Annotated in this window: 50 protein-coding genes and 2 pseudogenes (1 of these 52 running past the window's edge); 35 read left to right on the forward strand and 17 right to left on the reverse strand. The window is 65.4% G+C overall.

The window, feature by feature from the left end:
- Together AC3A3X_RS06135 and AC3A3X_RS06140 are read left to right on the forward strand one after the other, a co-directional pair.
- Positions 1–1,366, forward strand: the 3' portion of a protein-coding gene (locus AC3A3X_RS06135; protein WP_487582146.1) for a xanthine dehydrogenase family protein molybdopterin-binding subunit. It extends 215 nt beyond the left edge of the window; 1,366 of the gene's 1,581 nt are visible here — the last part of the coding sequence; its start codon lies off the left edge, out of view; the stop codon is at positions 1,364–1,366.
- Entirely contained in the window at positions 1,356–2,021 is a 666-nt protein-coding gene (locus AC3A3X_RS06140) for a hypothetical protein (RefSeq protein WP_487582147.1), read from the forward strand. The genes AC3A3X_RS06135 and AC3A3X_RS06140 overlap by 11 nt, the downstream gene beginning before the upstream one ends.
- Positions 2,022–2,045: 24 nt before the next feature.
- On the opposite strand, the pseudogene AC3A3X_RS06145 reads toward AC3A3X_RS06140, so the two are convergent.
- Positions 2,046–2,906 (reverse strand): annotated as a pseudogene (locus tag AC3A3X_RS06145) (NAD-binding protein); the annotation flags it as partial.
- 134 nt (positions 2,907–3,040) lie between these two features.
- On the opposite strand from AC3A3X_RS06145, the gene AC3A3X_RS06150 reads away from it, so the two are divergent.
- The 5 genes from AC3A3X_RS06150 (at position 3,041) to AC3A3X_RS06170 (ending at position 6,842) form a co-directional block, all read left to right on the forward strand.
- Positions 3,041–4,168 (forward strand): hypothetical protein, encoded by a 1,128-nt coding sequence (locus AC3A3X_RS06150; RefSeq protein WP_487582148.1) that lies wholly within the window; start codon positions 3,041–3,043, stop codon positions 4,166–4,168.
- Between the two features lie 5 nt (positions 4,169–4,173).
- On the forward strand, positions 4,174–4,488 hold the full coding sequence (locus AC3A3X_RS06155; protein WP_487582149.1) for a DUF2523 family protein: 315 nt from the start codon (positions 4,174–4,176) through the stop codon (positions 4,486–4,488).
- Positions 4,485–5,648, forward strand: a complete 1,164-nt coding sequence (locus AC3A3X_RS06160; RefSeq protein WP_487582150.1) for a zonular occludens toxin domain-containing protein — start codon at positions 4,485–4,487, stop codon at positions 5,646–5,648. The genes AC3A3X_RS06155 and AC3A3X_RS06160 overlap by 4 nt, the downstream gene beginning before the upstream one ends.
- A 23-nt stretch (positions 5,649–5,671) precedes the next feature.
- Entirely contained in the window at positions 5,672–6,337 is a 666-nt protein-coding gene (locus tag AC3A3X_RS06165) for a TraX family protein (protein WP_487582151.1), read from the forward strand.
- An 88-nt stretch (positions 6,338–6,425) separates the two neighbouring features.
- Positions 6,426–6,842: a DUF4124 domain-containing protein gene (locus AC3A3X_RS06170; protein WP_487582152.1), complete on the forward strand. Its 417-nt coding sequence runs from the start codon at positions 6,426–6,428 to the stop codon at positions 6,840–6,842.
- Here the strand turns inward: AC3A3X_RS06170 and AC3A3X_RS06175 are convergent, their stop codons facing one another.
- Positions 6,843–7,094 (reverse strand): DUF3653 domain-containing protein, encoded by a 252-nt coding sequence (locus tag AC3A3X_RS06175; RefSeq protein WP_487582153.1) that lies wholly within the window; start codon positions 7,092–7,094, stop codon positions 6,843–6,845.
- 188 nt (positions 7,095–7,282) lie between these two features.
- Between AC3A3X_RS06175 and AC3A3X_RS06180 the strand changes: the two genes are divergently transcribed.
- From AC3A3X_RS06180 to AC3A3X_RS06200, 5 genes are all read left to right on the forward strand, one after another.
- On the forward strand, positions 7,283–7,972 hold the full coding sequence (locus tag AC3A3X_RS06180) for a VC1465 family Xer recombination activation factor (RefSeq protein ID WP_487582202.1): 690 nt from the start codon (positions 7,283–7,285) through the stop codon (positions 7,970–7,972).
- On the forward strand, positions 7,969–8,184 hold the full coding sequence (locus tag AC3A3X_RS06185; RefSeq protein ID WP_487582154.1) for a hypothetical protein: 216 nt from the start codon (positions 7,969–7,971) through the stop codon (positions 8,182–8,184). Before AC3A3X_RS06180 ends, AC3A3X_RS06185 begins: the two co-directional genes overlap by 4 nt.
- Before the next feature lie 2 nt (positions 8,185–8,186).
- Positions 8,187–8,504 carry a hypothetical protein gene (locus AC3A3X_RS06190; RefSeq protein ID WP_487582155.1) on the forward strand — a complete coding sequence of 106 codons (318 nt, stop codon included), beginning with the start codon at positions 8,187–8,189 and terminating at the stop codon, positions 8,502–8,504.
- 762 nt (positions 8,505–9,266) lie between these two features.
- Positions 9,267–10,766 (forward strand): arylsulfatase, encoded by a 1,500-nt coding sequence (locus AC3A3X_RS06195; protein ID WP_487582156.1) that lies wholly within the window; start codon positions 9,267–9,269, stop codon positions 10,764–10,766.
- 87 nt (positions 10,767–10,853) lie between these two features.
- Positions 10,854–11,111 carry a peptidase gene (locus AC3A3X_RS06200; protein ID WP_487582157.1) on the forward strand — a complete coding sequence of 86 codons (258 nt, stop codon included), beginning with the start codon at positions 10,854–10,856 and terminating at the stop codon, positions 11,109–11,111.
- A 68-nt stretch (positions 11,112–11,179) separates the two neighbouring features.
- On the opposite strand, the gene AC3A3X_RS06205 is transcribed toward AC3A3X_RS06200, so the two are convergent.
- Genes AC3A3X_RS06205 through AC3A3X_RS06220 form a run of 4 tightly spaced genes read right to left on the reverse strand, consistent with a single transcriptional unit; the run spans position 11,180 to position 12,279 of the window.
- The gene (locus AC3A3X_RS06205; protein ID WP_487582158.1) at positions 11,180–11,392 is read right to left on the reverse strand and encodes a hypothetical protein; all 213 of its coding nucleotides are present in this window, start codon (positions 11,390–11,392) and stop codon (positions 11,180–11,182) included.
- 34 nt (positions 11,393–11,426) lie between these two features.
- Positions 11,427–11,780 carry a YkgJ family cysteine cluster protein gene (locus AC3A3X_RS06210; RefSeq protein WP_487582159.1) on the reverse strand — a complete coding sequence of 118 codons (354 nt, stop codon included), beginning with the start codon at positions 11,778–11,780 and terminating at the stop codon, positions 11,427–11,429.
- Positions 11,781–11,804: 24 nt separating this feature from the next.
- Positions 11,805–12,011: a hypothetical protein gene (locus AC3A3X_RS06215; protein ID WP_487582160.1), complete on the reverse strand. Its 207-nt coding sequence runs from the start codon at positions 12,009–12,011 to the stop codon at positions 11,805–11,807.
- Positions 12,012–12,027: 16 nt separating this feature from the next.
- Complete coding sequence (locus AC3A3X_RS06220; protein WP_487582161.1) at positions 12,028–12,279, reverse strand: helix-turn-helix domain-containing protein; 252 nt, start codon at positions 12,277–12,279, stop codon at positions 12,028–12,030.
- Positions 12,280–12,528: 249 nt separating this feature from the next.
- Here AC3A3X_RS06220 and AC3A3X_RS06225 point away from each other — a divergent pair, with 249 nt between their 5' ends.
- Both AC3A3X_RS06225 and AC3A3X_RS06230 read left to right on the forward strand, forming a co-directional pair.
- Positions 12,529–13,287 carry a hypothetical protein gene (locus AC3A3X_RS06225; protein ID WP_487582162.1) on the forward strand — a complete coding sequence of 253 codons (759 nt, stop codon included), beginning with the start codon at positions 12,529–12,531 and terminating at the stop codon, positions 13,285–13,287.
- Between the two features lie 43 nt (positions 13,288–13,330).
- Complete coding sequence (locus tag AC3A3X_RS06230) at positions 13,331–15,034, forward strand: SulP family inorganic anion transporter (protein WP_487582163.1); 1,704 nt, start codon at positions 13,331–13,333, stop codon at positions 15,032–15,034.
- 104 nt (positions 15,035–15,138) lie between these two features.
- Here AC3A3X_RS06230 and AC3A3X_RS06235 read toward each other — a convergent pair whose 3' ends face one another.
- Together AC3A3X_RS06235 and AC3A3X_RS06240 are read right to left on the reverse strand one after the other, a co-directional pair.
- Entirely contained in the window at positions 15,139–16,611 is a 1,473-nt protein-coding gene (locus AC3A3X_RS06235; RefSeq protein ID WP_487582164.1) for a DUF1254 domain-containing protein, read from the reverse strand.
- 154 nt (positions 16,612–16,765) lie between these two features.
- Positions 16,766–17,194, reverse strand: a complete 429-nt coding sequence (locus tag AC3A3X_RS06240; protein WP_487582165.1) for a hypothetical protein — start codon at positions 17,192–17,194, stop codon at positions 16,766–16,768.
- Between the two features lie 338 nt (positions 17,195–17,532).
- Here AC3A3X_RS06240 and AC3A3X_RS06245 point away from each other — a divergent pair, with 338 nt between their 5' ends.
- The 5 genes from AC3A3X_RS06245 (at position 17,533) to AC3A3X_RS06265 (ending at position 20,874) form a co-directional block, all read left to right on the forward strand.
- Entirely contained in the window at positions 17,533–17,838 is a 306-nt protein-coding gene (locus AC3A3X_RS06245; RefSeq protein WP_487582166.1) for a hypothetical protein, read from the forward strand.
- A gap of 161 nt (positions 17,839–17,999) precedes the next feature.
- Entirely contained in the window at positions 18,000–18,674 is a 675-nt protein-coding gene (locus AC3A3X_RS06250; protein ID WP_487582167.1) for an HvfX family Cu-binding RiPP maturation protein, read from the forward strand.
- Between the two features lie 83 nt (positions 18,675–18,757).
- Positions 18,758–19,213 (forward strand): HvfA family oxazolone/thioamide-modified RiPP metallophore, encoded by a 456-nt coding sequence (locus tag AC3A3X_RS06255; RefSeq protein WP_487582168.1) that lies wholly within the window; start codon positions 18,758–18,760, stop codon positions 19,211–19,213.
- A gap of 64 nt (positions 19,214–19,277) precedes the next feature.
- Positions 19,278–20,135 (forward strand): HvfB family MNIO-type RiPP peptide maturase, encoded by an 858-nt coding sequence (locus AC3A3X_RS06260; RefSeq protein ID WP_487582169.1) that lies wholly within the window; start codon positions 19,278–19,280, stop codon positions 20,133–20,135.
- The gene (locus AC3A3X_RS06265; protein ID WP_487582170.1) at positions 20,128–20,874 is read left to right on the forward strand and encodes an HvfC family RiPP maturation protein; all 747 of its coding nucleotides are present in this window, start codon (positions 20,128–20,130) and stop codon (positions 20,872–20,874) included. The genes AC3A3X_RS06260 and AC3A3X_RS06265 overlap by 8 nt, the downstream gene beginning before the upstream one ends.
- A gap of 101 nt (positions 20,875–20,975) precedes the next feature.
- Here the strand turns inward: AC3A3X_RS06265 and AC3A3X_RS06270 are convergent, their stop codons facing one another.
- From AC3A3X_RS06270 to msrB, 4 genes are all read right to left on the reverse strand, one after another.
- Entirely contained in the window at positions 20,976–21,887 is a 912-nt protein-coding gene (locus AC3A3X_RS06270) for a VOC family protein (protein WP_487582171.1), read from the reverse strand.
- A gap of 42 nt (positions 21,888–21,929) precedes the next feature.
- On the reverse strand, positions 21,930–22,325 hold the full coding sequence (locus AC3A3X_RS06275) for a GFA family protein (RefSeq protein ID WP_487582172.1): 396 nt from the start codon (positions 22,323–22,325) through the stop codon (positions 21,930–21,932).
- Between the two features lie 208 nt (positions 22,326–22,533).
- Positions 22,534–22,974, reverse strand: coding sequence for a carboxymuconolactone decarboxylase family protein (locus tag AC3A3X_RS06280; RefSeq protein WP_487582173.1), 441 nt, complete (start codon positions 22,972–22,974; stop codon positions 22,534–22,536).
- Positions 22,975–23,046: 72 nt separating this feature from the next.
- Positions 23,047–23,496, reverse strand: a complete 450-nt coding sequence (gene msrB, locus AC3A3X_RS06285; protein ID WP_487582174.1) for a peptide-methionine (R)-S-oxide reductase MsrB — start codon at positions 23,494–23,496, stop codon at positions 23,047–23,049.
- Positions 23,497–23,724: 228 nt separating this feature from the next.
- Here msrB and AC3A3X_RS06290 point away from each other — a divergent pair, with 228 nt between their 5' ends.
- Both AC3A3X_RS06290 and AC3A3X_RS06295 read left to right on the forward strand, forming a co-directional pair.
- Entirely contained in the window at positions 23,725–24,267 is a 543-nt protein-coding gene (locus AC3A3X_RS06290; RefSeq protein ID WP_487582175.1) for a DUF4136 domain-containing protein, read from the forward strand.
- A 183-nt stretch (positions 24,268–24,450) separates the two neighbouring features.
- Entirely contained in the window at positions 24,451–26,019 is a 1,569-nt protein-coding gene (locus AC3A3X_RS06295) for a methyltransferase regulatory domain-containing protein (protein ID WP_487582176.1), read from the forward strand.
- A 17-nt stretch (positions 26,020–26,036) separates the two neighbouring features.
- On the opposite strand, the gene AC3A3X_RS06300 is transcribed toward AC3A3X_RS06295, so the two are convergent.
- The gene (locus tag AC3A3X_RS06300) at positions 26,037–26,939 is read right to left on the reverse strand and encodes a LysR family transcriptional regulator (protein ID WP_487582177.1); all 903 of its coding nucleotides are present in this window, start codon (positions 26,937–26,939) and stop codon (positions 26,037–26,039) included.
- A gap of 125 nt (positions 26,940–27,064) precedes the next feature.
- On the opposite strand from AC3A3X_RS06300, the gene AC3A3X_RS06305 reads away from it, so the two are divergent.
- The 3 genes from AC3A3X_RS06305 to AC3A3X_RS06315 all read left to right on the forward strand — a co-directional run bounded on the left by AC3A3X_RS06305 (position 27,065) and on the right by AC3A3X_RS06315 (position 29,669).
- The gene (locus tag AC3A3X_RS06305) at positions 27,065–27,802 is read left to right on the forward strand and encodes an SDR family oxidoreductase (protein ID WP_487582178.1); all 738 of its coding nucleotides are present in this window, start codon (positions 27,065–27,067) and stop codon (positions 27,800–27,802) included.
- 252 nt (positions 27,803–28,054) lie between these two features.
- Positions 28,055–29,005 carry a hypothetical protein gene (locus AC3A3X_RS06310; RefSeq protein WP_487582179.1) on the forward strand — a complete coding sequence of 317 codons (951 nt, stop codon included), beginning with the start codon at positions 28,055–28,057 and terminating at the stop codon, positions 29,003–29,005.
- The gene (locus AC3A3X_RS06315; protein WP_487582180.1) at positions 28,992–29,669 is read left to right on the forward strand and encodes an RES domain-containing protein; all 678 of its coding nucleotides are present in this window, start codon (positions 28,992–28,994) and stop codon (positions 29,667–29,669) included. The genes AC3A3X_RS06310 and AC3A3X_RS06315 overlap by 14 nt, the downstream gene beginning before the upstream one ends.
- Before the next feature lie 98 nt (positions 29,670–29,767).
- On the opposite strand, the gene AC3A3X_RS06320 is transcribed toward AC3A3X_RS06315, so the two are convergent.
- Positions 29,768–30,436 (reverse strand): alpha/beta hydrolase family protein, encoded by a 669-nt coding sequence (locus AC3A3X_RS06320; RefSeq protein ID WP_487582181.1) that lies wholly within the window; start codon positions 30,434–30,436, stop codon positions 29,768–29,770.
- Positions 30,433–31,158, reverse strand: coding sequence for a DUF72 domain-containing protein (locus AC3A3X_RS06325; protein ID WP_487582182.1), 726 nt, complete (start codon positions 31,156–31,158; stop codon positions 30,433–30,435). Before AC3A3X_RS06325 ends, AC3A3X_RS06320 begins: the two co-directional genes overlap by 4 nt.
- 25 nt (positions 31,159–31,183) lie before the next feature.
- Here AC3A3X_RS06325 and ligD (AC3A3X_RS06330) point away from each other — a divergent pair, with 25 nt between their 5' ends.
- From ligD (AC3A3X_RS06330) to AC3A3X_RS06340, 3 genes are read left to right on the forward strand one after another with little or no spacing between them, the layout of a single operon-like run.
- Entirely contained in the window at positions 31,184–33,904 is a 2,721-nt protein-coding gene (ligD, locus tag AC3A3X_RS06330; protein ID WP_487582183.1) for a DNA ligase D, read from the forward strand.
- Positions 33,905–33,924: 20 nt separating this feature from the next.
- Positions 33,925–34,842, forward strand: coding sequence for a non-homologous end joining protein Ku (gene ku / locus AC3A3X_RS06335; RefSeq protein WP_487582184.1), 918 nt, complete (start codon positions 33,925–33,927; stop codon positions 34,840–34,842).
- Between the two features lie 21 nt (positions 34,843–34,863).
- Positions 34,864–35,655 (forward strand): tetratricopeptide repeat protein, encoded by a 792-nt coding sequence (locus AC3A3X_RS06340; protein ID WP_487582185.1) that lies wholly within the window; start codon positions 34,864–34,866, stop codon positions 35,653–35,655.
- 87 nt (positions 35,656–35,742) lie between these two features.
- On the opposite strand, the gene AC3A3X_RS06345 is transcribed toward AC3A3X_RS06340, so the two are convergent.
- Positions 35,743–36,168 (reverse strand): DoxX family protein, encoded by a 426-nt coding sequence (locus AC3A3X_RS06345; RefSeq protein ID WP_487582186.1) that lies wholly within the window; start codon positions 36,166–36,168, stop codon positions 35,743–35,745.
- A 161-nt stretch (positions 36,169–36,329) separates the two neighbouring features.
- Positions 36,330–37,250 carry a LysR family transcriptional regulator gene (locus AC3A3X_RS06350; protein ID WP_487582187.1) on the reverse strand — a complete coding sequence of 307 codons (921 nt, stop codon included), beginning with the start codon at positions 37,248–37,250 and terminating at the stop codon, positions 36,330–36,332.
- Between the two features lie 112 nt (positions 37,251–37,362).
- Between AC3A3X_RS06350 and AC3A3X_RS06355 the strand changes: the two genes are divergently transcribed.
- From AC3A3X_RS06355 to AC3A3X_RS06390, 8 genes and pseudogenes are all read left to right on the forward strand, one after another.
- Positions 37,363–38,064 carry a pirin family protein gene (locus tag AC3A3X_RS06355; RefSeq protein WP_487582188.1) on the forward strand — a complete coding sequence of 234 codons (702 nt, stop codon included), beginning with the start codon at positions 37,363–37,365 and terminating at the stop codon, positions 38,062–38,064.
- A gap of 210 nt (positions 38,065–38,274) precedes the next feature.
- Positions 38,275–39,120 (forward strand): annotated as a pseudogene (gene ligD, locus AC3A3X_RS06360) (non-homologous end-joining DNA ligase); the annotation flags it as partial.
- 38 nt (positions 39,121–39,158) lie between these two features.
- Positions 39,159–39,587 carry a low molecular weight protein-tyrosine-phosphatase gene (locus tag AC3A3X_RS06365; protein ID WP_487582189.1) on the forward strand — a complete coding sequence of 143 codons (429 nt, stop codon included), beginning with the start codon at positions 39,159–39,161 and terminating at the stop codon, positions 39,585–39,587.
- Positions 39,588–39,916: 329 nt separating this feature from the next.
- The gene (locus tag AC3A3X_RS06370; RefSeq protein ID WP_487582190.1) at positions 39,917–42,331 is read left to right on the forward strand and encodes a UDP-N-acetylglucosamine 2-epimerase; all 2,415 of its coding nucleotides are present in this window, start codon (positions 39,917–39,919) and stop codon (positions 42,329–42,331) included.
- Between the two features lie 97 nt (positions 42,332–42,428).
- Positions 42,429–44,687, forward strand: a complete 2,259-nt coding sequence (locus AC3A3X_RS06375; protein ID WP_487582191.1) for a polysaccharide biosynthesis tyrosine autokinase — start codon at positions 42,429–42,431, stop codon at positions 44,685–44,687.
- Positions 44,688–44,691: 4 nt separating this feature from the next.
- Positions 44,692–46,140 carry an asparagine synthase-related protein gene (locus AC3A3X_RS06380; RefSeq protein WP_487582192.1) on the forward strand — a complete coding sequence of 483 codons (1,449 nt, stop codon included), beginning with the start codon at positions 44,692–44,694 and terminating at the stop codon, positions 46,138–46,140.
- On the forward strand, positions 46,124–47,227 hold the full coding sequence (locus tag AC3A3X_RS06385; RefSeq protein WP_487582193.1) for a right-handed parallel beta-helix repeat-containing protein: 1,104 nt from the start codon (positions 46,124–46,126) through the stop codon (positions 47,225–47,227). The genes AC3A3X_RS06380 and AC3A3X_RS06385 overlap by 17 nt, the downstream gene beginning before the upstream one ends.
- Before the next feature lie 273 nt (positions 47,228–47,500).
- The gene (locus AC3A3X_RS06390; protein ID WP_487582194.1) at positions 47,501–48,724 is read left to right on the forward strand and encodes a right-handed parallel beta-helix repeat-containing protein; all 1,224 of its coding nucleotides are present in this window, start codon (positions 47,501–47,503) and stop codon (positions 48,722–48,724) included.
- Positions 48,725–48,933: the final 209 nt, after the last annotated feature.

Raw genomic sequence — 48,933 nt, forward strand, 5'->3', positions numbered from 1 at the left:
GGCCGACAACACCTGGGCCGCACGCAAGGGCCTGGCAGCGCTCGACATCCGCTGGAACGAAGGCGCCAACGCCAGGCTCGATACCGCCGCCCTGGTGGCGCAATGCGACGCCGCGCTGGAGCGCGAAGGCGTGGTCGCGGTGAAGGTCGGCGACGTCGCGCAGGCACGCGCGGCCAAGACCTACGAGGCCACGTTCCGCCAGCCCATGCTCGCGCATGCCGCAATGGAGCCGATCAACTGCACCGCGCACGTGACCAGGGAGCGTTGCGAGGTCTGGGTCGGCTGCCAGGTGCTTGGCCGTGCCCAGAAGCGTGCCGCCGAAGCCTCCGGATTGCCGCTGGAGAAAGTGGTCGTCCACAACCACCTGCTGGGCGGTGGATTCGGCCGGCGCCTGGAGGCCGACTACGTGACGCAGGCCGTGCGCATCGCCAAGCACGTCGATGCGCCGGTGAAGGTGACCTGGAGCCGCGAGGAGGACATCCAGCAGGACTACTTCCGCTACCACAACCACAGCCGCGTCTGGGTCGGCACCGATCGCGCCGGCATGCCGGTGAGTTTCCGTCACCGCGTGGTGGGGCCGGCGATCATGTCGGTGTTCCTGCCGGTGTTCTTCAAGGACGGCGTCGACTACGACGCGGTCAACGGCGCGGCGGGACCGTACGACTTCCCGAACGCGCTGGTGGACTACGTGCGCCAGGAGCCGCCCGAGGGCCTGCATGTGGGCAACTGGCGCGGCGTGGGCCATACCCGCAACGTGTTCGTCGTCGAGTCGGTCATCGACGATCTGGCGCAGCGTGCCGGCATCGACCCGGTCGAGTACCGCAGGCGCCTGCTGGGCAAGAGCCCGCGCTCGCTGGCGGTCGTGGACCTCGCCGCCGAGAAGGCCGGGTGGGGTCGCAAACTCGAGAAGGGCCAGGGCCTGGGCATGTCGGTGCAGGATGGCTTCGGAAGCTTCCTGGCGACCGTCGCGCAGGTACGCGTGGCGCCGGACGGCAAGCTGAAGGTGGAGCGCGTGGTCTGCGCGATCGACTGCGGCGTGGCCGTCAATCCCGACATCGTCAAGGCGCAGCTGATGAGCGGGGTGATCTTTGGCCTGTCTGCGGCACTGTACGGCAAGGTCACCGTCGCCAACGGACGCATCGTCGAAAGCAACTTCGACAGCTATCCGGTGGTGCGGATGCGGGAGGCGCCGCCGGTGGAGGTGTACATCGTGCCGAGCACGCTCGATCCGGGCGGTGTAGGCGAACCGGGCACGTCGGGAATCTTCCCGGCCATCACCAACGCGATCTTCCATGCCACCGGCAAGCGCATTTTCGACTTGCCGATCGACACCGCGCTGCTGAAGGGAGGCCGTCATGAGGCGTAATGCAATCGCGGCCATGATCGTGGTCGCCACGACGGCCTGTCTGGCGGTGGCCTGGGCGCAGAACGCCGCGACCAGACCTGGCTCGATAAGGGCCGGTGCGGCCGCGGCCGCGTCCGCATCGGGACTCAAGGAAGTCTCCGCATTCGACGGCATCACGGACCAGCGCAAGCGATCGGTCGCGCTGTTCGAAGAGGTGGGCAAGGTGCTGCAGCATCCGCGCTGCCTCAACTGCCATCCGGTGGAGCGCGCACCCACGCAGGGCGATGACCTGCATCCGCACGTCCCGGAAGTAGCCGGCGGCCCGGACAATCACGGCATGCCTGGCATGCCGTGCAACAGCTGCCATGGCAAGGCGAACTCGATGACCCTGGGTGACACCGTGCGGACGATTCCCGGCGACTCGCACTGGGCGCTGGCGCCTGCGCCGATGGCCTGGCAAGGCAAGTCGCTGGGGCAGATCTGCGAGCAGTTGAAGGACCTCGAGCGCAACGGCAACCGTGACCTTGCCAGGATCAGCCATCACATGGGTACCGACACACTGGTCGGATGGGCATGGAATCCTGGTGCAGGGCGGAAACCCGCTCCAGGCACGCAGAAGCAGTTCGGTGCGCTGGTCGATGCGTGGATTGCCAGCGGGGCCGCCTGCCCGCGGTGAGCGAACCTGGCGAGGTCTTCGCATTCATTCCGGGCGCGTCGCGGCCCCTTCGTTGAGGGCCCGGCTTTCGCGTCGGGGAGGGGTAAGCGGGGCAGGTTGCGGCCGCTTGCTGAAGCTCATCACCGCGCCGCTTACCCAATCGCCGCCGGCCAGTTCAAAGGCGAATCGCTCGGCGTCCTGGCGGCGCACGCTATCGGCTATCCGATCGGCCTCGACCGGCGTCACACCCAGCTGGCGCAAGGCCAGGCTGCCGAAGTTCAACGCGGACTCGAAGGTCTCGCGGACATGGATGTCGACGCCTTCGCCGGCCAGATGCCACGCATGCTCGCGGTCATAGGCCCTCACCATCAACGTGGCCTGGGCAAACTCCGACTTGGCCAGTTCGACAATGCAGTTGGCCGTCTCGCGGTGATCCGTGCAGATCGCGATGACTTGTGCCTGGCCGGCGCCGGCGGCCCGCAGGACGTCCAGGCGCGTGCCGTCCCCGTAATAGACCTTGAATCCGAAGTCCGAAGCCGCCTGGATCATCTCGACATCGGTGTCGATCACGGTGACATCGACGTCGCGTGCCAGCAGCGATTGGCTCACCACTTGGCCGAAGCGACCGAAGCCGATCATCAGCACGCGGCCGGACACGCCGAACGCCATGTCAAGGCCATCCAGCGAGGGCTGATTCCGGCGCGGAAGTAGACGCTTGACCAGCAGACACACCAGGGGAGTCAAGGCCATGGACAACACCACGATGGCCGTAAAGACGGCATTGGCCTGTGCGCTGATCACCCCTGCCACGGCCGCGGTGGAATAGAGAACGAAGGCAAACTCGCCGCCTTGCGCCATCAGCGCTGCACGGTCGAGCGCCTCGGCATGACTGCTGCGCAAACGTCGGAGTTTGGGGCGGCGTTGCGACTTTTCGATATGTGGGCGCTACGACGTGTCCAGCGGGTCAAGAGGTCGCACCTGGTGGCGGTTGCCGGTGCGTCGGCGGATTCTCCTGGGATCCGAACAATCCATCTCAGTGTATGACTCGCGACAAGTGTCTCGATAAGGCGAGCGCGGGCAGCGGGCTTATCAGCGGAACGGCGACGTCGGGGTGTATTGGGGGTTGCGAGTTTGCGCCGCCGGACGGCGGTCGGACGCTGAGCTTCAATGGCAGCGATTTCATTACGTTGTCGAAGGGCTGGGCGCCGACGGGGAATGCTTGCGCATTGGATGCGCCGCAGCCGAACACCGAAGACCCGCAGCTATGTAAGACGCTTGCAAGCGGTCAGACGGCGTGTGCGAAACAGGACGGTCAGGTTTGCTACAAGGGCCCGATCGGGACGGCGATGCAGTTCTGTTGGCAGCCGGGCGAGACCGGCGAGAAGAACGACGGCAAGGTGCGCCAGAAGCGCAACGCGGGCGAGACGCCGATTCCACCCGAGAACGTCGCGCTGCCCAGCGGTGACAGCTTGCAGCAAAAGGGTACGCCGACCGTCACGAACGTGACTAACAACAACTCGGCGAGCATCACCACGACGACGAATTATGAAACCGAACACGGCACCGAGGCGAATGGCGGCGGCAAGCCATCGACGGACGGCGAGCCTGCGGATGGTAGTGGCGATGGGGAAGGGGATGACGGCAAGGGTAGTGCGAGCGGCGGTGGCAATTGCGAGAGCCCGCCGATCACAACGGGTGATCCGGTGCTGGGGATGGTTGCAACGCAGGCCTGGCACGCACGGTGCGCTACGGAGGCCGGTAACGCGGCCAACGTGACGGGCGACGTGGGCGACTGTTCTCAGCCATTTGGCGTCGAGGGCACCAACGCCAACGCGCAGCAGCTACGGGCGCTGCGGGCGCAAATTTGCAAGGGCGACGCGAACGGCGACGGGCAGCCTGACTGGACGGCGGGCGAGGGTGACTACGAGGGCGATGCCGGCGATAGCGACGAGCCGCCGACCAACGCGATTCAGTTGGGCATCGACATGCTCGATCAGGGCGGTTTTGGTGGCGGTGGGAGTTGCCCGGCGCTGGGAGTGCTCGATTTCGGTCCCTTCGGCACGTTCGACCTGGACAGCGAGCCCTACTGGTGCCAGCTGGTGGCGATTCTGGCGCTCATCATCCCGTTGTTCGGTGCCTTCACCGCTATCCGAATTTTGATGGAGTAGCCGCGATGTGGAACCTGCGTAAATGGGTTGTGGAGCTGGTCGAGCGCTTCTTCGTGCGCGCCAGCGAGGTGGGCACCACGGTGGCATCGAAGATGCTGGCGGGCTTCGGGTTGACCGTGGTGACGGTGCAATCGCTGCTGCCAGACGTAAAGGGCTTCGTTACCAACTACGTCACCGCGCTACCGCCGCAGCTGCTGGACCTGTTTTTCGCGGTGAAGGCGGACGTCGCTATGTCGATGATCCTGTCGGCGCTCACGGTCAAGATGGCCTGGCGCTTTTTCATCGTGCCAAAGTCGGTTCTGCCAGGGGGTGGGGCGTGATCTACTGGTATACGGGCCAGCCGGGCCACGGGAAGACGCTGCACGGCATCGACAAGGCCTTGTCCTATCGGGACGAAGGGCGCCTGGTGTATGTGTGCAACGTCAACCAGTTCGACTACGACAAAACCGGCTGTCTGCCGATGACGCCGGAGCAGTTCCGCGACTGGATGAATTTCTTGCCTGACGGCGCCGTCGCCCTCGTCGACGAGGCGTACGAGCACGGCATGCTGCCGAAGCGCCCACCGGGTTCGCGCGTTCCGCCGCACGTCGAGCAGCTGGCCAAGCACCGCCACCGCGGTATCGACTTCATCTTCATCAGCCAGTCGCCGGCAAAGCAGATCGACGAGTTCGTGCATGACTTGATCGACCGTCACGTGCATGTGCGACGCCGCTGGGGCACGCCGCTGATCCACCTGCGCGAGTTCGACTATTTCGAACGCAATCCGGTCAAGGCGACGCCGACGGTGATTCGGCGCGTGAAGCTGCCTAAGCGTCCGCAGGGCTGCTACAAGTCCACCGAAATGGACACGACCGAGCGCCGCATTCCTTGGTACGTGGTGGCGCTGGCGATCGGTATTCCGACCGCATTGGGCGGCGTGGTGTGGTCGATGAACTCTGTCGAGGCGTCCTTTGAAGGACAGCAGACGGCGAACGAAATCGCCGTGCAGCCGAACAAGAAAAAGCCGCCGGAGGAGCACGGAGCGAGAGCGACGGGTGACGACGGCGGCGCTGCCGCCGCTCCGCGAGACGCCGAACTGAGGACAACGGATTATGTCCGCTGGTTGACGCCGCGTATTGGTGGTCAGCCTTGGACCGCACCAGCCTACGATCGGCTTACGGTCCCCAGCCAGCCGCCACGGGTGTTTTGCATTGCCAGCGGCGGGGAGGGTGATAAGTCCTGTTCGTGCTTGACGGAGCAGGGCACGCGTTACGCGATCGAACTCAACCGGTGTCTGCTCATCGCGGTCGATGGCCAGTACGAGCCGTTCCTGGACGAAGTGCAGGGCGATCGCCAGCGGCTCGACGCTACGACGCAGCTGCGCCGCCTTGCCGAGCAACGGGTAGGTCACGTCGACGACGCGGCACCATGTGCTGACGTGTCGATGCCGGGAGCGGTTATCGGCGGGTCGCCGGCACCTGGTTCGGGTGGTGCACCGTGAGCCGGGTGCTCGAAGCCGGGTGGATGCCCAGGGCGATCGATAGCGGCGCCATCGAGTTGCTGAAATGGACGGCGTTGCTGTCGATGTTTGTGGACCATGCCAACGCGGCTTTTTTCGATCGCGGCGCGGGCCTGCCGGCGGAGATCCTCGGGCGCCTGGCGATGCCGCTGTTTTCGATCGTGCTGGCGTACAACCTCGCGCGACCAGGTGTTGACCTGGTGCGTGCCCTTCGGCGCCTGGTGGTGGTCGGCGCGATCGCCCTGCCGGCGCACGCCTACCTGTTTGGGTGGATCGGGATCTGGCCGCTCAACGTGCTGCTGACGTTCGCCGTCGCCGTCGGGGTGATCCTGTCGATCGAGCAGGGAAGGCGCCTGGAAGCGCTGGCGCTGTTCCTGGTGGCGTCGTGCCTGGTCGAGTACTGGCACGCCGGCACAGCCTTGGTGGTGGCGTTCTGGGCCTATTTCCGGGGGCACGATCGCCAGGGCGCCGGGGCCTTCCTCGCGCTGCTGGGTCTGTGCCTGTTCAACGGCAACGCCTGGGCGCTGCTGGCGCTGCCACTGATCTGGCTGGCCACTTCGATGCACCTGCAGGTGCCGCGGCTGCGGTGGGCGTTCTATGCCGCGTATCCGGTGCACCTGGTGCTGGTGGCGATCGCCGTGTTCGTGGGTGTGGGCGCAGCCCACGGATAACCGCTCATCCCTTTTTCACCCTGCAAACCGCTTCTGCTACGCTGATCACAGTCCATAGGGGGATGGTCGCGTGGTACGACACGGAGTCGTGCTGGCCGCTTTGCTGGCCAGCGGAGGCGCTTCGGCGCAGGTGATTTACAAGTGCGTGGGCAAGGGCGGGGCGGTTAGCTATCAGAGCGCGCCGTGCCCATCAGATGCGCAGCAGCCCAAATACTGGATTGCGGAGCCAGAGGCGGAGCCGAGCTACGAGCAGCTGCGTGCTCGCGAGTTGAAGCGCCAGCAGGATGCCGCTGAATCGGCCTATCTTTCTCAGCGTGCAGGCACCAGCCGTGGGCCCACTGCCAGTGCGTCAGGCCATCGCATTCGGATTGATGGCGCGCGAAATGCGTCCGCTTGCGACGCGGCTAAGGCCCACCGGGAGAGCGTCTTGAACGCGGTGGGATTGCAGCGGACCTTTGATTTGCTGCGCGAGCTCGATGACAAGGTGCGCGAGGCCTGCAAGTAGTTACGAGGCCGCGATGCCGTGCTGGCGGTAGGTGCCCAGGTCGATCACCACGACCTTGACCAGTTGCGATCTGCTCGCGACCTTGCGGGCTTCTTCGGCCCTGCGTCGGCTGGCATAGCCGGCGCGGCGGAGTTCCATCTTGTCGCGCCACATCAGACCTCGCAGACGCTCGATGGTCATGCGTTGACCGTCCTCAGAAACGAGATGGCGGCCTCGCAGCCGCCATCCGTACCAATCACCTTCAAAATCCATGTTCAACTCAAAGCCCCCTGTGGCGTTGAACCGTTAACCGTGTACTAAAAGGGCGCGAGGCGATGTAGGTAAAGCCCGCGCCAGCAGGTCGGAAAGGACCCGGTGCCAGCTCCTGCGACGAATTGACATAATATGCATTATGCGAAGTAGGCAATAGGCGGAAAGGTCTTCCCAAGCGCCGCTACCCCATCGCCCCGTGGCGCTTCCGCGAGGCTCGGTTGGCGTGTGGTTTGAGCGCTGAGGCCTGCGCCGATCTGCTGCACGTCACCGAGCGCACCGTGCGCAACTGGGAGTCCGGCAGCAGCCGGATTCCCTATGCGGCGTTCAAGCTCATGCGGGTGCTGCGCGGTGGCAAATTCCTCGGCGCCGAGTGGTCCGGTTGGTTCGTTCGCGGCGACAAGCTGTGGACGCCCGAAGGCCACGAGATCCGCGCGCACGAGTTCGCCTGGTGGTCGCTGCTGGTGCGCCAAGCCCGTGAGTTCCAGCGCCTCATGCGCGAGCGTCGCCAGAGCGAGCTGGACGCGCGACCTGACGTCGCCTGTGGCGACGGCTGGCTCGCGGCCAGCCCGGCCTGTGAGAGCCCGGCAGAATGCGCGGCACGCACGTTGCAGACCGCCCCACTTGCGAACGCCCCCAAAGGTGCGCTAGCGTCTGCTCCGTCGATCCTCCGCGCCCAAGGGCGAGCAGCTGGGAAAGACCCTTCAGCGGAGCTTCCAGCCCGCACGAGTGGACAGCCGGCAAGCCGCGCACTCGTTGGTCAACGACCCTCTAAGTCGTTGAAAAACAAGAGGAACCCCACGGGTTCCCTTAGCTTGACCCTACACAAACGTCCAGAAAAACCGCTCAGCGATCGCCAGGCAAAGGCGGTGCGTCCATGAGCGTTCGCAACGCACCGATCAAAGTCGGAGACTTCCTGCAGCTGGCCATCGCGGCCTACCACGACGCTGCTCGAGCTTGCACCGCGCCCTCTGGCACGCCCAACGCGAAGACCTATGCCACGCCGCAGGACTTCGTCGACAGCCTCGTGGTGTTCATCACGCAGCGCATCCGTGCCCTACCCCTGACGCCGGCAAAGCGAGGTGACGCATGAGCATGAACTGGCTCGGCAATTTCAGCGCCAATGCGCGCCCCGAAAGCGTTCGCGCATGCCTGGACGCCTACTACCGAATGCGCGATGTGGCCGTGCAGATGCGGGCCGAAATGGCTGCCGAAGGGGCACCGCTATCTGACCGGATTTCGATGGCTGGCGTGCAGCACGACATCGAGGATGCCATCCGTTCCGCTCAGCGTTGGCTGGCACGCCGCGCACGCCGCGGTTTGCCGGTTATGGGGCATGGATGCCCCGCTCTTTCACCAGCGGTCGGACCCGCGCTGAGGGAGGCGGCCGCTGACATAACGCATCCCCGATGACGCTTTTTTTTGCCTAATGGTGGAAACCATTTCCATTATCTGATAATCAGCAACATTATCGATCCTGAGGGATCGGAAGGGGCAATTCGTGAAGCCGAAAGTTAATAAGCGAAGAGCTTATGCATTATGCGAAGTGGATGTCCCGTGACCGCAGGAGCCTATTTGCTGGTCCGGGCGCGTCGAGTCGGCCCGTCCCGCCCCGCCTCCCAGATGCACTGGGCCGTGTGCTCCTAAAGATCACGACACCGCAAATAGTTTCCATCATGGTCGCGTAATTGCTCCCAGCCATTCGCGAGACGTCGCATCGCAAGCTGGCCCATGCACGCAACCCCGAACTGTTGCGCTTCAACACTGCCGTGTGCAGGCAACGACACGACTTCACGGGATGGTCGAGGCGTGCCGAGCGCGTTCCTGTGGCGCACAGAGGTCTCGTATATCGCCCGTATATGGACGGATCCGCGCGTTGCGGTGGACGCTGTGCAGACGGCGACAGCCTTGGATCGCTGAACCTGGAATTCAAGCGCCATGCAGACATATCAGCGCAGCGTGAAATTTCGGTGAAACCGTACTCCCAGACATGCGAGCCGCGAATCTCCCCGTACCAACAACGGCAAATGGCGGCCTTTCACTGGGGGATCACAAAGGCGCCCTACTCTTTGCGAGCGCCCTGCCGTCGAGTCGAGCGTCCTCGTTAACCCAGCTGCGGCGCCGGTCGTGGCAAATGACGGCGTGCGTTCGATCCGGCGCCGGAAGGAGACAGAGATGGCCGCGCAAGGGAAGCCGAACATCCTTTTCATCATGGGCGACGACATAGGCTGGTACAACGTCAGCGCCTACAACCTCGGCGTGATGGGCTACAAGACGCCCAACATCGACCGCATCGCAAAGGAAGGCGCGCTGTTCACCGACTGGTACGGGCAGCAGAGCTGCACTGCGGGGCGCGCAGCGTTCCTGACCGGACAGTCACCGATCCGCACTGGCCTGACCAAGGTCGGCCTGCCCGGCGCCGAACTCGGCCTCGGTCCGAAAGATCCCTGCATCGCCCAGGTGCTGAAAGCGCAGGGCTACGCCACCGGCCAGTTCGGCAAGAACCACCTCGGTGATCGCGACGAGCACCTTCCGACGATGCACGGCTTCGACGAGTTCTTCGGCAACCTCTACCACCTCAATGCCGAGGAGGAACCGGAGAACGAGGACTACCCGAAGGATCCGAGGTTCAAGGAGAAGTTCGGTCCGCGCGGCGTGCTGAAGTGCAAGGCCGACGGCAAGGGTGGGCAGACGATCGAGAATACCGGCGCGATGACGAAGAAGCGCATGGAAACCATCGACGAGGAGTTCCTCGCCGATGCCAAGGCCTTCATCAAGCGCAGCAACGGCAATGCGCCATGGTTCTGCTATTTCAACACCACGCGCATGCACATCTTCACGCACCTGAAGAAGGAGTCGCAGGGCAAGACCGGCTATGGCCTGTACCCGGACGGCATGGTCGAGCACGACGGCCACGTCGGAGAACTTCTGGCGCTGCTCGACGAGCTGGGTGCGACCGAGAACACGATCGTTGTCTACACCACCGACAACGGCGCCGAGTGCTTCACCTGGCCCGATGGCGGCACGACACCGTTCCGCGGCGAGAAGGCGACCAACTGGGAAGGCGGGTTCCGCGTGCCCTGCGTGATCCGCTGGCCCGGCACGATCAAGCCCGGGACGGTGATCAACGAGATCTGCTCGCATGAGGATTTCCTCCCCACGCTGGGCGCCGCCGCGGGCGACAACGATGTCGTCGACCGGGTGCGCAAGGGCGGCAAGATCGGCGACACGACGTTCAAGGTCCATCTGGACGGGCACAACCTGCAGCCGCTGTTCAAGGGTGAGGTGGACAAGTCCCCGCGCGAGTTCTTCCCGTACTGGAGCGACGACGGCGACCTGCTCGCCATCCGCGTTCGCCACTGGAAGATCAGCTTCATGGAGCAGCACACCGAGATCACTCCCAAGACTCCCCTCGGCGTGTGGCAAGGGCAGTTCACGGTGTTGCGCGCGCCGAACATCTACAGCCTGCGCGCAGATCCTTTCGAAAGCGGGACCGACGGCATCTACTACGGCGACTGGCAGGCGCGCCGCATCTTCCTGCTTGTTCCGGCGCAGGCGATCGTCGGCAAGATGCTGGAGAGCTTCAAGGAGTTCCCGCCGCGAGCGAAGGCGGCAAGCTTCACCGTGGGCGACGCGATGGAGAAGATCACCACCGCCAGTCCGAGTCAAAACTAACCGCGTATGCAGGTGGCCGGCGGTAGCCGCGTCACCTCAACCGCGTCCACGCGCGCCGCGCTGGGTCGAGGAGTAAAGGAGGGCTGCATGAAGCTGTCCTTGCGTGCGGTTGCGTCCCTGATCGCTTGCCTCAGTGGATGCACCGCACAGGCACCGGCACCACCACCGGAAGCCATGCCCGGGTCCGATCGGGATGCACACGGATGCATTGCCTCGGCAGGATACTCGTGGTGTGACGACCTGAACCAGTGCGAGCGCCCGTGGGAACTGGCGAAGAAGAACGGCTTCGAGCCGACGCGGGATGCGTTCGATGCGTTCTGCAAGAATCCTCCGACGCAGCACTAGCGGGAAACCATATCCAGCGCATCGGCGTCATTGGAGGCGTGAGCCGCCAGCGTTCCCGGCGCAAGCCTCTAGCCGGTCGCGGCAATCGGGCCCGGTTTCGCGAACACCTTCTCCGTGATGCGCCACTGCCCACCGTCCCGGGCAATAAGGCCCTTCTCTTCCAGGCTGCGCTGCGTGCATTCGGTCAACGCCTCGCGCTCCCACTTGAAGAGCGGCCGCCGGTTCAGGAGCGCACGCAGCGCCGCACGCTCGTTCGGGGAAAGGTCTTGCAATGCCAACATGGAACCAGGGCGCCTCATCGGGTCTGTGTCGCGATCAAACGAGTACCTGTCGCGTCTGGCGCAGATACTGGAAAACATCTTCCTCGGCCTTGGCGTCGATCATGTACACCGGACGCTGGCCATTGGGACAGAGCAGTCGCGGTGTCGTCCCGAACAGGCGACAGATCAGGGGGCGCTCGTTGTAGACCGTGCAGCCATGTTCCCCGAGGTGCGGACAACTGAGTTCGGCCAATGCTGCTTCGTGCTCGGCGTCTGTCTTGACCGGAAGCCGGGCCATTTCCTCCGAGGATGCGGTGACCGGCCCACAGCAATCGTGGCAGCCCACAATGCAGGTGAACGACGGAATGCGGCTGCGCAGCGACTCAAGTTTGCGACTGTTGCGGGTCATTGCTTTCTCGGTTCCACCGGCCCGCTACGCATCGCCACGTGGAAGTTCCTTGGCGAGATTGCGCATCTTGCTGTCGAGCTGCCCCAGGTAGCCCGGCACCGCCGCTCGATACTCGTCGCTGTCCCGGGAACCGACCGGATCGATCTCCAGTTTCCGGCGTATCTCCTGCAGCTCCAGGAACAGCAGCACGCACATGCGCTTGATCTCGACGATGTCTGCGTCAGTTGCCACGTCACCACCTCCTGCGTCAACCCGGACTCTTGAGCCGGACCCCTCTTCCCGTCCCCACGCTGGGGGCGTTTTCGCCAATCAGTTCGATGCCTGCCGCGTCGAGCGCAACAATGATCTTGGTCAATGTCTCGACCACGCCACGCACATTTCCCGTGCTGGCCTCCATCCTCTGGATGGTCGGCAATGACACTCCGGCCTTCTCCGCCAGCGTCTTCTGATCCATTCCGGCCAAAGCCCGCGCCGCTCGCATCTGGGCGGCGGTGATCATGTCCGGGATACCTGCAAAGTCGTCACTGGAGGGGCACCGGGCGTTGGGGGGAGTGCATTCGGCATCGCCTTGTTCTCACTGCAACCGGCGCAACCGGTCTGGGACGCGCATCATCTGCAAGCGCCCTGGCAAATGCCATCCCTACGGTGCTGGCACCTCTAAAGTGATGTACAAAACATTACTTAGACTGTATAAAACATCACATGATGCTTTTCAACCCTGCCTGACCGGAGAGCACCCGTCGTTGCCATGACGTCCCCCTCCCCGCCATCGCGTCCCTCCGCCCGGGCAGGCAGGACCCAGGCCGCTCGCATCGCGTTCCTCGGGTCGGCGCAGGCGTCGAACGAGGCCGGCGAAACGGTCCTGGTGCAGTCCCTGTGCTGGCCCACCCTGCCGACGGCATGGGTGGAACTCACGCACTCGTTGCACGACGTCCTGGTGGGTCGTGGCAATCCCGGTCCCTATACGCCGGGTGTGGACAAACCGCCGAGCTGGCTCAGGGCCTGCGCGCCGCAACTTGCAAAACCGTTCTGCGGCACGGCCGGCGCCGAAGAAAGCTCCATCGCCGCGCTTCTGGCACGCACCTCGATGCAGGCCGCCGTCGCCATCGTCGATTCGCGCGATGTCCGCACGGCCGTGGCCCAGCCGCAAACGCTGTCCAGATGCGTGTCGGTCTACAACCAGCTGATCCAGGCATCGACCCGATTGCCGTGCACGATGCTGATCGCCGCCAGCCAGACCGGTCCGGCGGACGAGCAGTGCCGTGCGGAGTTGTCGCGCTGCCGCACGCTGATGCCCCATGCGCGCTGGCTGGACGACCTGCAGTTGCAATTCTGGAGCGAAGCGATCGAACCGCTGCCGTTGGAGCTGGCCAGGGTCGTGGCCCTCTCCACGGCCAGGCATGTGCTGTTCGAAGAGGCCGACGATCCGTTGTTCGAAGCCGTGCTCACCAAGCTTGCCCACGATCCCCTCCAGGGAAGACGGCCGAGTCCGAGGAAGCGCCGCTGAGGCGACGGCACGACGCAAGACCCACTGATCCGGGGAGTCAGTCATGGAATCGGACAGCGTCAGGCAGTACGCGCACCTCTTCGAACCCAAGCTGCTGACGGTATTGCGGGAGGGATACTCCTTCGCCGATCTGCGACGCGATGCCATCGCGGGCCTGACCGTAGCCGTCGTCGCGCTGCCGCTGGCCATGGCGCTGGCGATCGCCAGCGGCACGACGCCGGAGAAGGGGTTGTACACGGCGATCGTGTCGGGCTTCCTGATCTCGGCGCTGGGCGGATCGCGCGTGCAGATTGGCGGGCCCACCGCCGCGTTCATTCCGGTCGTGTTCGTGGTGATCCAGGACTTCGGGTTCGGCGGCCTCGTGCTGTGCACGTTGTTGGCGGGGCTGATGCTGATCGCCGCAGGCCTGATGCGCCTGGGCACGCTGATGAAGTACATGCCGCAGCCGGTGATCACCGGCTTCACCGCGGGCATCGCGGTCAGCATCTTCTCCAGCCAGATCAAGGACCTTCTGGGCCTGGACATGGGCCACGTGCCAGCCGAGTTCGTGCCGCGCTGGAGTGCCTATGCCGAGCACCTGACGTCGGCCAATCCGGCGGCAGCGTCCCTCGCGCTGGTCGCGATCGCCATCATCGTGACGCTGCGGCGCGGCTGGCCGAACTGGCCTGGGTTCCTGGTCGCACTGATCATCTGCACCCTCGCTTCCAGCGCCTTTGCGCTCCCGGTGGAGTCCATCGGAACGCGATTTGGCAGCCTCGCCACGTCATTGCCGACATTCGAAATCCCGCGCATTCCGTTCGAGCGCACCGGGGAACTCCTGCCCAGTTCGTTCACCATCGCGTTTCTCGCCGGCGTCGAGTCGTTGCTGTCTGCGGTGGTGGCCGATGGCATGACCGGCGGGCGCCATCGCTCCAACGGCGAGCTCGTCGCGCAGGGGCTGGCCAACGTCGGCGCGGCGCTGTTTGGCGGGCTCCCGGCCACCGGCGCCATTGCACGCACGGCGACCAACGTTCGCGCCGGTGGACGCTCGCCGATCGCGGGCATGCTGCACGCAGCTTTCCTGCTGGTGTTCCTGGTCGCACTGGCGCCACTGATGCGCTATGTGCCCTTGGCGGCACTGGCTGCCGTGCTTCTGGTCGTGGCGTGGAACATCTGCGAGTACGAGCACTTCCGCCACACCCTGTCGGCCCCGAAGGGGGATCGACTGGTGTTGCTGCTGACCTTCTTTCTCACGGTGTTCTTCGACCTGACGCTCGCGATCGAGGTCGGCCTCGTCGTGGCGGCATTCGTTTTCATGTTCCGGATGGCCGACGCGGTGGAAGTCACGTCGGGCATCAGGTTCATCGAAGAGAACGGCGAGGCCTCCGCCGACCTGACCCAGCGAGATCACCTGCCTGCCGGCGTCGAGGCCTTCATGATCAACGGGCCGCTGTTCTTCGGCGTCGCCAACCGGCTCGACAATATCCTCGATCAGTTTCGCGACCCGCCGAAGGTGTTCATTCTGCGGATGCGACTGGTGCCGATCATCGACGCAAGTGGCGTCCATGCCCTCAAGACCTTGCTCGAGCGGTGCCGTCGCCGCGGCATCGTGCTCATCATTTCCGGCCTTCAGGCGCAACCACGCCAGGTTGTCGAAGGCATGCACCTGCGCCCGCGACATGGCGAACTCCATTTCGCCGGCGATTTCGACGCCGCACTGGGCATCGCGCGCAGGCTGATTGGAGAGGTCCCCGATGTTCGGGCCTGATGGGGCCGGTTGCAGCCCCGGCCGTCCCTCTCTCGGCAGGAAGCCGGACCAAACTGCGGGACCAGTTCGCGGATGGCTTCAATTTTCCGGAATCGAAAGCTTCCCTACTGGCGCACGACCGGTGGAGGGGCCCACTTTCCTTCGAGGAAATCCTCGCGCGGCGAATACAACCGCATCAGAAGCGTGAAGGGCGCCTTGCCTACCGGCAGCCAGTTGGCTTCCTTGTCGGAGCCGGGCGATTCCGACTGGATGTACAGGTCGATCGAACCATCGGCATTGGCCACCAGGTTGCTGCGATCGCCGACGGCCTGGCGCTTGATGGAGTTGGCGATGAAGTAGCCGTCAGCGTCATACGCCGTGACAGACCAGAACGCGTCCACCGGCGGCAACGCGCCCTTGTCGAAATGCAGCACGTACTTGTGGTTGCCGTCGAGCGGCCGCCCTTCGCTGTCGCTGGACAGCGCCGGGTAAACCGCATCCTGCGGCAGGTTCTCGCCGACACAGCATTGCGCGATCGCAGCGCGGTAGAGATAGTCGGTGCCGTACGTGCCGCTGCGGGTGGTGTAGACCCAACCCTTGCCGCCCTTCCCCGCCGCCTTGTCGCCTTCGGCGACCACGAGCGCCTTGCCATCCGCGTATCCGCGTTCGAACGCCTTGCGGACCACTTCCGGTGCCTTGCTCAAATCGAAGCTCTCGCCAGCCTTGAAGCCCACGCGTTCGAGGCGGTGGATCATCGGATAGTCGATGGGGGCAGGCGGATTGTCCTTGAGCAGCTCGGCGAACTGTCCAAAGAACCGCGCGGCGTCCATCTGGTCAAGGACCTTCGGCGGATCGGCCTTCATGTCTATGCCGGGGTCGACACTCCCCTTGGGTGGCATGTAGTCGCCTTTGCCCCACGCCGACAGGGGGCGCAACCTGTAACCGTCCTGCACCTGGTGCACGCTGTCGTAGTCGGCGACACCGGTGGTCTGGGTGCGGCCGATAATCCACACGTACCGGGTGGGACTGCGGATGAGATCCAGGCCGGCTGGTACATTGCCCTGCCACTGCGGAGCGGCGACAAGGAAATCGCGCGCGGTGTTCTTCCCGGTTGTGCGTGAGCCAGGCACGGCGAACACGTCGGTCCACAGGCTCAGCATGGGCAGCATGAAATAGCGATCGGTCGCGGGCACCGAAAGCACCTGCGGCTCGGCCTTGAGATCGAGAATCGCATTCGAGTACAGCGTGTCCACGTTGGTGCGAATGACCACCCGCGCGTCCGGGTCGGCAAGTTGGCGGACGTGATGAAACTGGTTGGGCGGACCATAGGCATCGCCGGCCAGCGGCTCGGCGAAATTGCTCAACTTCCGCAGGGTCGCGTTGGTCAGCATTGCCGGATATGCGTACACGTAGGCGTCCCTGGCGATTGCGTAGGCCTCCTGCTCGGACACGTCAGCAACCGCGCGCGGGCTCGCCGTAGCGGCAGGTCTGGCGCCATCGCTGGCGGCCGGTGACGTCTCGAACTGTTCGCGCTTACAGGACGCGAGCGTCAACGAGAGAACGATGAAGGTCAGCGCAGTTCGGTTGGTTGATCGCATGACTACCCCTCCGGCGGTCACACATGATCGTGCGTCAAATCGTGAAGGCCGCGTGAGACAGTCCGGATGCTCGTCATTGGTCGGAAGCGGTCTTTTCCCAACCGTCTCGCCTCGGTCCCTGGCAGGAACACCCTATTCCAGCACCGGCGGCAGCTCAGTCCTTCCTCGCTGTCAGGATGCGAGGGAAGTAGCGCGTCACGAAGAACAAGTACACCAGCCATAGTGCGAACCATACAGACGCAACGGCAAGAAGCCTGACCGAGAAGAGGATCAGGCTTGGCGCCAGGAACAGCAGGACACAGCCGATCAGCCATAGGCGATCGGCGCGGCGCGAGTACCGGGCACGCTCGGCATCGTCGATCCGATCGCCAAGCGATGCGCCGTAATAGTAGAAGGATGAAAATGCGAACGAGAACGTCGCCACGCCCATCACGATCAAGGTGGCTTGAAACGGGAAGGCGTCGACCTGGCCGCTCGTGAACTTCGGATACAGAAAGAACAGCAGGAATGTGAAGATCGCGATGCTCGACGCCGCGAGCTGGTACGACCGATTGACATTCGCCGCGGCAAGATCGTCAGCCATGGGGTCTCTCCTCGCCTCGCCCTGATCCGGAGTGCTCGTGGAATCCACGAGCAGGGGAAGTCTAAACGAAGGCGCAGAAGCCGGTGCTGGAGTCGGTCCAGAGTGAGCTGGGATCCATTCTGCGAGACCTCGGGCTTTCGGGTGACAGCGCGGATCAGGGAAGACACGTCCGCGGTTGGCGCACTTCCACCGGAATTCGATCTGCGTGTCGAATCCAGTCCGCAAGCGGCCACCCGCTGCGTATCCGATACACGGATATACAAATCGATCGGGGCCCGGACACACCTTCGATACGGGGAACCGTCCCAATGGGGTCGACATCCCTACGGAGTGTTCCGATGAACCTGCTTCGAGCCATCACCCTCCTGCTCCCGGTCGCTTTGGCCGTCCCTGTTGCATATGCACAGACGCCCGAGACCGACCCTGCCGTGGCCTCGCATGTCGTACTGATCAACTCCAGCGACGATTTGCTTGCCGACCCGCCAGCCCAGGTGGCCCTGCCCCGCGTCCCTTGGGCCGCTACCACATCGACAGTTTCCGACCTGACACTTGCGGCACCGCAGGCGGAGTTCGTATTCGCCGACGAAGTGCCGCTGCAAGCCGGCATGTTTGACTACCCCACGGCGTGGGAGGACGAACCCTAGCGTGAAGCAGGCGCGTCCCGATGCGTTTTGTATCGGAGCGTATCAGCCGGCGCGGCAGCCATGGTTTCACGCAAAAAGCCGGGTTTTCCGATATCTGCGGGATACCTCGGTGCCTCGAAATGGAGCAACGGAAATCAAGTTGCCCCCTACGAGGAACCAGTATGTCCACCGCACTTCCCGCGAGCACCCCCCTCTTCTCCCGCGTCGACGGTGTCGGCCAGTGGCTGGCACCGCTGGGCCTGCGCCTGCTGCTGGCCTGGGAGTTCTTTGAAGCCGGCCGCGAGAAGCTGCAAGGCAGCAACTGGTTTGCCGACCTCGGCGAGCGCTTCCCACTGCCGTTCTCGTTGCTCAGCCCCCAGCTGAACTGGACGATGGCGACCTGGCTGGAACTGGGCGCCAGCGTCGCCCTACTGGTCGGACTGGGGACGCGTTACGCCGCCGCCGCGCTGTGGGTGCTGACTGTCGTGGCGATCTACGCCGTGCACTGGCCGTCCGACTGGTCGACGCTCGCCGAACTGTGGCAAGGCTACGCAATCAGCGATGACGGCTTCGGCAACTACAAGCTGCCGCTGATCTACCTGGTGATGCTGCTGCCGCTGATGCTGGGCGGTGCCGGCCGCTTCAGCCTGGATCACGCGATCGCTGCACGTCTCACGCCGGTGCCGGGCACCCGCGCTGACCGTTCGACCTGGGCCCTGGTGCTGTTCGCCATCGGCACGACGGTTTCCATCCTGCTGCCCTGGGCAGGTGGTGCACTGGCCATCGGCGGCATCGCGTTGTTCGCCTGGTCGTGGTCGCAACTCCGCCAGGAAGCGCCGCGTTACGCACAGACCTGACGTCTCCCCTCTCTCATTCGCGGGCAGCGAAAGCGTCCCGCACACCCCGCACCAATCGGTGCAAACCAACCGGAGCAATACCCATGTCCCCCAACTCCCGCAATACCGCCGGCCTGCTCGGTCTCGCCCTCGCTGGCCTGGCCCTCAGTGGTTCCGCATTCGCCATGCAGCCCCTCGCTCAGGGCTACATGCTCGCCGCCAGCCACGCCGCAGGCGAAGGCAAGTGTGGTGAAGGCAAGTGCGGCGCCAGCGAAGGCAAGACCGCGAAGACGACAGCCGCCTCGAAGACCGCCGAAGGCAAGTGTGGCGAAGGCCAGTGCGGCGATTCGCGCTTCAACAAGACCGACACCAACGACGACGGGCTGGTTTCGAAGGCCGAGTACCTGAAGGTCGTGCCGACCGGCCAAGGCTGGGCGGACAAGGACGCCAATGCCGACGGCTTCATCTCCGAGCGCGAGGCATACGACTACACCAAGGCCCGTTTCGAAGCCAACGGCAAGAAGATCCCGATCGGCCGTTTCGCGGCCTTCCCGGAGTAATCCCCCTGCCCGTTCCCCGCCCCCCGCGGCCACGCCGCCGCGGGGGCCTTGCGAGATCACCGCCATGCGCTCCCTCGTTACTCCTACTTCCGCCGGCCTGGGCCTGCGCCGTGGCCTGCTGCCGGAACTGCTGGCAATGGATGATGGCGCGGTCGATTTCCTCGAAGCCGCGCCGGACAACTGGATCGGCGTCGGCGGCAAGTTCGGCGACTCGCTGGCCGAGCTTTCCGCACGCTTCCCGATCAGCGCGCACGGCCTGTCGTTGTCGCTGGGCGGGATCGAACCGCTCGACATGGATCTGCTCAAGCGCACGCACGAATTCAACGATCGTCACGATGTGGTGCTGTACAGCGAGCACCTTAGCTACACCTCCGACGACGGGCACCTGTATGACCTCATGCCCATTCCGTTCACCGACGAGGCCATCGGCCATGTCGCCTCGCGCATCCGCCAGGTGCAGGACGTGCTGGGTCGGCGCATCGCGGTGGAGAACGTCTCCTACTACGCCGCGCCTTACCAGGCATTGGCGGAGATCGATTTCATCAATGCCGTCCTGACCGAGGCCGACACCGACCTGCTGCTGGACGTCAACAACCTCTACGTCAACTCGATCAACCACGGCTACGACCCGCAGGCCTTCCTGGCTCGGCTTCCGGCCGAGCGCATCGCCTCGTACCACATCGCCGGGCACTTCGACGAGGACATCGACCTCAAGGTCGATACCCATGGCGCGCCGGTGAAGAGTGACGTGTGGGACCTGCTGGATGCGGCTTACCGCCGTTTCGGCGTGCGCCCGACGCTGCTGGAGCGCGACTTCAACCTCCCACCCCTCGGCGAGTTGCTGTTGGAGACGCAACGGATCCGCACGATGCAACTGGCCCATGCCGACCGGCGGCAGTTGCTGGAGCTGGCCCATGTCTGAGTTGCTGCGCGAACAGCAGTACGCCCTGGCGCGTCACCTGCGCGACCCCGCCCGCCATGCGCCGCCGCCGGGAATCGAGGATCGTCGCCTGCGCGTGTACCGCGAGTTGTTCTTCGGCGCGATCGAAGGATTGCTGGCGGGCGGATTCCCGGTGATCCGGGAAACGCTCGGCGCAGCGCGGTGGAAGGCGCTCGTACGCGCCTTCTATGCCGAGCACCGCAGCAGCACGCCATTGTTTCCGAGGATCGCCGGCGAGTTCGTCGCCTACCTCGAAGCTCGTGCCGACGACCCCGGTGTTCCACCCTGGTTGCCCGATCTCGCGCATTACGAATGGATCGAGCAGGCGTTGTATGTCAGCGGCGCCGTGCCGCCACCCTACCGCGCCGAGGGTGACCTGCTCACCGGCGTGCCGGTGCTTTCGCCGCTCGCCATTCCACTGGCGTTTCGCTGGCCGGTCACGGACATCGGACCAGGTCACGTAGTCGACACCCCTCCGGAGCAGCCCACCACCCTGCTCGTCCACCGCGACGCCGACCACGGTGTGCGCTTCAACTGCATAGCGCCGCTGGTCTACCACCTGCTGGCTTCGTTGCAGGCAAACGCGTGGAGTGGACGAAACCATCTTGCGGCGCTCGCATCCGCCGTGGGCGCGGATCCTGCCGAGATGGAAGCGCACGGCCTGGAGCTGCTCCAGCAACTGCATGCGCAGGGAATCGTCCTCGGGACCGCATCGCCGTAAGGACGCTGAAGATCCCGCAGTGGCTGGTTCGACCAGTTTGTATCGAAATGAAGCCATAACGGCACTCATGCAGCGCCTGCGAGCGTCCGGTTCTGCGCCGCTTACGACGCGGCCGCCGCCTCGATCACGGCCACGTCGAGCTTGTGCATTGGCAGGAACGCCTGGGTCACCCGATCGATCGTGGCCTGGTCGCCCGAGACCAGTATCTCGTCCATCAGCATCGGCGTGATCTGCCACGACACTCCGTAGCGGTCCTTGCACCAGCCGCACTGCTCCGCTTCGGGCACGCTGGAGAGCTGCGCCCAGTAGCGGTCGATCTCCGCCTGGTCACGGCAAGTGACCACGAAGGAAATCGCCTCGTTGAAGCCGAAGCCGTGCGGATGTCCGCTGTCCATCGCCGCAAACCAGCTCTCGCCGAGACGGAAATCGGAGAACATGACGGTGCCTTCGCGATCCTGCGGCATGCCGGCGGGATACTTCGCCATCTGTCCTTCCCTGGAGCCGTCGAAGACCGAGCGGTAGAACGCGCCCGCCTCTTCGGCCTTGCCATACACCGCGCCGGTAAACATCAGCGACGGCACGATCGGCGACCTCGGTTCGCCAGCGGTATCGGTCAGGATCAACTGCCAAGACACGCCATAGCGATCCTGCACCCAGCCAAAGCGCTGGCTGAAGGGATATGCATCCAGCGGCATCAGCGCCTGGCCACCTTCGACCAGCGCCGCCCAAAGCTGGTCCAGCTTCGAGCGCGCATCCGGGTCGCGTGACGGATCGAAGTTGACGAAGAACGACACCGACGGATTGAACTTGAACAGCGGCCCGGCACTGATAGCCAGGAAAGGTTGTCCCTGCAGGGTGAACGACACCACATCGCAATCGCCCGAGGGCGTATTGCGCAGCCGGGCGACGGACTCGACCTTCGAATCCGGAAACACCGAGCAATAGAACTCGGCCGCTTCTGTAGCCTGCTTGTCGAACCACAGATGCGGCGTGATCGGCTTGACGAGGGACATACGGAACCTCCTTTGCGATGCGTCAGGAACTGCAGTGGAAACTCAATCGATACGCTCGATACCTTCGCTCAGATGCACCCATGGGTGCTGCCGCACCGCATACACCGACACCTGCGGTCGTGGAAATTCCGGGTCGGCAAAGGCGCCCACGGGAATGGCGACCACGCCGGGAGTCGCGTCCATCAGATAGAAGACGGTGGCGCCACATTGCGGGCAGAAGTGAAACCGGGCCGAGGTTCCTTCGTCGCCGACCAGCTCGAATTCCGTGCTCCGCCCCGTGATGGCCACCGCGTCGGCCGGGAATCTTGCCTGGGCGGCGAAGACGCTGCCAGAGCGCCTCTGGCAGTTCAGGCAATGGCAAACAGAGACGCGTATCGGCTCGCCCCGCGTGCTGACGCTGAGCTTCCCGCAACTGCACGATGCAAGTCGATCTGTCATGACGTCCTGCCACCTGGCGCATGGAGGAACTGCGGCGGGAAATATAGTAGACCGCCGCCTGGTCCCGCGCGACGGGTCGCCGGAACCGCGGGACAACGCCTGGACAAGCCTTGCTTCGTCATCCCGAGCGCAGCGAGGGACCTGCTTGCCGCGGCGACACACCAGGTCCCTCGCTGCGCTCGGGACGACATTCGACTTGTAGGTTGGATCAGGTGGCGGAGACGGAGCGGAACCCGACCGCGAGGCGGTTCCAGCCGTTGATGGCGTTGATGGCCACGGTCAGGTTGACGCGCTCGCGCTCGTCGAACTGGCTGCTGAGCCACTCGTAGTCGGCGTCCGGAGCGCGCGTCTGCGACAGCAGGGTCAACGATTCGGTCCAGGCCAGCGCAGCGCGCTCGCGGTCGCTGAAGAACGGCGACTCGCGCCATACGGCAACGGCATGGAGACGACGCTCGCTTTCGCCGCGCTTGCGTGCGTCGCTGCTGTGCAGGTCGACGCAGTAGGCGCAGCCATTGATCTGCGATGCGCGCAGCTTCACCAGTTCAAGCAGCGCCGGTTCCAGGCCGAGCTTGTTGACGGCGGCCTCGAGGGCGAGCATCGCTTTGGCGGCATCCGGTGAGGCTTTGTAGAAGTCGAGACGGGGTTGCATGGAAAGACTCCTGAGAAGTTGGTCGGGTAATCGGCATCGCACGTGCATCGGTCCACCGAGGTCACCGGCCAGTCACCGCACGTCTTCGACCTGGTCGATCCAGGCGCCGTAACCGGCCGCTTCCATCTCCTCGCGCGGAACGAAGCGCAGCGACGCCGAGTTGATGCAGTAGCGCAGGCCACCCTGGTCGCGCGGCCCATCGGGGAAGACATGGCCAAGGTGGCTGTCGCCACTGGCCGAACGCACTTCGGTGCGGATCATTCCATGGCTGGTGTCGCGAATTTCCGTGACATTGGCAGGGCCGATCGGCTTGGTGAAACTGGGCCAGCCGCAACCGGATTCGTACTTGGCCGAGGAAGCGAACAGCGGCTCACCCGAGACGATGTCGACGTAGATCCCAACCTTGTCGTTGTGCAGGTACTCGCCGGTGCCCGGGCGCTCGGTAGCGCCTTCCTGGGTCACGCGGTACTGCTCGGGGGTCAGCTTGGCGATGGCTTCGGGAGTCTTGCGGTAGTCGCTCATGGGGTTCTCCTGGGCGGGATGGACGTGCCAACGAGATGGGGGCGCTGGCAGCGAGTCCAATGCGCGGCGAGCCGGGGTTTTTGTAACGCAATGTATCGGCGGCGGCCACCGTGGAGGGTTGCCTGCGCGAGTATGTGCCACGCGTCATGTCCGCCGCCTCGCCTTCACGTCTGCAATACGCCAGCTGGCGCCAGATTCGCGCTGCCCTTCTCAATCGATGGAGCTTCCATGAAGGCCCTGGCCCTTTCACTCGCGCTTGTCTCGTTCGCCGCCGTGGCGGCGACTCCCAAAGTCACCACCGACTCCGACCCCTCGGCCAATTTCTCGGCGTACAAGACCTACTACTGGGCCATGAAACCGGAGGGCGGCTCGCCGCTGATGCAGCAGCGCATCGTCGAAGGCATCGATTCGCGGCTGCAAGCCAAGGGATGGACACAGGCCGAAGGCGGCGACGTTGCCGTTGCAGCCCATGTGTCGACCTCGCAGAAGCAGTCGCTCGATACCTTCTACACCGGCACCGGAATGGGCGGCTGGGGCTGGCGCCGTGGCTGGGGCGGCGGCATGGCCATGGGCAATGCGTCGACCACCGTGCACACCTACGACGTCGGTACGCTCGTCGTGGACATGTTCGACAGCAAGTCCAGGCAGGCGGTCTGGCGCGGTACCGCCACCGGCACCGTGCCGAGCAATCCCGACAAGGCCGAGGCCGGTCTCGACAAGGGACTGGACAAGATGTTCGCCAACTTCCCGCCGACGCCCAAGGCGAAGTAGCGGGTCGAGCACGGCCGGATGATCTGCACGGAGCGGCCGGGTGGTCGCTCCGGCGCAACGCCATGATCCGATGGCGAGAAAGATTCGCAGCGATCCGAGGAATTTTCACCTCCCGAACAAACGCTGCGTTGCGGGTGCGCTTCCTAGACTGGACAGCCCCTACCCGCTCTATCGCAACGGACAATGACCACGCTTACTGAACAGATCGGCCGGACCTACGACGAGTTCCCCTACCTTTCCTCCGCGTTCCCGGTAACGGCTCCGGAACACCTGCGCACGGTCGCGCACCTGTTCGGCCTGGACGCCCCCGCCCCCGCACGCGCCCGCGTGCTCGAGCTGGGCTGCGCCGCCGGTGGCAACGTGATTCCTTTCGCGGCGCGCTATCCGCACGCCGAAGTGACCGGCATCGACCTGTCGCAGGTGCAGGTGGAGGCCGGACAACGTGCCATCGCCGCGATGGGCCTGAAGAACGTACAACTGGTCCAGGGCAGCATTGCCGATCTCGACCCGAGCCTGGGCGAGTTCGACTACATCATCTGTCACGGCGTCTACAGCTGGGTCCCGCCGGAGGTGCAGGAAGCGATCCTGCGGGTCGCAAGCCAATGCCTGTCGCCGGACGGCATCGCCTACGTCAGCTACAACACCTACCCGGGATGGAAGGCCAAGGAAATCGTGCGCGACGCCATGCTGCTGCGCGCCGACGGCCGCGCCGATGCCGGCGAGCGACTGGCCTACGCCCGCGGCATGATCGACTTCCTGCACGACATGGCGCCGCAGGACAGCGTGCTGGCCAAGATCATGGGCGACAACATCCAGACGATCCGCCACGGCCGCGACTATTACCTCGCCCATGAATTCCTGGAACTGTGCAATTCGCCGTGCTACTTCCGCGACTTCCTGGCGAGCGCGCGGCAACAGGGCCTGGATTACCTGGGCGAGGCTCATGTCAGCAGCATGTTCGCCAACAACTACGGCGCGGAGCAGGCGAAGTTGCTGCTCGCCGAGTGCGAGGGGGACCAGATCCGGCTGGAACAGCTGCTCGACTTCCTCGGCAATCGCACGTTCCGGCAGACGCTGCTGGTACATGCCGACAAAGCAGGCAAGATCCGCTACCAGCTCGATGCATCGCGGATATTGCGACTGCATGTCGCCGGAAACTACACGCCGGCATCCGATGACGGTTGCGAGTGGTCAACGGGCAACGGGCGCAACGTCACCGCCACCAGCGAGGTGTCGCAGTCGGTGATCAGCGCACTCAACAAGGCCTGGCCCGGAACCGTCCCGATGGCGACGCTGGTCAAGGCGGCCAACGCCATTGCCCCGGGCGAGCAAGGGAAGGACCAGCTGATCGCCTTCATCAGCGCGCTGATCGTCGGCAACGCGGTGCAATGTCGCGTCGACCCCATGCCGCTGGAATCGGCCATCGCCGCGCGACCCAAGGCACATCCTGCATTGCGCGCCCTGGCCGGCCTCGGCGCCGCCACGCCGGTCAAGATGTTCAACCAGTGGCGCGAAACTGCCGAACCGGGCGTGGCCGAGTCGTTCCTGCTGCCGCTGCTGGACGGCCGCAAGGATCGCCCGGCGCTGGTCGCCGCACTGGTGGCGGCCGTCGCCGAGCAGCGCTTCACCTTCGGGCAGGACGGCAAGACGATCGAGGACCCGCAGGAGATCAACCGCCTTGCCACGGATGCGGTCACGCAGGCGCTGGCCTGGTTGTCGAGCCGTGCGATGCTGGCGGGTGCCGCGCACTGACAGGCGCCTGCACTGGCTCAGTTGCCCTTGGCCAGCCGCACGGCAAACTCCCGCGCGGCCCAGTCCAGGAACACGCGCACGCGCGGCGACAGCTGGCGCGTGCGTGAATACAGCAGCGACACCGGCGCGGAAGGCGGCGGGGTGTCGGCGAGGATCGGCACCAGCGCGCCGTTACGAAGCTCATCCTCGATGTGGAACCGCGGCACCTGCGCCATTCCCAGGCCCAGGCGGATGCCGGCCAGATAACTCTCGGTGCCGGTCACCGAGAGGATGCAAGGCAGCGAGACTGTCCGTGCCTGGCTGCCCTGTCCGAATTCCATCGGCCTGACGTGCCCGGTGGAGATCGATCGCAAGCCGACCGCCCGATGACCATCGAGTTCGTCGATCGACGACGGCGTGCCGTAACGGGCCAGGTAATCGGGCGTGGCAACGGTGAGCCGCTCGAGCACGCCGACCTGCCGGGCCACCAGCTCGCTGTCGCGCAGCTGGCCGTAGCGCAGCGCGCAGTCCACGCCTTCCTGCACCAGGTCGACCCAGCGCTCGCTCTCGCTGATCGACAGCTCGATGTCGGGATAACGTTCGAAGAATGCCGGCAGCGCCGGCAAGAGGAAGTGGCGCGCGATCGTGCCCTGCACTTCCACGCGCAGCACGCCCTTGGGCGTCGCGTTGCGGAACACGCCGTCGGCGTCCTCGATGTCGTCGAGGATGCCCAGGCAGCGCCGGTAGTACGCCTCACCGTCCAGCGTCGGGCGCACCACGCGCGTGGTCCGCTGCAACAGGCGCGCGCCCAGGCGCTCCTCCAGATCGTGGATGACCTTGGTGCAGGTCGAACGTGGCACGTCCATGTCGTGCGCGGCCTGGGTGAAGCTGCGGCGCTCCACGATTCTGACGAACAGGCGCATCACATCGAACCGGTCCAAGGGGGAGCTCCGATTGTTCGTCTCAGGGAAACAGTAATACCAGATCCCGGTGGATTATCTCGTGCCCTAGCCTCGCCAGACTATCCCCACGCCGCCGATCCCCGGCGCGAACCCAGGAAGTCGCCATGAACACCTCCCCCAAGACCGCACTCGTCACCGGTGCCTCGCGCGGCATCGGTGCCGCCATCGCCGAACGCCTGGCGGCCGACGGCTTCACCGTCGTCGTCAACTACGCCGGCTCGCCGGGCGAAGCCGAAGCCCTCGTCGGCAAGATCGAGCAGGCCGGCGGCCGCGCCATCAGTGCCCAGGCCGACGTCGCCGATCCGGCGGCGGTCGCGCGCATGTTCGAGGCCGCGGAAGCCGCCTTCGGTGGCATCGACGTGCTGGTCAATAACGCCGGCATCATGCGCCTGGCCCCGCTCGCCGAAAGCGACGATGCGCTGTTCGACAGCCAGGTCTCGGTCAACCTCAAGGGCACGTTCAACACCCTGCGCGAAGCCGCCCGTCGCCTGCGCGACGGCGGTCGCATCATCAACCTGTCGAGCAGCGTGGTCGGCCTGACGCCCGCCACCTATGGCGTCTATGCCGCGACCAAGGCCGCGGTCGAAGCGATGAGCCACGTGCTCACCAAGGAACTGCGCGGCCGCAGCATCACCGTCAATTCGGTGGCACCGGGCCCGACCGCCACGCGCCTGTTCCTCGAAGGTAAGCCGCAGGACGTGATCGATCGCCTGGCCAAACAGGCACCGCTGGAACGTCTCGGCGAGCCGACCGACATCGCGGCGGCCGTCGCCTTCCTCGCCGGCCCGGATGGTGCATGGATCAACGGCCAGGTCTTGCGCGCCAACGGCGGGATCATCTGATCGCCCCATCCGCACCTCACCCCCACATTCGCGGCGACGCGCCCGATGCACCCGGAAGGACCTCACGAACAACGTCATCGCCATCCCAGCGGCTTTGGTCGCCTCATCGCCGAAGCACTGACGAAGGCTGGCCTGGGGGCTAGGGCAAGGGCTCCGACCCCCTTATCCCCAGCAAAAGTTGACCATATAACCCAAATAACCTAGGGTGAGCTGGCGCGGACCTGACAAGGCAGCGCCAACTTGGAGTGCGCAATGCTTGATCTGAACTACATCGAGGTCACCGAGAAGAAGGGGCACGCCTCAGTGCTGGCTGGGGTTCTGCAAGCTGATGAGATTCCGACGCTTCCAGAGCTATCGGGCCGCGGGGTCCGTCTTTTCGCAACCGGCACCACGAAGAACTCAGTTCCTCGTCTCCTGGAGATTCTGACGAGGACGCTTGACCTGCTCCTGGTCCAAACCTTCGAACACAAACTCTCTGAGCGACGCTCGAAGCTGGTGCTGCATGACGCTTATTTTCAGGTCATCAGTGACGAAGTCCATACGTCGCGTTGGGCGCAACGCAGCAATGACATCGGCATGGTCGACCTCGAAACGTTGCGCTTCCAGCGCTATGACGAGGAGGACTGGGCCGGAACGCTCACGCACGTCTCTCGCATCGCGCTCCTGGAATCGTGGGCGGCGCAAGCAAAGGACCTCCCCAGCCTCCTCTTCGAAGTGGACGCTGGTGTGCAGACCATCGAATCGTTACTCAACGAACTAAGGCCTGAGGAGTCTCCTCTTGCCGCGCTTCCCGTCGACACCAAGGCCTCTCAAGGCAAGCGGGAAGAGCTGCTGCAGCTTGGCTGGCCGGACTCGGCCGAAGTGGGACGAATGCTTGGAAGCACCGCTGAGACCAATCCTGCACAGTATGCCGCGCGCCTGCGCAGGCAAGGGAAGTTGCTGGGTGTGCGGGTTCCGGGATCCAAAGTTTTCCGTCATCCCACATGCCAGTTCTCCGATGGCGAATTGTTGCCCGAGATGGCAGAACTGCTCCTGTTGCTACCCAAGGGAAACGGATCTGGCTGGAGCCAGGCATTCTGGCTGTATTCGCCGCATCCGCTGTTGCAGGGCCGCCAACCGGCGGACGTGCTGCTCGAGAATGCCAAGCGTGTTCTCGCGGCGGCGGCGAGGCAGTTCCAGGAAGACGCGCATGCCGGCTGGTAATCCGTGGATGACAAAGGCGCCGAATTTGCTCACGGTGCCAACTGATCAACTGTACTGGCACGTCTATCATCGCGATTACGGCCCGCTCGCCGGAAACCCCGCCTCAACGGCGCGATTCGCGCTGGTGGGCACACACCGCATGTTCTATGTAAGCACCGACCTTTCAGGCGCACTGTGGGAGACCGTACTGCGATGGGTGCAACCTGACGAACAAAGGCGGGTGTTGCTCGAAGGCTCCAGCTTGGCAGGGATGAGCGCGGTTCTATTGAAACTCGAACGCGACGACGTACCGCTGCTGGACCTTCGCCAACCTGCGCTCAGAAGCCTGTTTCCGATGGGAAGCGCGGAAAGCACCGCGGTCGCGAACCTGATCGTTGAGCCCGACCACGCTCTGACCCATGCCGAAGCACGCCAACTCCATGACGAGCTGATTCAACAGGGTGTCCCCTTGATGCCGATGCTGGCATGGTCCTCCAGGCAACACGGGCCCTCAACGGTTCTGTTGGCCTACCAGCCCCCCATGACCGAGGCTTGGTGGTCGGTAATAGCAGGGAGCGCAATCGATCTGGATGATCCGACGCAGGGCCATGCCGTCATTCACGGCGAGCTGGCCAAGTGTCGCTTTCAATGGGTTGCCGGTGACACGGCTGGGGCGTCTCCCTGAGAGCCCCGTGTGATCGTCAGCATCCTGCTTTCTTCGGCGCTCAACAGGATGCCGCACCGCGTGGATTGCCGCTGGTGCCACGTACGGCGCATTGACCCCTACACCACTGACCCGATCCATTTCACCAGCACATCCAGCAACTCCACCATCACCTGCGAATCCTTGCGACCGCTGCGTGCGGGCACATGGAACGAATGATCGGCGTCGGCAAACAGCTGCAATGTCGCCAGTGCCTGCAGCCGCTTCACCACCGGCTGCAGCAGCTCAAGGCTGGCCAGTTCATCGCGCGTGCCTTGCAGGAACAGCATCGGCACCGCGATCTGGGCCAGATGATCGGCGCGCTCGTCCGCGGGCTTGCCCGCCGGGTGCAGCGGAAAGCCGATGAACGCCAGCCCGCGCACGCCCGGCAAGGGCGAAGTCGCCTGCGCCTGCGAAGTCATGCGGCCACCGAACGACTTGCCGCCGGCAATCAACGGCAGCCCGGGCAGGCGCCGGGACGCTTCCGCCACCGCCGCCCGCACCGTGGCCTGCGCGAGCTTCGGCGAGTCGGGCCGGCGTGAACCGCGCTCCATGTAGGAGAACTGATAGCGAAGCGTGGCCACCGATCGCTCGGCCAAGCCGTCCGCCACGGCCGCCATGAATGCATGGGTCATGCCGGCGCCGGCACCATGGGCCAGCACGTAGCACGCGATCGCATCGGCAGGTGCCAGCAGCAGGCCGGAGACGCGTTCGCCTGATTCGACATCAATGCTGACCGGACCGGTCATGGCTCCCTGCCCTCCTGGATCGCCGCAAGCTCCATCAGCGTCCGCGCATACTCCGGCGCGGTCGGTTCGTGCATGAAGTAGACATGGATTTCATTCCATGTCGTTGCGTTGAACCGCTCCACCCATCGCGCCAGGTCGTGCCCGGAGTAGTGCTCCAGGCGCAGCCGCACATAGCCCCACGGCGAGGTTTCCAGCAGTGGCGGCGGTGTCGCGTCCTCGCGCTCGGACAGGCACAGCGTCGCGCCCGCGCCGCGCAAGGCGTCGTAGACGTCGTCGTCGAACCAGCTGTCGTTGCGAAACTCGAACACCGCTCGATGGTCCGCGGGCAGCAGTTGCAGGAAGTCGACCAGGCGTGGCAGGTCCTTCTTCAGGAACGGCGGGAGCTGGAACAGCACCGGGCCGCGCTTGCCACCCAGTGCCTGCAGGTGGTCGTACAGGTAGGCCAGCGACTCGCTGGCCCCGTCGGCCTTCAGTCGCGCCTCGTGGGTGATGCGGCGCGAGGCCTTGATCGCGAAGCGGAAGTGTTCCGGGGTAGCCTGCACCCAGTCCTCCAGCATCGACACCCTGGGCATCCGGTAGAAGGTATTGTTGATCTCCACCGTCGGCAGGCGCTGCGCGTACCAGGCCAGCATCGCATCGGGCTTGATGGTCGCGGGATAGAACTCGCCCTTCCATTCCTTGTAGGAATAGCCGCTCGCACCCACCAGCAGTCGTGCAGTCATGGTCCGAACCCTCCGGTGACCCGACATGGCAAAGCTCAGCGAATATTCCGCCAAGCGACGCTTCGAAGCCACCCCGGAACCGCCACCGGTGGCCGTGGAGGGCGGCAGTGGGCCGCTGCTGTTCGTGGTCCAGCAGCATCTGGCGCGGGCGCTGCATTACGACTTCCGCCTGCAGTGCGATGGCATGCTCAAGTCCTGGGCGGTGCCCAAGGGGCCGTCGCTGGACCCCGCCGAGAAGCGTCTGGCGGTGTTCGTCGAGGACCATCCCTACGACTACGCTTCGTTCGAGGGTGTGATCCCGCCGGGCCAGTACGGCTCCGGCGAGGTGATCGTGTGGGACTGCGGCGTCTACAGTCCCGACGAGGGGGGCACCGCGTTCCATGACCGCGCCCAGGCCGAGCGCCGCGTGCGCGAGGGCATCGACGCCGGCAAGCTGAGCATCCAGTTGCGCGGCGAGAAGCTGAAAGGTTCGTTCGCGCTGGTACGCACCAAGGACCCGAAGACCTGGTTGCTGATCAAGCACAAGGATCGCTTCGTCACCACGGTCGATGTCACCGCGCAGGACCGGTCGGTACTGTCAGGCTTTGCCGTCAGGGACCTCAACGTCGCGCCGGTGCACCGCATGCCGGCGACGCGACTGGCGCCGCACGGGGAACCGACCGCGATGCCGGCGAAGCTGCAGCCGATGCTCGCCGAGATCGCTGACGCACCGCTGCACAACCCGGACTGGCTGTGGGAGCCGAAGCTGGACGGCTACCGCGCGCTCGCATTCGTCGACAGCAATGGCGTCCGCATCCGTTCGCGACGCGGCCTCGAGCTGGCCGGGACGTTCCCGCGCCTGGCCGCAGAACTGCGCGACCAGGCGCACTCCGGCCTGGTCCTCGACGGTGAACTGGTGGCCTTCGACGGCGACGGCAAACCCTCCTTCAACGCCCTGCAGAACCGCTTCCACCTAAAGGGCGAGCGCGAGATCGCCGCCGCCAACCGCGCCAGCCCCACCCTCTTCTACGCGTTCGACCTTCTGTACTTCGAAGGCATCGACCTGCGCCAGGCGCCTTACCGGGACCGTCGCCGCTACCTTGCGCAATGCCTGCTGCCCTCGCCGCTGATCCACCTGGTGCATGCCGCCGATGACGGTGTGGCGTTGCAGGCGGCTGCGCTCGCCAGCGGTTTCGAAGGCGTGATCGGCAAGCACAAGGACAGCGTCTACGAATCCGGCCGACGCTCACCGGCCTGGCTGAAGATCAAACCGACCCGCAGCGCCGAGTTCGTTATCGGCGGTTACACCCGCGGCAAGGGTGGGCGCGGAAAACTCGGTGCGCTGCTGGTCGGCTACTGGGACAAGGGCAAGCTGCGCCACGCCTCGCACGTCGGCTCGGGGTTCGATGACCGCACGCTCAAGCAGGTGCTGGAACGGCTGGAGCCGCTGCGCATCGACACCTGCCCCTTCGCCGAAACGCCAGTGGTCAATGGCCCGGTCACCTGGGTCAAGCCCGAGCTGGTGGCCGAGCTGAACTACCAGCAGTGGACCGAAGACGGATCGCTGCGCGCGCCGACGTTCGTCCGCCTGCGCGACGATATCGATGCACGAACGGTCAAACGCGTCGAGCCGCCTGCTGTCGCGAAGTCCACGCGGCACCGGAGCGACGGCAAGCCGCGCCCACCGGCACCGGCCAGTGACGCCGACGACATCCTGGCCGCGCTCGACAATCCGAAGAACGCCTTCGAACTGGCCGTGGGCGATCAGCGCATCCGCCTGACCCACCTCGACCGCGTCTACTGGCCCGAAGTCGAAGCCCTGCAGCAACCGGTGCTGACCAAACGCGACCTGCTGCGCTACCTGACCCACGTCGCGCCGTTGATGCTGCCCCACCTCGCCGACAGGCCGCTGACGATGATCCGCATGCCCGATGGCATCGGTGGCCAGCGCTTCTTCCAGAAGCACTGGACGCAGGAGCGGCCAGACTTCGTGGAGACGGTGAATGTCTATTCGGCGCACAAGGACGAGGACCACGAGTACCTGCTGTGCAACAACCTGCCGACGCTGCTATGGCTGGCGCAGTCGGGGACGCTGGAGTTCCATGTCTGGCATTCGCGTGCACGGCCGGGCCCGGATGCCGTGTCCACGTCGACCGACTACGACAGCTCGCTCGAGACGCTGGAGTCGTCCGTCCTGAACTACCCCGACTATGTCGTGTTCGACATCGACCCCTATATCTACTCCGGCAAGGAAGCCAAGGGCGCCGAGCCGGAGCTCAACACCGTCGCCTTCGAGAAGGGCAAGCAGGTCGCCTTCTGGCTGCGCGAACTGTTGCAGGGCATGTCGCTGCAGCCGATCGTGAAGACCTCGGGCAAGACCGGCCTGCACGTGTTCGTGCCGATCCGGCGAACGCTCGACTTCGAAGCCACCCGGCACGTGTCCGAACTGGTCAGTCGCCATCTGATGCGCCAGCACCCCAAGGACATCACCATGGAGTGGAGCGTGCCCAAGCGCACCGGCAAGATCTTCATGGACCACAACATGAATGTGCGCGGCAAGACCTTGAACGTGGCCTATTCGCCGCGCGGCGAGCCCGGCGCACCGGTGTCGATGCCGCTGACCTGGGACGAACTGGTCGACGCGCATCCGCTCGACTTCAGGATCCCGGATGTGGTAAAGCGTCTGTCCCGCACGGGCGATCGCTGGAGCGATGCCCTGGAACGCAAGCAGGACCTGGCGAGCGCCCTGGCGGGTGGCCCCGCCTGACGTCCCTCCCGGAGGCAGTCATGGCTGCACGTTCGATTGCGTCGCTGACCGTTTCGTTCGGTCTGGTATCCATCCCGGTGAAGCTGTACTCGGCCACCGAGTCCAGCCACTCGATCTCCTTCAACCTGCTGCACAAGGGCTGCGGATCGCGCCTGAAGCAGCAGTACATCTGCGCGCGCGAGGAGATCCCGGTCGCGCGTAACGACATCGTGAAGGGCTACGAGTTCGCCAAGGACCAGTACGTCATGTTCACGCCCGAGGAGCTCAAGGCGCTCGAGGAAGCCGGCACCCACAGCGCCGACATCACCGAGTTCGTGCCGATTTCCTCGATCGACCCGGTCTACTTCGACAAGGCCTACTACCTGGCCCCCGACAAGGGCGGCGCCAAGCCGTATGCGCTGTTCGCCAAGGCCCTGCGCGAGTCCAAGCGCTGCGCCGTGGGCACCTGGGCTACGCACGGCAAGCAGCACATCGTGATGATCCGCCCCGTCGACGACGGACTGGTCATGCAGCAGCTGCTGTATGCCAACGAGGTCCGCTCGATCGGCGACCTCGACATACCCAAGACCGACGTCCGCGATGCCGAGCTCAAGCTGGCGCAGCAGCTGATCGACCAGCAGGCCTCCAGCCGCTTCGATCCGGGCGCCTACAAGGACGAGGTCAGCGAACGCATCGAGGCGGCGATCCAGCGCAAGGTCGAAGGCGAGCAGATCACCGTGGCCGAGGAATCCGGCGGCGGCGCGCAGATCATCGACCTGATGGAAGCGCTGCGTGCCAGCCTGGAGAAGAAGGGTGCGGCGGCGCCCGCGGCCAAGGGCAAGGCTGCGACCCAGTCGGCGACACGGGCCCGCAAACCGCCCAAGCAGGCGGTCGAGGAAATCCACGTTGATCAAGACCAGGCGCCGGCCAGGCGCAAGGCTGCCAAGAAGGCGAAGTAACCGCACATGCACCACTACGGCATGCGCGAAGTCGAAAAACTGCTCCGCCTGCCCCGCAGCGCCATCCGTTCGCTGGTCAAGGCGGGGTTCGTTGCGCCCACGCGCGGGCCACGCAATGCCTGGCTGTTCTCGTTCCAGGACCTGATCGTGCTGCGCACTGCGCGGGCCCTTGCCGCGGCCAATGTGCCGCAGCGACGGATCCTGCGATCGCTCAAGGAACTGCGCAGCCGTCTTCCCGAGCAGATGCCGCTGTCGGGCCTGAGCATCGGTGCGATCGCCGACCACGTGGTCGTGCGCGAAGGCGGCAGTCGCTGGCATGCCGAATCGGGGCAGTACCTGCTGGCCTTCGAAGGCGATCCGGCACAGGGTTCGCTGCGGGTGATCGAACCGGTGCCCGCCGCCGCCATCGACACCAGCGCTCACCTCGACGATGACGCTGCCGAGGGCGCCGAGGCTGCAATCGATGTCTACCGGCGCGCCATCGCCGCCGAGCCGGCGCGACAGGATGCGCGGATCAACCTGGGACGCCTGCTGCACGAACTCGGGCGGTTCGAGGAAGCCGAGCGCGTCTACCGCGATGCGATCGCCCACGGCGACGACGATCCGCTGCTGTTCTACAACCTGGGCGTGCTGCTGGACGACATGGACCGCAAGCACGAAGCGATCCAGGCCTACGAGGCGGCGCTGCAGGAGGACCCTGCCCTGGCCGATTGCCACTACAACCTGGCCCTGCTGCACGAAGCGCTCGACCAGCCGCGACAGGCCATCCGCCACATGTCGCAGTACCGGCGCCTGACGACCTCGCGCGACTGAACCAACTGTAGGAGCGAGCTTGCTCGCGATAGCCTGCCCACGCCTTCGACGTTGATCGCGAGCAAGCTCGCTCCTACGACAGCGTAGTCACTCCTCTTCTTCCTCTTCTTCCTCGTCGCCGCCGACGCCGCCCTTGTGCAGCGCCTGCGCGGCGATGAGAACGAAACCTCCCACCAGGCCGGCGTGCGCCAGGAAGACGTTGAGCGTGTGCACGCGCTGCATCCCCGACATCGTCCAGAACGAGTGGCCGATCACCGTGGCGACGATGGTGAACAATGCCAGCACGATGGCGCCGCCAGCCCGCCATCGGCCGCGGCAGAACAGCACCGCCAGGCAGGCACACAGTTGCACCACGATCACGCCGGCCGCGTACAACGCTGGCGGCGCCAGGCCGAAACCTGCCTGTTCGGCCACCGCACCCGGGAAATCCAGCAGCTTCGACACGCCGCTCCAGGCAAAGGGCAGGCACAGGCCGGCACGGCCCAGCCACCACCAACCCTTGGCAACGTGCATGAGGAGCTCCTCAGCGGCAGCGACACGGCAACCATCGATGGCCTCGGAACCGGCCGACGATGCTTCCTGCCTGCTCCAACGCCGAAGACCGGCAAGACCGGGCTTGCCGATTCATCGGCCGCCGGCCGTCACGCGGGTTTAACGGAGTTCCTCGCAACCGCTCATTCGCTGCGGTCCGCCCACGGCGCCTTCTCGAACTTGCGCACGAGGTGGTCGATCAGCACCTGCACGCGTGCTGGGCGCACGCGCCCGGGCGGCGTCACCACATGCAGCGCGATCGGCGGCGGCGACCAGTCCGGCATCACCACTTCGAGTTTGCCGGCCTTGATCTCGCGCCAGACCAGGAACTCCGGCTGCAACGCCAGTCCCAGTCCTGCATGCAATGCCGGATTGATCGCCTCGGCGTTGTTGACCCGCAGCGGTGCCTGCACGCTGATGGAGAAATCGCCATGGCGACGGTGCTGGAAGCGCCAGGCATTGCCGAAGCGCGACAGCGTGTAGAACAGCGCGCTGTGGTCGGCCAACTCACGTGGATGGCGTGGCCGCCCACGCGCGTCGAGATATTCCGGCGTGGCAACCAGCAGCACCCGCACACCACAGAGCCGGCGCGCCAGCAGGCTGGAATCGGCCAGCGCCGAAATCCGCAAGGCCAGGTCGAAGCCGCCACCGACCAGGTCGGCGAAGCCATCGTCGAAGTCGACTTCCAGGGCGATGTCGGGATAGCGCCGCATGAACTCCGGCAGCACCGGTGACAGATGGGCGACACCGAACGACATCGGCACCGCCATTCGCACCAGCCCGCGCGGACTGGTGGCCTGCGCGGTGATCTCGGCTTCGACCGCCTCGCCTTCGGCGAGGATCCGGCTGGCGCGTTCGAGCGCGCCGCGACCGCTTTCGGTCAGCGACATCCGCCGCGAGGTGCGATGGAACAGCACCGTCTTCAACCGCGTCTCCAACCGCGTGATGGCCTTCGACACGGTCGCCTGCGACAGGCCCAGGTCCGCCGCCGTGCGGGCGAACGAGCCGGTTTCGGCGACCTTGGCGAAGATCGCCCAGGCTTCCAGGTCGGGCAGCTTCTGCATGTCAATAATGGAAACGATACGTTTCGATTGGTTCCATTCTAAACCTGTTCCGGGAGGCCTATCTTGTCGCTCAACCAATCCCTACCGGGCAATCCCCCACAGGAGCTGCACCATGATCGAGCGTCGCCCCTTCAACGGCCTGGGTGGAGCCAACCACGGTTGGCTCGACGCCAAGCACCACTTCTCCTTTGCCAGCTACCACGACGCCCAGCGCATGGGCTGGGGTGCGCTGCGGGTCTGGAACGACGACACCATCGCCGCCAATACCGGCTTCCCGCCGCACCCGCACTCGGACATGGAGATCATCACCTACGTCCGCGAAGGCGCGATCACGCACCAGGACAACCTGGGCAACCGCGGCCGCACCGAAGCCGGCGACGTGCAGGTGATGAGCGCGGGCACCGGCATCCAGCATGCCGAGTACAACCTCGAGCCCGGCACGACCCGGATCTTCCAGATCTGGATCATCCCCGACCAGCGCGGCGGCGCGCCGACCTGGGGCGCCAAGCCCTTTCCGAAGGGCGACCGCGCCGGACGCTTCGTGGTCCTGGCCAGCGGCGCCGAGGGTGACGAGGATGCACTGCCGATCCGCGCCGATGCCCGCGTGCTCGGCCTGACCCTGGCCGCAGGTGAAACAGCGCAGTACGAACTGGGCGAGGAGCGTTTCGGCTATCTGGTTCCCGCCAAGGGCGTGGCCGAGGTCAACGGTGTACGCGTGGAAGCGCGCGACGGTGCGGCGATCCGCAACGAGCGCGCGCTCACCGTGACCGCGCTGGAAGACGTCGAGCTGGTGCTGGTCGACACCGCCGCCTGACGGCGCTTGCGATGACGGTGACCTGCCGTCATCGCCCCGTGCGAACCGCCAGCGACCGCGCTGGCGGCCGCTCCGGCCCCTTCCCTGCTGAATCGCCGCAAGCGGCGTTCACCGATTGCCAACACCGTCCACGGGACAGTCGGCCGTCGCTGCCGATTCCGGCAGCCTGCCCGCCGAAGGTGAGGGCTGCATGCAATGACTCCGCGCAGGTTGACCAGTCCCGAGCGCATCGTCTTCGAGGATGCCGGACTCACCAAGGGCGATGTCGCGGCCTACTACGCCGTGGTTGCACGCTGGCTTCTGCCAGGTCTGGTCGGTCGTCCGCTGTCCCTGCTGCGCTGCCCCGACGGTGCCGGCGCCAGTTGCTTCTTCCAGAAGCATCATGCCGACTCGCTCGGTACCGGCGTACATTCCATCACGCTGAATGAAGCCTCGGGGACCGGCGAGTACCTCTACATCGACGATGTGGACGGCCTGCTCGACCTGGTGCAGATGAACACGCTGGAGTTTCATCCGTGGGGCGCGCGCACGAACGACATCGAACACCCCGATCGCCTCGTCTTCGACCTCGACCCGGATGAGGGAATCGCGTGGAGCGAACTGAAGTCGGCCGCACGCGACATTCGCGACCGCCTGGCCGATCTGGGGCTGCGCAGTTGGGTGCGTCTGACCGGTGGCAAGGGCCTGCACGTCGTCGTGCCGGTACGTCCCAAGGCCGACTGGGCACAGGCCAAGGCGTTCTGCGAAGACTTTGCCGGCCAGCTGGTGGCCGAATCGCCGAAACGATTTGTCGCCACGGCATCGAAGGCCGCGCGCGAAGGGCGCATCTTCATCGACTGGCTGCGCAACACGCGCGGCGCCACCAGCGTCGCCAGCTGGTCGCTGCGCGCCGGTGCGGGTGCGCCGGTGTGCATGCCGCTGAGCTGGGAAGAGCTGTCGCGGGTGCGTCGGCCCGCAGCCTACGATCTGCGCAAGGCGACGCGACGCGCGGGTTCACTCAAGGAAGACCCGTGGGACGGCTTCTCGCGCGTGCGCCAGACCGTGCCGTCGAGCTGACAGGCTTGATTCGGGAAATCGCCACGGGCAATCGTCGGATGTCGCGTCGCATCCTCATCGTCTGCAAAGGCAATATCTGCCGCAGTCCCATGGCAGTGGCCATGCTCCGTCGACACGTGATTGACGTGGACATCGAATCGGCAGGACTGGCGGCCATGAAAGGCAGCCCGGTCGATCCTGCCGCGGAGCAGACATTGCTCGCGCATGGCATCAGTGCCAGCGACCACATCGCCCGTCAGATCAACAGCGCAGTTCTCGACAGCGCCGGCCTCGTGCTGGCCATGGAGAAGCGCCAGGTGGCTGCACTCCTGGCCCTGTCGCCTGCGTTGCGCGGCAGAGTGTTCCTGCTCTCGCGCTGGTCCGGAGGCCGCGACATCGCCGATCCGTATGGCCGATCGCAGGAGAAATTCGATCTTGCCTACGCGCAGATCGATGTTGCGATCAATCAGTGGCGATCACGACTGTGATCGACCAGTGGCGATCACGACTGTGATCAACGAATGGCGCTCACGTCTGTGACCGGATCGATATAACGCGCTTCATTGTTGTCGCGATGAAGTGAACCATTCATCGAACTGAATCCTCGCACAGCGAACCTGCAGATTCACAAGCGTAAATCCGCTCTCTTTCATCTCTCCGTCAACAACGCGCACCTAGATTCGACCGGTACCTGGCGCGGTGGATCGGCATTGGATGCTCCCACGCACGAAGAATTTCCCGCGCCAGAGCGATGTGGTTGTTGTGGGTGCGCATGCACACGGAATCAACACCCCGAGGCTCAACCCGAGGTGCGTGCATGAAGGATCCAAAGTTAGTCGCAGCCAGCGCCATCGCCTTGGCCGTCACCCTCTTCGCGATCTTCTCCATGCGCCCGTGGGCGCGCCGGCTGGGGCTTGTCGACAAGCCCAACGGCCGCAAACACCACCGCGGCCACATTCCCCTTATCGGCGGTCTGTGCTTCTTCATCGGCACCCTGGTGGGCCTGAGCTACCTGGGCTACTTCGACGGATTCGTGACCAGCCTGATGGCGGCGTCTGCGCTGATCGTCGTCGCCGGCGCGCTCGACGATGCCAGCGACTTGAGCGTGCGCGCGCGATTGCTGGTGGAAGCCGGTGCGAGCGGGCTGGTGATCGCTATGTCCGGCTACTACGTCCACGACCTCGGGCAATTGTTCGGCGAGCAGCGGCTCGGCCTGGGGATGCTCGGGATCCCGTTCACGATCATTGCCGTGATCGGCCTGATCAACGCGTTCAACATGCTCGACGGCATCGACGGCCTGGCCGCGACGGTGGCGATGGTGAGCATCGGCGCGATCATGCTGTTCGACGACAGCCCGTGGTCGATGCCGGGCGTGGTGTTCCTGTTGCAGGTGCTGTTCTTCGCACTGATCCCCTACCTGTTCGTCAACCTGGGCTGGCCGGACGGCCGCAAGATCTTCATGGGCGACGCCGGCAGCACCCTGATCGGGTTCCTGCTCGCCTGGAGCCTGATCTACATGAGCCACGAGCGCATCGAGCGGCTGGCGCCGGTGGATGTGCTGTGGTGCGTGGCCCTGCCGGTGATGGATACCGCCGCAGTCATGTACCGGCGCATGCGCATGGGCCGCTCGCCGTTCCGCGCCGATCGCCAGCACCTTCATCACCTGCTGCTCGACGCCGGCCTGAAGCCGCGCGCCGCGCTGCTGGCCATGCTCGGGCTGAGCGGCGTGCTGGTGCTGATCGGCTACGCACTGCGCAACCTCCCGGAGGCATTGAGTCTGGTGGCGTTCTTCGCGGTCCTGGCCGCGCACGTGTGGGGCACTCCGCTGCTGCTGGCCAAGGTCCGCGCGGTGTGGCCATCGCCGCTCCCGGGCAACGGCGTTGGCCTGGTCATGGCCTTCGGCGGCAGCGACCACGAGCCCATGTTCGTCACCGAGCTTGCGCGTTTCGACGACATCGACGCCTCGTTCGATGGTCGCAGCGATGACTTCCCCGCCGATCGCGGCGCCGTCATCGCCGACGCCGCGCAAGCCGACCAGGCCGACCAGGACCTCGCCCCGGTCAAGACCCTTTGCGTTCTTGCCGATTCGCCCGATGCGGTCCATATCGCCCCGATCGCGCAGCAGCTGGCGCGCGATGACCGGTTCGACTCGACGGTGTGCGTGACCGCGGTTCCCGAACGCAACGCCAACCAGGTGCTGGGCCTGTTCGACCTGGTTGCCGATGTCGAGCTCGACGTCCCCCACGGCGAGGACCCGGTTGAAACCACGTCGAACGCCTTGGGCAGCCTGCAGCGCGTCATGAGCGATGTGCAGCCCGACCTGGTGCTGGTACCCGGCGACACCCCGGCGACCCTGGCGGCAACGCTGGCTGCGCATTACCGCAACGTGCCGGTGGTGTGCATCGACAGCGGGCTGGCCGGATCGCAGGCCGCCGGCGACGATCCGGGACGGCGCATCGCGCGATCGCTGGCGGCCCTGCACGTCGCGCCAAGCACGACCACCGGACGACAGCTGGTCGCCGAAGGTGTGCCGGCCGAACGGGTCCTGGTCACCGGCAACACCGCCATCGACACCCTGCGCGCGGCGCTGTCGCATCTGCGATGGGACGCCGATTGCCGCACCGACCTGCGACAGCGCTACGCCTTCCTGCGCCGCGGCCATCCGCTGCTGCTGATGCTCGCCGACGGCGTTGCCCGCGAGCATGCCGGGCTGGTAACGCAGGCCCTGCAGGAGGTGGCGATGGAGCGGCCGGACATCGACGTCGCTTGCGCCGAACCCTGCGTCTGGACCGGGACCACGCCGGCGCCGCCGAACTTCCACTGGATCGCCCAGCCCGACTACCTGGCATCGGTCTACCTGCTGGAGCGGGCACACCTGGCTTTCGTCCACCGTGACATCGAAGTCGAGGCCATGGCCATGACGGTGCCGCTGCTGGCGCTGCAGGCCGATCGCGATGTCCAGGGCAATGGTCGCATCCACCTGCTGGGCACCGATCCGGCTTCGATCTGCAACAACCTGCTGCACCTGCTCCACCGCGAGCAGCCTCTCACGCCACCGGAGATCAACGCCGGTGGACTCGACGAAGGCGATGCGTGCCTGCGCATCGCCGATGCCTTGGCGGTCCTGCGTCCTGCAGCTCCCATTACAAGAACCCTGTCGCAGGACGCAGGTTCGCCAAACCATGCCGGCCCGAACCATGCAGGCGTGGGCAGCGTCTGGGAGGCGTCGTGATGCACGGCATGCACGCGCTGATGACCTCGCGCGTCGCCGCATGGCACAGGCGCGATACCGCCGCTTCTTCCTCCTTCCTCCGCAATGGTGACGACACATGGCTACCCATCTGATAACCAGGGCGGACAGCGCCCATCCGGGGCCTGCCACCACGATCCGGGAAGACGACATCGACATCCCGACCCTGGTGACCACGCTCAACGATCACAAGTGGTCGATCCTGTTCGGCACGATGCTGTTCTTCGCCGTCAGCGCGATCTACGTGCTGTTGGTGACACCGCAGTACGAAGCCAATGCGGTGGTCCAGGTCGAGAGTCGAACCCCGACCGTTCCGGGCCTCAACGCCGGCAACGCGCCGCAAGCGCCGCCGTCGGTCGATGCGCCCGCCGCCACCGAGTCGCAGTTGTTGACGTCCCGGCGCGTGCTGGGCGAAGCGATGACACGCCTGGACCTGGACCTTTCCGCCAAGCCCGTGCGTCTGCCCGTGATCGGCGACCTGGCGGCCCGCGCGCAGCAGCTGATCCAGCCCGATTCGCTGTCGCCGCCACGGTTCGGTCTCGCCCAGTACGGCTGGGGTGGCGAGAAACTCGCGCTCGCCCGCCTCGACCTGCCCGACACGATGATCGACCTGCCGCTGCAGCTCATCGCAGGCGATCGCGGCCGCTTCGCACTGCTCGATCCCAGCGGCAAGACCCTGGTGCAGGGTCGCGCCGGCCAGGGCCCCGTCAGCGGCGGTGGCGTCACCGTCGACGTCAAGACGATCGCGGCCAATCCGGGCACGCGCTTCGAGGTCAAGCGCCTGAACCCGATGGCGATCATGGCCGACCTCAAGAGCAAGATCACCGTCACCGAACAGGGCCGCAATTCCGGTGTGATCGCCCTGACCTACTCCAACTCCGATCCGGTGCGGGCCAAGCAGGTGCTCGAGGAGATCACCCAGGCCTATTCGCGCCAGAACGTCGCGCGCAATTCGGCCGAAGCCGCCAAGCGCCTGCAGTTCGTCACCGAACAGCTGCCGAACGTGCGCCGTGAACTGGCCGACGCGCAGGCCGCGCTCAACGACTTCCAGAGCCGCACCGGCACGCTCGATGTCGCGGTCCAGAACAAGGCCCTGCTCGACCAGAGCATAGCCCTGGATGCCAGCATCCAGCAGCTGCTGGTGCAGCGTGCCGACATCGCCAGCCGCTTCACCACCGCGCACCCGGTCTATGAATCGCTGCAGCGTCAGATCGGCCAGTTCCAGTCCGAGAAGGCCAGGCTGCTGTCGCGCCTGAGCCAGCTGCCCGACACGCAACAGGGCCTGTTCCGCCTGAACCGCGATGTCGAGGTGACCAACCAGACCTACGCCAACCTGCTCGACCAGGCGCAGCAGCTCAACATCGCCCGCGCCAGCGCGGTCGGCAATGCCCGCGTGATCGATCCGGCCGACGTCAACATGGACAGCCCGGCGTGGCCGAAACCGCTGCTGGTCGTCGCCGGCGGCACGCTGCTGGGCGCGATGTTCATGGTCGCCTTCGTGCTGCTGCGGCAGATGTTCAAGCGTGGCGTCGAGGACCCGGTCGACATCGAGCTGCTCGGCCTGCCGGTGTACGCCTCGATTCCGTTCAGCGCCAAGGGCCACCAGATCGCCACGCGTCCGCGCCGCTTCCGCCGCGACGGCCAGCGTCTGCTGGCACTGCGCTCGCCGACCGACCTGGCGATGGAGGCGCTGCGCACGCTGCGCACCAGCCTGCACTTCGCCCGCCTGGAGATGAAGAACAACATGCTGATGATCGCCGCGCCGAGCCCTGGTGTCGGCAAGACCTTCGTCTGCGCCAACCTGGCGGTGACCATCGCCCAGGCCGGGCAGACCGTGCTGCTGATCGACGCCGACATGCGTCGCGGCACCTTGCACCACGCCATCGGCGTGCGCTCGGAAGGCGGACTGTCGGAGCTGATCTCGGGCCAGATCGACCTGGAGCAGGCCCTGCGCAAGGTGCCTGGCACCGACAACATGACCTTCATCTCGCGCGGTGCGGTGCCGCCCAACCCGTCTGAACTGCTGATGCATCCGCGCTTCGGTTCCATGCTCGAGGAGCTGGCCAGGCTCTACGACGTGGTCATCATCGATACGCCGCCGGTGCTGGCGGTGACCGACGCGGCCGTGATCGGCCACCACGTCGGCACCTGCCTGATGGTCGTTCGCTGGGGTCATAACCAGCAGCGCGAGATCGCAATGGCCAAGCAGCGGCTGGAGCAGAACGGCGTCGATGTCCGTGGTGCGATCTTCAACGCCGTGCAGAAGCACGGCTCCGGCCAGTACACGTACAGCTATTACGACTACCAGCCGTTGCGCAACCCGACGGCGGCGAGGTGACCTGATGAGCACGCAGATCACGATGTCGCCGTACTACGGCACGCCCGATTTCTCGCCGCTTGCCTCGCCAGCCGCGGCACCGCCCGTGGATCTGGTGTCGGTGGCCGACCTGCTGCGCAATGCCTTCGTCTATCCCCCGTTCTCGATCCTGCAGGGCGTGCGGCTGGTGACGTTCGGATTCTGCCCGCGCGACGACATGCACCATGCGCCGGAATTCCGATTCAAGTTCCGCAATGCCGGCGAGGTCCCCGAAGAACCCAGTTCGCACCAGGACTGGGTCGGCGGTTACCACCGCCTGCTGTGCGATGCGGTCCGCCGCAGTTGCGCCGGCATGCATGCGCCCTGGCTGCTGCAAAGCGGAGGCAAGGATTCGACCACGCTGGCCATCGCCATCGCCGAGGCCCGTCCCGACACCACCTGCATCACCTACCTCGGCGGCCGCGAAGAGAACGAAGTCGCTTCGGCGGCGCGAGTCGCCCGCACCCTCGGCCTGCGCCACGAGTCGCTGGTATGCGATCCGGGCCGTGCCTACGACCGCTACCTGGCGGTGGTGGACCGGATGCCGTTGCTGACCGCGGACTTCGCACTGCTCTCGTGCGTCGACCTGGGCACCGAGATCGCCTCCAAGGGCGGTGACGGCATCATCGACGGGCTCGGGGCGGACAGCTACTTCGGCACTCCCATGAGCCGTCGCCAGCACATGCTGGCCCGGCTCGCCCGCGACATCAGCCTGTCGCCGCGGGTCGCCGAACTGCCGCTGGTGGACCGCAGTTTCCGTCTTTGCTACCTGCTCAGCACATTGCAGATGAATCCGATCGAGCGGGTGTTCCCGGGGTCGCGCTTCAGCGACGATGAAGTCGACGAGCTGTTCGGCCGTGACATCGCGCGGCAGTCGCGGCAGCGCCTGGACCTGTTCCTCGACGAGATCGGATCGGCCACGAGTCCGGCCGAATGGCGCGACATGTCGACCTCGATCGCGGGCTCGGCCGGCGCCTTCGCCAAGGGCCTGTACACCGCCAGCGCACTGTCGCTGCAGGCGGCGTATCCATTCTGCGACCTCACCTTGCGCGAATGGATCCATCGCGAGGTTCCGCGCTACGAGAAGGTCGACCCGAAGACCCGGATGAACAAGCTGCTGATCAGGCAGCACATCGCCACCCGTTTCGGCGACCTCCCGTACGTGCAGAGCAAGGGCAGCTTCCGATTCGACCTTCGCGGCCTGGCGCAACAGCGCTTCGAGCATGTGTTCGAGCTCGCCCGGCAATCCCGCGACATCCTGCCTGGCGCCGGCCTCTGGCTGGATCGCAACCGCAAGCGGCTCGACAACAAGTACCACGCGTCCAAGTTCTACCTGCTTGCGATCGTGCTGCCGTGGCTGGAATCGCGGCGACGGGCAGCACTGGATGCCGCCAATTCCACGGCCCGGACGGACGTGCATGCCGCACACCACTAACGTGGACCCGGCGCGACGGCGGCTGCTGCGCTGCTGCGTGCTGCCGCTGCTGGCCGTGCCGCTGGCGAGCCTTGCGGCGGATGTCACGGTCCGCGGGCGAGGACCGGCGCGCATCGACGTGCGCGCCCATGGCGCCCTCGGCAATGGCAGCCATGACGACACGGACGCATTCCAGTCCGCCATCGACGCGCTCCCGGCCAGCGGCGGCACCGTGCAGGTGCCCGCAGGCGACTACCTGATCGATCCGGTGCGCAGCGTGCGCCTTCGAAGCCGGATGCACCTGCAGCTGGCCGCGGGCGCGCGCCTGATCGCGAAGGCCAATGCTGTCGAGCGCGCTTACGTGCTGACCGTGCAAGGCGTCAGCGATGTCGAGATCTCCGGCGGCCGCATCATCGGCGAGCGCGATGCGCACCAGGGCACCAGCGGCGAATGGGGTCACGGCATCATGATCCGCGGCGCGTCGAAGGTGACGGTGCACGACCTGCACGTCTCGCATTGCTGGGGCGATGGTGTCTCCATCGGCGGCTCCAAGATCGACGGCGCCGTGGTGCCCAGCCGGGATGTCGTGATCGCGCGCGTGCAGTGTGTCGGCAACAGGCGCCAAGGCCTGACCATCGGACGCTCGCGCCAGGTCCGTGTGTACGACTCGAGCTTCACGGACACCGGCGGCACCCTGCCCGGCTGCGGCATCGACGTCGAGCCCGATGCCGGTGACATCGCCAGCGACGTGGTCATCGCCAACTGCCTGGTGATGAGGAACAAGGGCGCCGGGATCCAGTTGTTCAAGCGTGCATCCGACATCACGATCCGCGACTGCACGATCGAGGCCAACCGCGGCCACGGCGTGCTGGCGGTTGCGGCCGAGGACTGCGTCATCACCGGCAACCAGATCCGGCAGAACGGACTGGGCGGCATCGGCCTGCGCCCGGGCACGCGCAACGTCAGCGTCAACGGCAACGACTTCGCCCGGAATGGGCCCGCCTACAGTGCAAAGGCGAACAAGCCGCTGGCGCGCAACAGGCACGTGTCGATCGCGGAGAAGACGCAGTCGATCCAGGTCGGCGACGACAATCGCTACAGCAATTGATTGCGCTGGATGTTCCTGTTTTCCGCGCATATGCGGCGACAGGTTCATGAATGCATCCGCAGTCATCAACTTGAATGCGGTTCAACATGAACAAGCCAGGCCAATTTCCTTGCACCCGCGCACAGTTACGGCAATCGGCAACTGCAGTTAAGCATCGCTGCGCTAGATTCGCGCAAGTCACGAAAATGATCGTGACGTGACGAATCGGTGGCGTGTGCGTCGCCGACCACTCATCGCAAAGGCCGGACAGGGGCTGGCCCAGGAACCCCATACGTGAACGAGAGACGATTCAAGCGCGCCGCGTGCGCCGCCACCGAACATGGCCACAACGGCCGTCGAGAATTCCTGCGTCGATCCATCTTTGCCGCGGTGCCGGGCGTACTGACCGCAACCGGGATCTCGCGGGCGCTGGCGGCCACCGGCAGCACCGCCGAGGCAGCCTACAACCCGCCCGTACGTGCTCGTGGCTCGGCTGTCCTCAACGTCCGCAATCGCGGCGCCTACGGCGATGGCATCCACGACGACACCACCGCCATCCAGGCGGCGATCGATGCGTTGCCTTCCGACGGCGGCACAATCCTGATTCCCGCCGGCACCTACGTCATCGATCCGACCCGCAACCTTCGCCTGCGCAGCCGCATGCACCTGCAGCTCGCCGACGGCGCCATCCTGGCGGCCAAGCGCAACAGCGCCGAACGTGCCTATGTGGTCATGGTCTACAAGGTCAGCGACGTCGAGATCTCCGGCGGCCAGATCATCGGCGACCGCGAGAACCATCTGGGCACCACCGGCGAGTGGGGTCACGCGATCATGGTCCGCGGTTCCTCGCGGGTCACCATCCGCGACATCCATCTGTCCAAGTGCTGGGGCGATGGCATCTCCATCGGTGGCGCCATGGTCACCAACAAGCCGGCGGTTCCTTCGCAGGGCGTGGTCATTGCCAATGTCGTCTCCACCGGCAACCGGCGGCAGGGGCTTTCGATCGGCCGGTCCAGCGAGATCAAGGTCTACGATTCCGAGTTCAGCAACAACAGCGGCATCACCCCGGGTTGCGGCATCGACATCGAGCCGGACGCCGACGACATGGGTACCACCACCACGGTGCACATCGAGAACTGCCTGGTCCGCAAGAACCAGGGCAACGGCATCCAGGTCTACAAGCGCGTCAACGGTGTCACCATCAAGCGCTGCACGGTCGAGTACAACGGCGGCTACGGCATCCTGACGATCTCGCCGGTGAGCGGCTACATTGCCCAGAACAAGTTCCAGCACAACTACCTGATGGGCGTGATGCTGCGTTCGGCCACAAAGTCCTACCAGGTCAGCGGCAATACCTTCCGCAACAACCACACGCGGATGCACGGCGTGAACACCGCGACCAGTCCGCTGGTGTCGGTAACCGGCCTGGTCGGCGGCAACAATGGCAACGGCGCCCATATCCAGGCGACCACCGACTGCATCGACCTGCGCGTCACTACGAATCAGTACGCAAAGTAGCGGCACTGGCTTGCGTCTGCGGAGGGGCGTCGTCCGCCGGGCCGGGGATTGCTCCGCCCCTTAGTCGGACATCCTGTCCGAATGCGGGGCGCGGGCCATCCATGGCCCGCTGCTGCGCAATCCCCGGCCCGACGGACGACGCTTCGGCATTTCGTTGCATGGTCTTCGGCGGCCCTCACCCCAACCCCTCTCCCGTAAACGGGAGAGGG

It is taken from the genome of Lysobacter sp. Soil_N_23 (genome assembly GCF_057656135.1).

Excerpts from the sequence above, each read along its gene's own strand:
- AC3A3X_RS06140 (WP_487582147.1), top strand. The coding sequence starts at position 1,356 with ATGAGGCGTAATGCAATCGCGGCCATGATCGTGGTCGCCACGACGGCC.
- AC3A3X_RS06150 (WP_487582148.1), top strand. The coding sequence starts at position 3,041 with ATGACTCGCGACAAGTGTCTCGATAAGGCGAGCGCGGGCAGCGGGCTT.
- AC3A3X_RS06155 (WP_487582149.1), top strand. The coding sequence starts at position 4,174 with ATGTGGAACCTGCGTAAATGGGTTGTGGAGCTGGTCGAGCGCTTCTTC.
- AC3A3X_RS06165 (WP_487582151.1), top strand. The coding sequence starts at position 5,672 with ATGCCCAGGGCGATCGATAGCGGCGCCATCGAGTTGCTGAAATGGACG.
- AC3A3X_RS06175 (WP_487582153.1), bottom strand. The coding sequence starts at position 7,094 with ATGGATTTTGAAGGTGATTGGTACGGATGGCGGCTGCGAGGCCGCCAT.
- AC3A3X_RS06185 (WP_487582154.1), top strand. The coding sequence starts at position 7,969 with ATGAGCGTTCGCAACGCACCGATCAAAGTCGGAGACTTCCTGCAGCTG.
- AC3A3X_RS06190 (WP_487582155.1), top strand. The coding sequence starts at position 8,187 with ATGAACTGGCTCGGCAATTTCAGCGCCAATGCGCGCCCCGAAAGCGTT.
- AC3A3X_RS06195 (WP_487582156.1), top strand. The coding sequence starts at position 9,267 with ATGGCCGCGCAAGGGAAGCCGAACATCCTTTTCATCATGGGCGACGAC.
- AC3A3X_RS06200 (WP_487582157.1), top strand. The coding sequence starts at position 10,854 with ATGAAGCTGTCCTTGCGTGCGGTTGCGTCCCTGATCGCTTGCCTCAGT.
- AC3A3X_RS06205 (WP_487582158.1), bottom strand. The coding sequence starts at position 11,392 with ATGTTGGCATTGCAAGACCTTTCCCCGAACGAGCGTGCGGCGCTGCGT.
- AC3A3X_RS06210 (WP_487582159.1), bottom strand. The coding sequence starts at position 11,780 with ATGACCCGCAACAGTCGCAAACTTGAGTCGCTGCGCAGCCGCATTCCG.
- AC3A3X_RS06220 (WP_487582161.1), bottom strand. The coding sequence starts at position 12,279 with ATGATCACCGCCGCCCAGATGCGAGCGGCGCGGGCTTTGGCCGGAATG.
- AC3A3X_RS06225 (WP_487582162.1), top strand. The coding sequence starts at position 12,529 with ATGACGTCCCCCTCCCCGCCATCGCGTCCCTCCGCCCGGGCAGGCAGG.
- AC3A3X_RS06230 (WP_487582163.1), top strand. The coding sequence starts at position 13,331 with ATGGAATCGGACAGCGTCAGGCAGTACGCGCACCTCTTCGAACCCAAG.
- AC3A3X_RS06235 (WP_487582164.1), bottom strand. The coding sequence starts at position 16,611 with ATGCGATCAACCAACCGAACTGCGCTGACCTTCATCGTTCTCTCGTTG.
- AC3A3X_RS06240 (WP_487582165.1), bottom strand. The coding sequence starts at position 17,194 with ATGGCTGACGATCTTGCCGCGGCGAATGTCAATCGGTCGTACCAGCTC.
- AC3A3X_RS06245 (WP_487582166.1), top strand. The coding sequence starts at position 17,533 with ATGAACCTGCTTCGAGCCATCACCCTCCTGCTCCCGGTCGCTTTGGCC.
- AC3A3X_RS06250 (WP_487582167.1), top strand. The coding sequence starts at position 18,000 with ATGTCCACCGCACTTCCCGCGAGCACCCCCCTCTTCTCCCGCGTCGAC.
- AC3A3X_RS06255 (WP_487582168.1), top strand. The coding sequence starts at position 18,758 with ATGTCCCCCAACTCCCGCAATACCGCCGGCCTGCTCGGTCTCGCCCTC.
- AC3A3X_RS06260 (WP_487582169.1), top strand. The coding sequence starts at position 19,278 with ATGCGCTCCCTCGTTACTCCTACTTCCGCCGGCCTGGGCCTGCGCCGT.
- AC3A3X_RS06265 (WP_487582170.1), top strand. The coding sequence starts at position 20,128 with ATGTCTGAGTTGCTGCGCGAACAGCAGTACGCCCTGGCGCGTCACCTG.
- AC3A3X_RS06270 (WP_487582171.1), bottom strand. The coding sequence starts at position 21,887 with ATGTCCCTCGTCAAGCCGATCACGCCGCATCTGTGGTTCGACAAGCAG.
- AC3A3X_RS06275 (WP_487582172.1), bottom strand. The coding sequence starts at position 22,325 with ATGACAGATCGACTTGCATCGTGCAGTTGCGGGAAGCTCAGCGTCAGC.
- AC3A3X_RS06280 (WP_487582173.1), bottom strand. The coding sequence starts at position 22,974 with ATGCAACCCCGTCTCGACTTCTACAAAGCCTCACCGGATGCCGCCAAA.
- msrB (WP_487582174.1), bottom strand. The coding sequence starts at position 23,496 with ATGAGCGACTACCGCAAGACTCCCGAAGCCATCGCCAAGCTGACCCCC.
- AC3A3X_RS06290 (WP_487582175.1), top strand. The coding sequence starts at position 23,725 with ATGAAGGCCCTGGCCCTTTCACTCGCGCTTGTCTCGTTCGCCGCCGTG.
- AC3A3X_RS06295 (WP_487582176.1), top strand. The coding sequence starts at position 24,451 with ATGACCACGCTTACTGAACAGATCGGCCGGACCTACGACGAGTTCCCC.
- AC3A3X_RS06305 (WP_487582178.1), top strand. The coding sequence starts at position 27,065 with ATGAACACCTCCCCCAAGACCGCACTCGTCACCGGTGCCTCGCGCGGC.
- AC3A3X_RS06310 (WP_487582179.1), top strand. The coding sequence starts at position 28,055 with ATGCTTGATCTGAACTACATCGAGGTCACCGAGAAGAAGGGGCACGCC.
- AC3A3X_RS06315 (WP_487582180.1), top strand. The coding sequence starts at position 28,992 with ATGCCGGCTGGTAATCCGTGGATGACAAAGGCGCCGAATTTGCTCACG.
- AC3A3X_RS06320 (WP_487582181.1), bottom strand. The coding sequence starts at position 30,436 with ATGACCGGTCCGGTCAGCATTGATGTCGAATCAGGCGAACGCGTCTCC.
- AC3A3X_RS06325 (WP_487582182.1), bottom strand. The coding sequence starts at position 31,158 with ATGACTGCACGACTGCTGGTGGGTGCGAGCGGCTATTCCTACAAGGAA.
- ligD (WP_487582183.1), top strand. The coding sequence starts at position 31,184 with ATGGCAAAGCTCAGCGAATATTCCGCCAAGCGACGCTTCGAAGCCACC.
- ku (WP_487582184.1), top strand. The coding sequence starts at position 33,925 with ATGGCTGCACGTTCGATTGCGTCGCTGACCGTTTCGTTCGGTCTGGTA.
- AC3A3X_RS06340 (WP_487582185.1), top strand. The coding sequence starts at position 34,864 with ATGCGCGAAGTCGAAAAACTGCTCCGCCTGCCCCGCAGCGCCATCCGT.
- AC3A3X_RS06345 (WP_487582186.1), bottom strand. The coding sequence starts at position 36,168 with ATGCACGTTGCCAAGGGTTGGTGGTGGCTGGGCCGTGCCGGCCTGTGC.
- AC3A3X_RS06350 (WP_487582187.1), bottom strand. The coding sequence starts at position 37,250 with ATGCAGAAGCTGCCCGACCTGGAAGCCTGGGCGATCTTCGCCAAGGTC.
- AC3A3X_RS06355 (WP_487582188.1), top strand. The coding sequence starts at position 37,363 with ATGATCGAGCGTCGCCCCTTCAACGGCCTGGGTGGAGCCAACCACGGT.
- AC3A3X_RS06365 (WP_487582189.1), top strand. The coding sequence starts at position 39,159 with ATGTCGCGTCGCATCCTCATCGTCTGCAAAGGCAATATCTGCCGCAGT.
- AC3A3X_RS06370 (WP_487582190.1), top strand. The coding sequence starts at position 39,917 with ATGAAGGATCCAAAGTTAGTCGCAGCCAGCGCCATCGCCTTGGCCGTC.
- AC3A3X_RS06375 (WP_487582191.1), top strand. The coding sequence starts at position 42,429 with ATGGCTACCCATCTGATAACCAGGGCGGACAGCGCCCATCCGGGGCCT.
- AC3A3X_RS06380 (WP_487582192.1), top strand. The coding sequence starts at position 44,692 with ATGAGCACGCAGATCACGATGTCGCCGTACTACGGCACGCCCGATTTC.
- AC3A3X_RS06385 (WP_487582193.1), top strand. The coding sequence starts at position 46,124 with ATGCCGCACACCACTAACGTGGACCCGGCGCGACGGCGGCTGCTGCGC.